Raw genomic sequence first — 55,436 nt, 5'->3', positions numbered from 1 at the left:
GCCGCACCATCACGTCGGGAACCACCGGCTGCACGACCGCGTCGCCGAAAGCGTTGCCCGGCTTGGGATTGAGGGCCCTCAGCTCGGCGATCATCTCGACGAGATCCTCGCCGTCGACGCCGCAGAGCTTCATCAGCGTGTTGAGGTCGCGCCGCGCCACCAGGTCGAGATTCCCGACCAGGGCCGCCATCGCCGGATCCAGCCGGTCGCGCTCGCGCAGCTGGATCGCAAGGCACTCGGCCAGGTCGCGCGCCCCGACGCCCGAGGGCTCGAAGCCCTGGACGATGCTCAGCACCTGGCGGGCCTGATCGGCCCCGGCGCCGAGTTGTTCGGCCAGCGCCTCGATATCGGCGCGGAAATAGCCGGCTTCGTCGATTTCGCTGATGATGGCGCCGCCGATCAGCCTGAGCGTCGGGTCGCAGACCGCCAGGCCGAGCTGGTTGGCGAGATGGTCGGCGAGCGTCGTCTCACCGGCGACGAAGGCCTCGAGATTGTAGTCGTCGGAGCTGACCGGCTGGCGGCTCGGCGCGACCGACCAGGATTCGGCCGGCAGGGCCGGCGCGGTCTCGGCGGCCGCCTGGCTGTTGTCGTCGGGGAAGACATTGGCGAGATCGGTGTCGAGCTTGGGCTCGCCGGCTTCGCCGGTGCCATCGAGGCCGGTTTCGAGCCAGTCGCCGCCATCCCCGTCGCCGGACGCGTCGCGGTCGGCGCCGGACGGTTCCTCTTCGCCGCGATTCTCCGCCGGCGGCGTCCCGTCCTCTTCCGGCGCGCGGTCGAGAAGCGGATTGCGCTCGAGCTCCGCTTCGACATAGGCGACAAGATCGAGATTCGAGAGCTGGAGCAGCTTGATCGCCTGCATCAGCTGCGGTGTCATCACCAGCAGCTGGCTTTGACGGAACTCTAACTTCTGCGAAAGTGCCATTTCACGCGCGAACTTGCCGGAGCCGAAACTGGTCCAATAATTGCTTCACCGGATCAGTCGTAGCTTATCCCGGCGCGCGGTTAAAGGCTGAATTGCTCACCAAGGTAAAGCCGGCGGACATCGGGGCTTTCGACGATCTCGTCCGGCCTGCCTTCGAACAGCACCTCGCCGGAATGGATGATATAGGCGCGGTCGATGAGGCCAAGCGTCTCGCGGACATTGTGGTCGGTTATCAGGACGCCGATCCCGAGGCTGGTCAGGTGCCGGACCAGAGCCTGGATGTCGCCGACCGCGATCGGGTCGACGCCGGTGAAGGGCTCGTCGAGCAGCATGAAGGCCGGCCGGCTGGCCAGCGCCCTGGCGATCTCGCAGCGCCGCCGCTCGCCGCCCGACAGCGACATGGCCTGCGCCTTGCGGAGATGAGTGATGTGGAACTCGTCGAGGAGCGCATCGAGCTGGTCCTCCCGCTGCGCCTTGTCCGGCTCGACGACCTCGAGCACGGCGCGGATATTGGCCTCGACCGAGAGGCCGCGGAAGATCGAGGCCTCCTGCGGCAGATAGCCGATGCCGAGCCGGGCGCGGCGATACATCGGCATGCCTGTCACGTCGTGGCCGTCGAGCTCGATGGTGCCTTCGTCGGCCTTCACCAGCCCGGTGATCATGTAGAAGATCGTCGTCTTGCCGGCGCCGTTGGAGCCGAGCAGGCCGACCGACTCGCCCCGCGCGACCGCGAGGCTCGCCTCGTGGACCACCCGGCGCCCGCGATACGACTTGGCGAGCGCATGGGCGACCAGCCACCCCCGTCCTCCGGCATCCCGGACCAGCCGCGAGGGCGGCGTCTCGCCGCGACGGCGCCTTCCGGACCCGTTTGCCGATTCCGGAGGCGCTTTGCGCCCGAAGGACAAGATCCGATTCAACGCGCGAAAACTTCCTTCTGCGGTTAAGTCGGAGATAAGCGGTCCCGGGCCGTCTGTCGAGATCATCGGTGACGGCGAGGGCAGGCTACTGGTTGCCCGAATTCGCGTTCTTCTTGATGCCGCCTGGCGAGAAGACGCCCTGGATGCGCTTGCCGGGCGTCTGTTCGACGCGTGCGCGGCCGGTCGCCATGTCGATCACCAGCCGCTCGCCGACGATCACGTTCTTTCCCTGGCTCAGCACCACGTTGCCGACAAGGGTGATGGTCTGCGCCTTGTTGTCGACCACCGCGCGCTGGCCGGTCACCGTCTGGTCCCCGGAATTGACGTAGACCGTACCGGTCGCCTCCATCAGCGTGAAGCCGTTCGGATCCTTTCCGTCCTTGTCGGAATGGAGCTTGATCGTCGCCGCCTTCATGGTCGTGTTGCCGCGGGTGACGGTGACCCCGCCGGCGAAGGTGGAAATCCGTTCGTTGCCTTGCTCGACGATTTCCAGCGTCTCGGCATCGACCTGGATCGGGCCGCCTTTCGCCTTGGCCGAGAAACCCTTGAAGATGTCGGTCGACTGCGCCGCCGCCGGCAGGGCGAGCGCGGTGGCGAGGATGACGCCGCAGACGAGGCGGCCGAGATGGCGCATGAGAGACGCGGTCATGTGGAACCGCCGGTCGTCGCGGCCGGGTCCGCCGGTGTCTCGGCAGCCGGTGCCGGCGCGTCGGTCTGCTGGTCGTCCGCGGCTTTTTCGGGCGGCGGTGTGAAGAACACCGTGACTCCATTCTTGAACATGATGTACTTGCCGCTATCCCTCAATTCCATTGCATTGGCCTTGACCGTCGCCTGCTCGGTCACGATCGTTACCGGGTTCGACGAGGCCATCTGGCTGGTGCCGACGTCGACCTGGGCGTCCTCGAGGGTCGCCTTGTAGCCGTTGGTCGTCTCGAGCGAGATGCCCTTCGAGAGCACCATCTTCTTGGTGTCGTCGTTATACGTGCCTGTGGTCGCTCGAAGATGCGCCGTCTCGCCGTCGTCCATCCTCAGGTGTGCATTGATGTCTTCCATCGTGACGATTTTGGGATTGCTGAGATCCTGGATCGCGTGGGCGGCGCGGACCTCGTAGGCGCGCTTGGTCCCGTCGAAGCCCGAGATATGCGGCGTCTGCATGGTGACGCTTTCGGATTCGACGTTGATTCCGGACAGCGTGATGATCGCGTCGTCGGGGGCCGGCGCGAACTGGATGAAGGCAAGGAAGGCGAGGATGCCGGCGAGCGCAATGCCGGGAAGGGCGAATTTGAGCGTCCGAACCAGCCGGCTGTGGCGATGGGCGGCGGAATAGTGGCCGGCGCCGCGCTCCTGGGTCGGATCGAAGCGGATACGGCGGGCCGCCTGCCTGCCGGCGTCTGCGACCGATACGCGGTCAGGGGCCATCGGTGGCGGGACATAGGGCTCGCTGCCGGCGTCGACGTCCGGCTCGTCCCAGCGATCCCCGGATTGGCCGGAGTCCGGCTCATCGTCATAGTCGGGCGGGTCGTATTGGTCCGCGGCTTCGGTCTCCCCGTATCCCGCCGCGTCATAGGCGGGCCCGTCGCGCGCGACGTAGCCGTCGTCATGGTAGGCGGAGGCGTCCGGATCATAGACCGCCGGGAGCCGGGGATCGGCGGCGTCCCCGCGAAAGCCGGCGTCGCTGTCGTCGGGCGCTTCGCCAGCGGGCCGGTTGTCCCTCGCCGGGACGAGGTCGAGCAAATCCCGCCTCCGCGCGAAGAAGTCGCGATCGGCCGGGAATTCGTAAGCCGGGTCCGGCCGTGGCCGACGGCGCCGGTCTTCCCCGGAAAGATCGTCCTCCTCGGACGGATCGTCGTATCGCGCCTGATAATAATAATCGGTCATGGCTTCTGCCGGATCGAGGCGAGATATGCCAACTACATTGTGGACTTAAGGTGGCGGAACGGCAATCGCCGTCAACCGCCGCCGGTCAATGGGCAAATATATCCTCTTCCGCCCAGCCGGCGAGATCGAGCAGGGCGCGGGCCGGCAGGAACATGAAGCAGGCCGCGGCGAGCTCGCTCCGCCTTTCCCGGGCGAGGCGCTCGTCGAGCTTCTCCTTCAGGGCATGGAGATGGAGAACGTCCGAGGCGGCATAGGCGAGCTGGGCATCGGTCAACTGGTCCGCGCCCCAGTCGGAGCTCTGGGCCTGTTTCGAGATGTCGATGTCGAGCAATTCCTTCACCAGGTCCTTGAGGCCGTGGCGGTCGGTGTAGGTACGCGTCAGCTTCGAGGCGATCTTGGTGCAGTAGATCGGCCCCGCCATCACGCCGAAGGCCTTGAAAAGAACCGCGATATCGAACCGCGCATAGTGGAATATCTTGGTGATATCCGGGTCTTCGAGGAGCGCCCTGAGATTGGGGGCTTCCGCCTGGCCGCGGGCGATCTGGACGAGATCGGCGCTGCCGTCGCCCGGCGACAACTGCACCAGGCACAGCCGGTCGCGGTGGGGATCGAGCCCGAGCGTCTCGGTATCGATAGCGACGCTGCCGCTGTATCGCGAAAGATCGGGCAGGTCGCCCTTGTGGAAGCGGATGGTCATATCGTCCTTTCGGTATCGTCGCGCCGGCGCGGACCCTGCCGGGCCGCCCTATTGACCGGGAATACCCTTAATGGACCGACAACGGAACCGCCCGGCCCGGACGGCACCGGTACGGCGCCCGGCCGGTCCGCCCCCGCCGGGCGGGTCGCTACTGGGCGATAACGACCTTGATCCCCTCGCGCCCGGTGACCAGGCCGAGGCCATTCTCGAACTGGTCGAGCGGCAGGGTGTGGGTGACGATCGCGGTCGGATCGACTCGTCGCGATTCGATCAGGGCGATGACGTCAGGCCAGATGTTGGGGCTGCCGAGCGCGCCCTTTACCGAGATGTCGTTGATGACGATCTGGTCGAGGTCGAAATCCGGCAGCTTCTGCCCGCCGCACATCCCCTGGAGGACGACGCGCCCGCCGGGCGAAACCGTGTTGATCGCCATTGCCGAGGCCGCCGGCACGCCGGTCGCCTCGATCGCGACATCGGGAAAGGCGCCATCGCCGCCGCGGGCGAGGGCGTCGGCGACGTCTTCCTTGTCGGCCTGGATGACGATGTCGGCGCCGAGCGTCTCCGCCACCTTCAGCCGCGCCGGCATCATGCCGACCATGGCGATCCTCTTGGCGCCGAAGGCCCTGGCGACCATCAGCAGCAGGAGTCCGATCGGCCCGTCGCCATGGATGGCGAGATAGTCGCGCGGGCCGACGCCGGCCGCCTTGACGCCGTTGAAGGCGACCGCGGTCGGTTCGACCAGGGCGGCGGCGGTGACGTCGATATCCCTGGTGATCTTGTGCAGGAAGAGCGCGGGAAAGGCGATGAACTCGGCGAAGCCGCCGGCCCGTCGGAGGATTCCCGTCTCATCGCGGGCGAGGCAGCGATGATAGTTGCCGCTGAGGCAGCGGTCGCAGGCCATGCAGCCGATGCTGCACTCGCCGACGACGCGGTCGCCGACGGCAAAGCCCCTGACTTTCCCGCCGAGGGAAACGACCTCGCCGACCCACTCATGGCCCGGCGTGACCGGATAGCTCGCCATGCCCCGCGTGTAATAGGGCATGGTGCCGTGGACGATCTCGACGTCGGTGCCGCAGATGCCGGTCGCCAGGACGCGGATGAGGACGTCGTCCGGACCGGTCTCGGGTGTCGGCACATCCTCCACCGCCACCGTGTGCGGTCCCTTCACGCTGATCTGTCTCAAGGCATTCCTCCCCCCGCGCGTCGACCCGAACGCGATCTCCGACGTTATGCCGGAAGACGGGGCACGCCGCCACAGGGGCGGCCGTCAAGCCACGAAGCGCCGGTGATCCCGCTCCGGCGGGTTCGGGACCGGGACGATCGCTCGGGTTTGCGCGCGGGACTCCTGGCCACCCGGCCCTTGCCGAGCGCCGGGCAAGTCGGATGGCCGGCGCCGGAGGCGGCGGTTGGAACGACGCCCTCCGCCCGCGCTTCGATGCATCGGATCAAGCGCATCGTTGACAAGGTTTCGGCGCGCCCTTACCTATCGCCGCCGTGCCCAGGTGGCGGAACTGGTAGACGCGCACGGTTCAGGTCCGTGTGCCGCAAGGCGTGGAGGTTCGAGTCCTCTCCTGGGCACCAATTCGCATCGCATGTCGTCCGTCGAACCTGAATGCCGGCGCCCGTCCGGAGACGCGCCGGCTGCCGCTGAGGGTCTTTCGGCGGGCGGGATTGACCGCGGGAGTCGCGGGCAATACCTGTGAGGCATGACCAGACCGCCTCTCGCCGTAGTCCCGTCGTTGCCGGCGACGTTGGGCCTTGTCCCCATGCCGGGCGGCGTTTCGGTGGCCTCACCCCGTCTGCGGATCACCGGATCCCGATGAAGTCCCACCGAGGCGTCGGGCCGGATTTCGTCTGCATCGGCGCCCAGAAAGCCGGCACCCAATGGCTCTATGATCAACTCGCCTGGCATCCGCGCGTCTGGATGCCGCCGATCAAGGAGCTGCATTGCCTGGACGAGCCGGACAAGCAGGCCGAGAAGGCCGCGGATATACTGCATCGACTGGCCCGGAATCCGGCGCGATACAATGAAAAGCAACGCCGGAAGCACCGGCCGCCCGTCGAGCCGCGCGACATCGACTTTCTGGTCAAGCTCGTCGACATGCCCCCCGTCGTCGATATCGAGCGTTATTGCGCCTTGTTCGACGGCAAGGGCGATGCGGTCGCCGGGGACATAACGCCGGCCTATTCGACCCTGGAGCCGGACTTGATCGCAAGGCTCGGCCGGCGGCTTCCGGACCTGAAGATTGTCTTCATCGCCCGCGATCCGGTCGAGCGGCTGTGGTCGCAATATTCGATGCTGATGCGCAAGGACCAGACGCCGGTCATCGTCGATCCCGGCGCCGTCATCGCTTTCGCGTCGCTTCCGGAGGTCGTGAGGCGTTCATTCCCGTCGCGGATCGTGAGCGGCTGGCGCAGGTTCTTCCCGCCGGAGCAGGTCGGCGTCTTCTTCTTCGACGAGTTGCGGGCGAATGCCCATGGCCTGCGGAAGAAGATCCTGAACTTCCTCGGCCTCGACGACCGAAGCCTGGGTGAAGACATTGATTCGGGCCGCGACAGCAAACGAAACCAGAAGCGGTATGATCTGACCGAAGAGATACGGCTTGCCCTGGAAATCTACTTCCACGACGAGTTGCGGCGTTGCGCCGACGACTTCGGCGGACCCGCTCTCGGCTGGGGGCGCCAGCAGGTGCATTCCGGCTGAGCCGCTGCCGATGGCTGTCCGAGGCCCCGGCAGGCTTGCCCGCGGGCGCTCGGGCGAATACACAGGCTAGCATCTGGGCGCGCTTTTCGGGCGCATGGCTTTCGGAGGCTGAAAGGATGGCGATCGCGGTTGCGGACAAGGGGCTGGTGACGGTCTTCGGCGGATCCGGCTTCCTCGGCCGGCATGTCGTCCGCGCGCTGCTGAAGCGCGGCTGGCGGGTCCGGGCGGCGGTACGCCGGCCCGACCTTGCCGGTCATCTCCAGCCGCTCGGCATGGTCGGCTGGGTCCAGCCGGTGCAGGCGAATCTCCGCTACCGCTGGTCGGTCGACCGGGCGGTGGAGGGGGCCGACGCTGTGGTCAACCTCGTCGCGATCCTCGCGCCATCCGGACGCCAGACCTTCGAGACGGTGCATGTCTTCGGCGCCCGTGCCATCGCCGAGGCCGCCCGCGCCGCCGGATTGACGTCGATCACCCACGTCTCGGCGATCGGTGCCGACCCCGAATCCGATTCCGACTATGCGCGGACCAAGGCCGGGGGCGAGCAGGCGGTGCTCGAGACGCTGCCCGACTCGGTCATCATGCGGCCGTCGATCATGTTCGGGCCCGAGGATCATTTCTTCAACCGCTTCGCGGCCATGGCGCGGATGTCGCTCTGCCTGCCGCTGATCGGCGGCGGCGGAACGCGCTTCCAGCCGGTCTTCGTCGGCGACGTCGCCGCGGCGATCGCCGATTCGGTCGAGGGCAAGGCGCGGGCGGGCACGACCTACGAACTCGGCGGGCCGGAGATCGAGACCTTCCGCGACTGCATGACGATGATGCTGCGTGAAATCGACCGGAAGCGCCTGCTGGTGCCCGTGCCATGGGGCGTCGCCGGGCTCATGGGCCGTATCGGCCAGCATCTGCCGGGCAAGCCGCTGACCCTCGACCAGGTCCGCCAGCTCCGGCGCGACAACGTCGTCTCGGAGGCGGCGATCGCCGAGGGGCGGACGATCGGGAGCTTCGGCATCAGGCCGACCAGCCTCGCCGCCATGCTGCCGGCCTATCTCACCCGCTTCCGCCCGCATGGCGAATACGAGAGCCGCCCCGCCTGAGCGGGGGCGTTCGATCAGCCGCGATAGACGAAGAAGTAGAGACCGGCGGCACCGACCGCGATCCGCCACCAGCCGAACAGCGAATAGCCGTGGCGGCTGACGAAATCGAGCAGCGAGCGCACGACCAGCAGGGCGGCGACGAAGGCGGCGGCGAAGCCGATTGCCACCAGGGCGATCTCGTCGCCGGTGACCAGCGCGCGGTTCTGGTAGAGGTCATAGGCGAAGGCGCCCGCCATGGTCGGCATCGCCAGGTAGAAGGAGAATTCGGCGGCCGAGCGCTTGTCGGTGCCCATCAGCAGCGAGCCGACGATCGTCGCCCCCGATCGCGATACGCCCGGCACCAGCGCCAGGCATTGGAAGAAGCCGATGCGGAGCGCCAGCCACAACGGGAAATCCATCACGTCGTGGTAGCGCGGCTCGAACCTGATACGATCGACGATCAGCAGGATCACCCCGCCGACGATCAGCGTCGTGCAGATCAGAAGGGGCGATTCGAAGAAGACCTCCTTGATGATCCGGTGGCCGAGGACGCCGAGCACGGCGGCCGGCAGGAAGGCAAGGAAGACGGCGGCAACGAAGCGGCGGGACTTCGGATCGCTTGGCAGGGTCCGCACCAGCTGGATCAGGCGCCCGGCATAGACCGCGAGGATGGCGAGGATCGCGCCGAGCTGGATCAGCACCTCGAACATCTTGCCCGGATTCTCGAAACCAAGCGCCCGTCCGGCGAGCAGGATATGGGCGGTCGACGAGACCGGGATGAATTCGGTCAGGCCTTCGATGACCCCGAGGATCAGTGCGTCGATGATCGAAGTGCCGTCCAACGGATTTCCCCCTATGCAGGATGCCGAATCGCCTTGTTCCGGCCGCAGGTGGTCTCTATACCCGATGCCGAATCGCGAGAGGAAGAAGTGATCGGGGCCTCCTCCCTTACTCCCACCTGATGTCAGTCCTGTACCACCACCCACTGTCAGCGGGCTGCCGCTATGTGCGCCTGATCCTTGCCGAATACGGCGAGGCGGTTGAGCTTGTCGAAACCGTGCCCTGGGAGCGGAGCGAGCAGCTCCTCGCGCTCAATCCGGCCGGCACCGTGCCGATCTTCGTCGACGAGACCGACGGGCCGATCATCGGCGCGACGGTGATCGCCGAATACCTGGCGGAAACCCGCGGCTCGCGGGTCGGCGAAAGCACCCTGATGCCGACCGGCCCGGTCGACAGGGCGGAGGTGCGGCGCCTCGTCTCCTGGGCGCTGGACAAGCTCGACGACGAGGTCGTCGGCTATCTGGTCACCGAGAAGGTGCTGAAGCGGCTGGCGCCGTCGGCCAATGGCGGCGGATCGCCGGATGCCGCCGCGATTCGCGCCGCGCGCAGCAACATCCGCTATCATCTGCGCTATATCGGGTATCTGGTCGCGCGGCGGGACTGTCTGGCGGGGCGTGAGCTGACCTTCGCCGATCTTGCCGCGGCGGCCGAATTGTCATGTGCGGATTACCTCGGCGAGGTGCCATGGGAGGAAGACGCGACGGCGAAGCAATGGTACGCGCGCGTCAAGTCGCGTCCGAGCTTCCGCGAGATCCTCGCCGATTCGTTGCGCGGGGCCCTGCCGGCGACCCATTACGCCGATCTCGACTTCTGAAGGAGCGGCTGGTCGCCGACGCGCTGGCGGAGGGCTTCGACGTCGTCGGGGTGGCGCGCCCGGACGCGGTGCCCGAGACCGTGCCGCGGCTCCGCCAGTTCCTTGACGAGGGCCTGCATGGCGACATGGCCTGGATGGCGGAAACGGCCGAGCGCCGCGCGGCGCCCCGAACGCTTTGGCCCGCCGCGCGCTCCGTGATCATGCTCGGCATGAATTACGGACCGGACCGCGACCCGCTCTCCGGTCTCGGCCGCAAGGACCGGGCGACCATCTCGGTCTATGCCCGCAACCGCGACTACCACGACCTGATCAAGGGCAAGCTGAAGCAGGTCGCGGGACGTTTCGCGGCTCGGACCGGGGCCGAGGTCAAGGTCTTCGTCGACACCGCGCCGCTGATGGAGAAGCCGCTTGCCGCCGCCGCCGGCATCGGCTGGCAGGGCAAGCATACCAACCTCGTCAGCCGCGACTTCGGCTCGTGGCTTTTTCTCGGCGCCATCCTCACCGATTGCGAGCTGCCGGCCGACGCGGCGGAGATCGACCATTGCGGATCCTGCCGGGCCTGCCTCGACATCTGCCCGACGGCGGCCTTCCCGGCCCCCTACCGGCTCGATGCGCGGCGCTGCATCTCCTACCTGACCATAGAGAACAAGGGGCCGATCCCCCGCGAATTCCGCGCGGCGATGGGCAACCGCATCTACGGCTGCGACGATTGCCTGGCGGTCTGTCCGTGGAACAAGTTCGCGCGGGTCACCAGCGAGGCGAAGCTCGCCGCCCGCGACGACCTCGATGGGCCGCCGCTGGCCGAGTTCGCGGCGCTCGACGACGCCGCTTTCCGCGCCCGCTTCTCGGGATCGCCGGTCAAGCGGATCGGCCGCGACCGTTTCGTTCGCAACGTGATGATCGCGATCGGCAATTCCGGCATGACGGAGCTGAGACCAACCGCCATGAATCTCCTTGACGATGCCGCGCCGCTGGTGCGCGGCGCCGCGGTCTGGGCGCTCGGCCGTCTCGATCCGGCGGCGGCGCGCGAGGAAAAGGCGCGGCGGATCGGAACCGAAACCGACCAGCAGGTCCTGGAGGAATGGCATGATATCGACTGAAGGCAAGACACCGGCGACGGCCGACGCGCCGGAAGGTGAACTGGTGCCCCCGGGCTCGAAGGACCACGCCGCGCTTCACGAGGACCGGCTGCGCGCGCAGGCGCTCCGCGCCCAGGCCGTCGGCCGCCAGGCGGTCGGAGCCGGCTCATTCGGCGCCGTCGCGGCGGGGGCTTTCGCGATCGGCGCCCTGGCGATTGGTGCGCTGGCCATCGGGCGTCTCGCCATCGGCCGGCTGACGACAAAGGAAGCGCGGTTCGACCGGCTCAGGATCGGGACGCTGGAACTGGGCGAGGTCCGGGAAATCGAAAGGCCGGACGACGGGAGCGGCCGGCGGCGACGGTGATTCCAGCCGGCACGCGGGACGCCTGATGCGGCTCTTTGTCCTCGGCCTCGGCTACAGCGCGACCGCCTTCGTCGCGGCGGTTCGCGATCGGGCCGAGACGATCGGCGGCACGGTGCGCGGCCCCGAGAAGGCGGCGGCGCTCCGGGCCGACGGCATCACGACGCTGGCCTTCGACGGCACGCGGCCCGGCGATGGCGTCGCGGAAGCGTTGGGCGAGGCGACCCACCTCCTCGTCTCGATCGCGCCGGGAGAGGAGGGCGACCGCGTCCTCCGCCATCATCGCGGCGATATCCGCGCGGCCCGGAAGCTCGCCTGGGTCGGCTACCTCTCGACCGTCGGCGTCTATGGCGACCATGGCGGCGCCTGGATCGACGAGGAGACGACGCCCCGGCCGCGCCGCGGCCGATCCGAAGCGCGGCTCGAGGCGGAGCAGGAGTGGGCTGGCCTCGCGGGCGAGCAGGGCGTCCCGCTCGGCATCTTCCGCATCGCCGGCATCTACGGGCCGGGCCGTAACGCGCTCGCCAACCTCGCAGAAGGCAAGGCGCGGCGGCTGGTCAAGCCCGGCCAGGTCTTCAACCGCATCCACGTCGCCGACATCGCGACGACGCTCGCCGCCGCCGCCGCCCGGCCGGCGACCCGCATCTACAACCTCGCCGATGACGAGCCGGCGCCGCCGCAGGATGTGGTCGCCTATGCCGCGGGGCTGATGGGCGTCGCGGCGCCGTCGGCGATCCCCTTTGACGAAGCGGAGCTCTCGCCGATGGCCCGCTCCTTCTATGGCGAGAACAAGCGGGTTTCGAACCGTCGTATCAAGGACGAGCTTGGGGTCACGCTCCGCCATCCGACCTATCGTGAGGGTCTTGGTGCGCTGTGGCGTGAGGGAAACTGGAAAGGCGAAGGCTAGTCGCCATCGATGATGCCGGCGATCGCCGCTTCGAGGCGTTCGAGATCCTCGGGCCGCGATAGGCGGTGGTCGCCGTCCTTGACGAGGGTCAGCACCACGTCGTCGCTGGCAAGCCGCGAGACGAGGCCGGTGGCGTGGCGCCAGGGCACATCCGTGTCGCGTATCCCCTGGAGGATATGCACCGGGCAGCCGGTCTCGATCAGCCGGTCGCCGAAAAGATGCCGGTCGCCGTCCTCGATCAGTTTCCGGGTGATGACGTAGCCGCTGTCGGAATAGTCGCTCGGGGCGCGAAACATTCCGGTTTCGGTGAGTTCCTTGCGGTCGCGCTTGCTCATCGTCTCCCACATCAGCGCCCGGGTCATGTCGACGGCGGGGGCGATGAGGACGAGGCCGGCGAGCCGGCTCCCCTTTGCGCCGACCTTTTCGCGGTGCGCCTCGGCGAGGAGCAGTGCCAACCATCCGCCCATCGACGAGCCGACGACGATCTGCGGGCCGGCGGTCCGGTCAAAGACGGCGAGCGATTCCTCCAGCCACAGCGAGATGGTGCCATCCTCGAAACGGCCCCCCGACCGACCGTGGCCGGAATAGTCGAAGCGGGTCATCGCGAGGCCGCGGGCGGCCGCGAAAGAGTCCAGCGCTTCGGCCTTGGTGCCGGCCATGTCGGAGGCGAAGCCGCCGAGCCAGAAGATGCCCGGCTCCCCGCCGGGCCGTGACAATACGGCGATCCGCCGGGCGTCTTCGCCACTGCCGGCGGTGATCTCCTCGGGGCTGGCTTCGGTCATTCTCGCATCCTCCGGCTGGCGAACGGGGTTCCGAATGCCTATATCGCGTTCCTTGCCGGTGGAACCCGTCCCGGATCGAATTGGTTGACTTCCCGTCGGCTTTGCAGGAATCCTTCGCTGTCTGCACCGGCCGTGCGATATCGGGCGGGATGCGGGCTATTGTGTACAATTCTAGAGGAGAATGGCCATTCGCAGGCCCCATAGAGCCCCCCCGACGGCGGCCAAGGAAGGCCCCCGGGTCAATGAGGAGATTCGCGTCAGCGAAGTTCAGTATATCGATGCCGAAGGTGCCAATCTGGGCACCGTACCGATCGAGCGCGCCCTGGAACTGGCGGCCGAGGCGGGTCTCGACCTTGTCGAGATAGCCCCGAATTCCGTTCCGCCGGTCTGCAAGGCCCTCGATTTCGGCCGGTATAAGTACCAGGCCCAGAAGAAGGCGGCGGAAGCCCGCAAGAAGCAGAAGACGGTCGAAATCAAAGAGATAAAGATGCGGCCGAACATCGACACCCATGACTATGAGGTGAAGATGCGCTCTGTGAAACGCTTCTTCGAGGAAGGCGACAAGGTCAAGGTGACCCTCCGCTTTCGCGGCCGCGAGATGGCCCACCAGGAACTCGGTGTCAGGTTGCTCGACCGGGTCAAGGACGAGACGGCGGATTTCGCCAAGGTCGAGTCCGAGCCCCGTCTCGAGGGACGCCAGATGACCATGGTGCTGGCGCCGCGCTGAAGCCCAGTGGCCGGCCCGCTTGAACGGGCCGGACCGGCAGTGGCGGGCGCGGCGATTTTTGGCCGTGGGCACGCTTGTGCGGCGTCCGTCCAGTCTGTATAACCCCGCGGTTCCGAGCCGCCCGGCCTCAAAAGGGCATGCCGTGGCGGCTCGAATGCTCAGATGAACGTCTAACTGGCCGGCGGCATCGTTGTCCGCGACAGGCTGCATGGAGAGCCAAATGCCCAAGATGAAGACCAAATCGGGCGCCAAGAAGCGATTCAAGGTGACCGGAACCGGCAAGGTTATGGTCGCGCAGGCCGGCAAGCGGCATGGCATGATCAAGCGCACCAACAAGTTCATTCGTCAGGCGCGGGGGACGATGGTCCTTTCCGACCAGGATGCCCGCATCATCAAGAAGCACTTCCTGCCGAACGCCTGAACCCAGCCTTACCGGAGAATCCTCATGTCACGCGTCAAACGCGGCGTCACCGCCCATGCCCGGCACAAGAAGGTCCTCGCCCGCGCGAAGGGCTATTACGGCCGGCGCAAGAACACCATCCGCACCGCCAAGGCGGCGGTCGACAAGGCCGCGCAATATTCCTATCGCGACCGCAAGAACCGCAAGCGCTCGTTCCGCGCGCTGTGGATCCAGCGCATCAACGCGGCTGCGCGCGAGCATGGTCTGACCTACGGCCGATTTATCGACGGCCTCGGCAAGGCCGGGGTCGAAGTAGACCGGAAGGTGCTGGCCGACCTCGCCGTCCGTGAGCCGGCTGCCTTCCAGGCGCTCGTCGCAAAGGCCCAGGGCGCGCTCCAGTAAGCCGCGCGCCAAAGCCTTCCGGCGAACGCCGCTCCGAGAACAGGGCGGACGGCGCGCTCGCGGGATAGACATCAATGCAAGGCCTGAAGGCGGAGCTGCTCCGCGGTCTGTGGTACGTCGCGATGCCGGGCGCAAAAGTCCGGCGCGGCACCACCGTTCCGGTCGCCATGCTCGGCGAACCGGTGCTGATCGGCCGCGCCGCCGACGGCTCGGTCTTTGCCATCCGCGACATCTGTCCGCATCGCGGCATCCCGCTGCGCTACGGCAGGTTCGATGGCGAGACCATCGAATGCGCCTATCACGGCTGGCGCTTCGGCCGCGACGGCGCCTGCCGGGCGATCCCGTCGCTGCGCGAGGGCCAGCAGGCCGATATCTCGAAGATCCGCACCAACGCCTACCCTTGCGTCGAGCGCCAGGGCCTGATCTGGGTCTATTTCGCGCAAGGCGAGGAGCAGCCCTCGGGAGACGAGGCGACGCCGCCGGCGCTGCCGGTCTTCGCCGATGACGTCGGGCCGACGCTGGCGATCCAGATGCATTTCGCCTGTTCGGCCGACCACGCCGCCTTCGGCCTGATGGACCCGACCCACGCCGCCTATGTCCATACCTCCTGGTGGTTCAAGCGCCAGGCGCGCAAGCTCCGCCCCAAGGAGAAGGCCTTCGAGCCGTCGGACCTCGGCTGGAAGATGGTGCGCCACGACCTGCCGCCGCAGAACCTCGTCTACAAGCTGCTCGGCAAGAATGTCTCGACCGAGATCACCTACCGGCTGCCGGGGCTGCGCATCGAGGAGATCCGCGGCGACAGGCATGCGGTGGTGGGGCTGACCGCCATCACCCCGATCACCGACGAGGCGACCGAGGTACACCAGATGTTCTGGACGACGCCGGGCTGGGTGAGGCCGTTGGCGCCGCTCGCCCGCCACCTGATGCGGGTCTTCCTCGACCAGGACCGTGTCGTCGTCATCCGCCAGCGCGAGGGCCTGATGACGGCGCCGAAGGTGATGCTGATCAACGACGCCGATACCCAGGCGCGCTGGTGGATGCACGTCAAGGACGAATGGGCGAACGCGGCGAGGGAAGGCCGCGCCTTCGAGAACCCGCTGAAGCCGCGAACGCTGCGCTGGATGAGCTGAGGACTTTCCGATGAATACTGTGGCCAATACCGATCTCCAGGCGCTCGAGAAGGACCTGCTTCACCGCATCGCGGCTGCCGCCGACGAGACGGCGCTGGAGGCGGAGCGGGTAGCGGCGCTCGGCAAGAAGGGCGCGGTGTCGGAGCTCCTCAAGGGCCTCGGCGCCATGACCCCGGACGAGCGGAAGGTGATGGGGCCGGCGCTGAACGGCCTGAAGGACCGTATCAACCAGGCGATCGCCGCCCGCCGCGAGGTGCTGAAGGAGGCCGAGCTCGTCCGCCGCCTCGAGGAGGAGCGGGTAGACGTCACGCTGCCGGTCCGCCCCTCGGGGCTGGAGACCGGCCGCATCCATCCGGTCAGCCAGGTGATCGACGAGATCACCGCGATCTTCGCCGATCTCGGCTTCGCCATCGCCGAGGGGCCGGATATCGAATCCGACTATTACAATTTCACGGCGCTGAACTTCCCCGAGGGGCATCCGGCGCGCGAGATGCACGACACCTTCTTCTTCAATCCGAAGGAGGACGGCTCGCGCATGCTGCTGCGCACCCACACCTCGCCGGTCCAGATCAGGACGATGGAGACCGAGACACCGCCGATCCGTGTCGTCATCCCCGGCCGCACCTACCGCTTCGATTCCGACCAGACCCACACCCCGATGTTCCATCAGATCGAGGGGCTGGTGCTCGATGAAGAATCGACCATCGGCACGCTGAAATGGGTGCTGGAGGAATTCTGCAAGGCCTTCTTCGAGGTCGACCGGATCAACATGCGGTTCCGCCCGTCCTTCTTCCCCTTCACCGAGCCGTCGATGGAGGTCGATATCCAGTGCGACCGCTCGGGTTCGGAGGTCCGTTTCGGCACCGGCGACGACTGGATGGAGATCCTCGGCTGCGGCATGGTCCACCCGAACGTCATCCGCTATGGCGGGCTCGATCCCGACAAGGTCCAGGGCTTTGCCTGGGGGATGGGGATCGACCGCATCGCCATGCTGAAATACGGCATGCCGGACCTCCGCGCCTTCTTCGACGCCGACGTGCGCTGGCTGAACCACTACGGCTTCCGTCCGCTCGACCTGCCGTCGCTGGCAAGGGGGCTGTCGTCGTGACACCGGCCGAGGGTACGACCTTCGTCGTCACCGACGTCGAGCTCGACGGGCCGAGCCCGCTCCGCAATTCGATGCTGAGCTTCGCCTCGGTGGCGATCGACGGGCGCGGCGCGGTGCTCGACCAGTTCGAGGCGGTGCTCACGCCGCGCGCCGGCCATGGCCCGGACGAACGGACCACGGCCTGGTGGGCCACCCACCCGGAGGCCCATGCCGAGGCAACCCGCGACCCGGAGCCGCCGGAAACGATCATGCCACGCTACGTCGCGTGGCTGGAAAGCCTGCCGGTGCCGCGGGTTTTCGCCGCCCGGCCGCTGATGCTCGACGGGGTGTGGATCGACCACTATCTCGATGTCTTCGCCGGCAAGCGGATCATGACCATGCCGGGCGCGGGAACGCCGCTCTTTTCCGGCGTCGGCCTCGACATCGCCTCCTTCGCCGCCGCGGTCACCGGGCTCGATCAGGTGACGATGATGGGCAAGCCCTTCGACGCCGAGTGGCTCGGCAACGTGCCCCATACCCACCGGGCGATCGACGACGCGCTCGGCTACGCCAATGTCCTCGCCCGCCTTCTCGATATGGCGGCCGCCCGCAAGACCGAAAGCGCAATGTCATGAAATTCACCCTGTCCTGGCTCAAGGAGCATCTCGACACCATCGCCACCGTCGACGGGATCGCCGACAAGCTGACGATGATCGGCCTCGAGGTCGAAGGCGTCGAGGATCTGACCAAGGACTTCGCGCCGTTCCGCATCGCCCGGGTGGTCTCGGCCGAGCCACACCCGAATGCCGACCGGCTGCGGGTCTGCGTCGTCGATCCCGGCGACGGCAGCGAGGTCCAGGTGGTCTGCGGCGCGCCGAATGCGCGGGCCGGGATGAAGGGCGTCTTCGCCCCGGCCGGCACCCGTGTTCCCGGCACCGGCGTCGACCTCAAGAAGGGCGTGATCCGCGGCGTCGAATCGAACGGCATGCTGCTGTCGGAGCGCGAGCTCGGCCTCTCCGACGACCATACCGGCATCGTCGACCTGCCCGAGGACGCGCCGGTCGGCACGCCCTATGCCGATTATGCCGGCCTCGACGATCCGGTCTTCGATGTCGCCATCACCCCGAACCGGCCCGACGCGCTCGGCGTCACCGGCATCGCCCGTGACCTCGCGGCGGCGGGCGAGGGCAGGGCTATCCTGCGGCCGGTCGAGCCGGTCAAGGGAGACGGACCCTGCCCGGTCTCGGTGGCGCTCGATTTCGGCGACGCGCCGTCGCTCTGCCCGGCCTTCGGGCTGCGGCTGGTGCGCGGCGTGAAGAACGGCCCGTCGCCGGAATGGCTGCAGCAGCGGCTCCGCTCGATCGGCCTCCGCCCGATCAACGTGCTGGTCGATATCACCAATTTCATCACCCATGACCGCTGCCGGCCGCTGCATGTCTTCGACGCGGCCAAGGTCTTCGGCAGCCTCGTCGTCCGCCGCGCCCGCGACGGCGAGGAAATCCTCGCGCTCGACGGCAAGACCTATGCGCTCGATCCGGAGATGTGCGTCATCGCCGACGATCGCGGCGTCGAGTCGCTCGCCGGCATCATGGGTGGCGAGGATTCCGGCTGCACCGAGGACACCGTCGACGTGCTGATCGAATCGGCGCTCTGGGAGCCGCTGAACATCGCCCAGACCGGACGCCGGCTCGGCGTCCAGTCCGACGCGCGCCACCGTTTCGAGCGCGGCGTCGACCCTGCCTTCATGATTCCCGGGCTGGAGATGGCGACCCGCATGGTGATGGAGCTTTGCGGCGGAAGCCCAAGCGACCTATTCATCGCGGGCGAGGTGCCGGAACCCGCGACCGTGATCGATTTCCCGGTGGCCGAGATCAAGCGGCTCACCGGCATCGATCCTTCGGTCAGCGACGCTACCCGCATCCTCGAAGACCTCGGATTCGGTTGCAGGCCGCACCGGACGGAGGGCAGCATCGTGGTCAGCGTGCCGTCATGGCGGCCGGATGTCGCGATCAAGGCCGATCTCGTCGAGGAGGTGGTGCGGATCATCGGCGTCGACCGCGTGCCGGTGACGCCGCTGCGGCGCGATCCGGGCAGCCTCAAGCCGGTGCTGACCACGCTCCAGACACGGACGCGCGCCGCCAAGCGGGCGCTCGCGGCACGCGGCATGGTCGAGGCGGTGACCTGGTCGTTCATCTCCTCGCGCCAGACCGAGGCCTTCGGCGGCGGCCAGCCCGAGCTCATCCTCGCCAATCCGATCGCCGCCGACATGTCCGACATGCGGCCGAGCCTGCTGCCCGGCCTGATCGCCGCGACCCAGCGCAACGCCGACCGCGGCTTCGACGATCTCGCCCTGTTCGAGGTCGGCCAGGTCTACGGCGGCGACCGGCCCGACGACCAGCGCACCGCGGCGACCGGCGTCCGCCGCGGGACGGCCGGCGTGGATGGCGGCGGCCGGCACTGGTCGGGCTCCGCGGCGGCGGTCTCGGCCTTCGATGCCAAGGCCGACGCCATCGCCCTGATCGAGGCGCTAGGCCTCTCGGCCGACAAGGTCCAGATCACCACCGACGCGCCGGCCTGGTTCCATCCCGGCCGCTCCGGGACGATCCGGCAGGGACCGAAGACGGTGATCGGCTGGTTCGGCGAGTTCCACCCGGCGGTCCTTGAGGAGCTCGACGTTTCGGGGCCGCTTGCCGGATTCGAGATCATCCTCGAGGCGATTCCGGAGCCCAAGGCGCGCGCCACCAGGACGCGCCCGCCGCTCGCCCTCTCCGATCTCCAGCCGGTGCGCCGCGACTTCGCCTTCCTGCTCGACCGCTCGGTCGCCGCGGCGGCGGTGATGCGGGCGGCGAAAGGCGCCGACAGGAAGCTGATCTCCGATGTCTCGGTCTTCGACGTCTTCGAGAGCGAGGCGATCGGCGCCGACCGCAAGTCGCTGGCCATCGAGGTCGTGCTTCAGCCGACCGAGAAGACGCTGACCGACGAGGAGATCGACGCGACATCGGCGAAGATCGTCGCGGCGGTCGAGAAGGTGACCGGCGGCACGCTCAGGACGTGATCGGCCGCTGGACCTTTCACGGCCACGCCATCGTCTCCGAGGACGACCGGATCGCCGGCGCCGACGGACTGACCCCCGACTCGTTGCGCAACGAGGCCGACTGGCGGCGATTCCAGTCGGCGCTTGATACGGCGGCGGTGACGATTCTCGGACGGCTCGGCCACGAGGTTAATCCCAATCCGAAGCGGCGACGGCGCCTCGTGATGTCGCGCTCCGTCGCCGGCCTCGAACGGCACGACGACGGCTGGTGGTGGAATCCGGCCGGCATGAGCATCGGGAAGGCGCTGGCCGAGGTCGCGCCGGAGGGTGGCGTCGCGGCCATTCCCGGTGGCCGGGAGGTCTTTGATTTCTTCCTGGAAACGGGGTTCGACCGATTCGATCTCGCGCGCGTTGCCGGCGTCCGGATAGCCGGTGGCATCCCGATATTCTCGTCGGTGTCCGAAGGCCGGAGCGCCGCCGGGAGTCTCGCCGCGCACGGTCTCCGTCCCGCGCCGCCGGAAGTCCTCGACGCGGCGGCGGGCGTCTCCGTGACCCGGTGGCAGCGGACGGGTTGACGGTTCCGCCGCACCGGCGGACAGTATCACGGTCAACATTGCGCCCGGGGGCGAGTCAGGTGGACATCAGGGGCATCCTCAATTCGACCGCGTTCTTCAACGTCGTGCTCGACGCCGGGCAGCTCGACGCGCTTGCCGCGGCGGCCCGCGAGGTCAGGTTCGGACGCGGCGAGGTCATCATGCGTCAGGGCGAGATGGGCGCGGTGATGTACGCGCTGACCGACGGCAAGGTCGTCGTCAGCGTCCACGAGCCGGGCGGCGAAAGAGTTGTCGCGACGCTGGCGCCGGGCGAGGTGTTCGGCGAGATGGCGGTCATCACCGGCGACCGCCGCAGCGCCACGGTGAAGGCCAAGGGCAAGGCCACGGCGATCGAGATCGGCAAGGAGGCGCTGGCGCCGCTGCTGGCCGCCGAGCCGAAGCTCGCCGAGCGCTTCGGCGCCGTCATCGAGCAACGCAGCAGCGAACTGGCCAGCCGCAACAAGGAAGCGCGGCACTGGGTCAGCGTCGGTGTCGGCCGCGAACAGATCGCGGCGCGGATGACGAGCTTCTATTCCGGCTAGCAAGTCCAGGCGGCAGGGCCGTCCACTCCCGATCCCGCTCGCAGGTCACGAAGAAATCGTGGTGGAGGACGAGCCCCTTGCCGGCGCAAATCCGGGCGTTGCACGACGCCGGACCGACCCGCCGGCGCGGCGGGCGCCAGCGGGCTCTTGCGGTTCCGGCGCGGTTCGCCGCCCGTCAGCCGGACCCGGCCTCCTTCGCCCGCTCCATCGCCTCCGTGATCAGCGCCTTCGCCTCGTCGGCGTCGCCCCAGCGCAGGACCTTGACCCATTTGTCGGGCTCGAGGTCCTTGTAGTGCTCGAAGAAATGCTGGACCTGGGCGAGGGTGATCTGCGGCAGCTGCGAAACCGTCTGGATCGAGTGGTAGCGCATGGTGAGCCGGGTGGTCGGAACGGCGATGATCTTCTCGTCGCTTCCCGATTCGTCGGACATCAGAAGCACGCCGATCGGACGGACATTCATCACCGCGCCAGGCATGATGGCCCGCGTGTTGGTGACCACGACATCGATCGGGTCGCCGTCGTCCGAAAGGGTATGGGGGACGAAGCCATAATTCCCCGGATAGCGCATCGGCGTATAGAGGAACCGGTCGACGAACATCGCCCCCGACGACTTGTCGAGTTCGTATTTGATCGGCTCGCCGCCAACCGGAACCTCGATGATCACGTTGACGTCCTCGGGCGGCTTGTTGCCGATGGGTATGGCGTCGATCCGCACGGATGTCGCTCCTCAAGCAGTGGTTCGGGTCTGCCGGCCGGCGACACGACGCGCCGGCATCGGCTCCCCTCTTAGAGACACATAGTGGACGCCATGCCAACCTTTTCGAAGGCTTGACCCCCGGTTCGGCGACGTGGAAAGTCCGCCGACCCGGAGGAGCGCCCCAGAATGCAGGCCCGCGACGTTCTCGCCACGGATTCCTTTTTCGCCGACGCATTGTCGCCGGCCGAGCTCGATTCGCTCGCCGAGCGGGCCAGACAGCGTCGTTTCGCGAGCGGCGACAGGCTGATTCGGGAGGACGATGTCGGCGGCTCGCTGTTCATTGTCGTCAGCGGCGAGGTCACGATCGACACCGGCGACCGCCAGACCGGCAAGCACATCGCGACGGGCGGGGCCGGCACCGTCGTCGGCGAGATGTCGCTGATGACCGGCGCGAGGCGCAGCGCCAATGTCACCGCCTCGACCGAGGTCACGGCACTCGAGATCACCAAGTCGGCGCTCGAACCGATCCTTGCCACCTCTCCGGTGCTGGTCGATCGCTTCGCGGCGATGCTGAAGCGCCGCCAGTCCGAGCTCGATCTCGCCTATGGCGCGGGCGGCCGGTTTTCAGGCGGCGAGCTGGCGCGCAGGATCCGCAGCTTCTTCGGGCTCGGCGGCTGACCGGCTTTCTTGCGGTAGCCATCCGCAAAAGGCAGGACGCGGACTTGCCAGCGCCCGGCAAGCGCATATCATCGGGTGCAACGACAAGACGATTGAAACCGGGAGGATTGGCAATGGCGAGCGGCCTGCAGCTGTCGCGCGAGGAATTGGGCGCGGTATACCGCCGGATGCGGACCATCCGGGAATTCGAGGATGCGGTCCACGCCGAATTCTCCGCGGGTGCAATACCGGGTTTCGTGCATCTTTATGCGGGCGAGGAGGCGTCCGGCGTCGGCGTCTGCATGCATCTCGACGAGCGCGACGCCATCGCCTCGACCCATCGCGGCCACGGACACTGCATCGCCAAGGGTGTCGAGGTCGGGCCGATGATGCATGAGATCTTCGGCCGCAAGGACGGATTATGCGGCGGCAAGGGCGGCTCGATGCATATCGCCGACCTGTCGAAGGGCATGCTCGGTGCGAACGGCATCGTCGGCGCCGGCGCGCCGCTGGTCTGCGGCGCGGCGCTGACCGCCAAGACGCTGAAGACCGGCGGCGTCGCGGTCTGCTTCTACGGCGATGGTGCCTCCAACCAGGGCGCGGTTCTGGAGAGCTACAATCTCGCCAAGATCTGGGACCTGCCGGTGGTCTTCGTCGCCGAGGATAACGGTTATGCCGAATCGACGGCGTCGAGCTGGTCGGTCGGCGGCAGCCAGACCGGCCGCGGCACCGGCTTCGGCATTCCCTCCCGTGAGGTCGACGGGGCGGATTTCTTCGGTGTCTACGAAGCGGCCGGCGAGGCGATCGAGCGGGCGCGGCGAGGCGAGGGACCGTCGCTGCTCCATGTCAGGCTCAACCGCTTCTACGGCCACTTCGAGGGCGATGCCGGCACCTATCGCCTGCCCGAGGAGGTCGAGGCGGCGCGCAAGAACGATCCGATCGAGCTTTTCCGGCAGCGGGTGATCGAGGCTTCGCTGCTCAGCGCCGAAGAGCTCGACGCGGCGGACAGGGAAATCTCCGCCGAGATCAGGGATTGCCTCGCGGCGGCCAAGGCCGCGCCGATGCCGACCGAGGCCGACCTGATGACCGACATCTACGTGACGTATTGAGGGGAGCGCGACCATGTCGAAGAAGAGCTATCGCCAGGCGATCAACGAAGCGCTCCGCCAGGAGATGGAGCGCGACGAGCGGGTCATCATCATGGGCGAGGACATCGCCGGCGGCACCGGAGCCGCGGGCGACCAGGATGCCTGGGGCGGCCCGATGGGCGTCACCAAGGGGCTGCGCCCGCAATTCGGCGGTGATCGCGTCCTCGATACCCATCTCGCCGAAATCTCCTTCGTCGGCGCCGCCGCCGGCGCCGCGCTGACCGGCCTCAGGCCGGTGGTCGAGCTGATGTTCGTCGACTTCATGGGGGTCTGCTTCGACCAGATCTTCAACCAGGCGGCGAAGTTCCGCTACATGTTCGGCGGCAAGGCGGTCACCCCCCTCGTCATCCGCACCATGTACGGCGCCGGCTTCCGCGCCGCCTCGCAGCATTCGCAATGCCTCTATCCGGTCTTCACCCATATCCCCGGGCTGAAGGTCGCGCTGCCGTCCAACGCCTACGAGGCCAAGGGCCTGCTGACCCAGGCGATCCGCGACGACGACCCGGTGATCTTCTTCGAGCACAAGGCGATGTACGACGAGGAGATGGAGGTTCCGGACGAGCCCTATGCCATCCCCTTCGGCGAGGCGAACGTCACCCGCGAGGGCGACGACGTCACCATCGTCGCCTTCGGCCGTATGGTGAACTTTGCCAACCAGGCGGCGGACTCGCTCGCCAAGCACGGCATCACCTGCACGGTCGTCGATCCGCGGACAACTTCGCCGCTCGACACCGAGACGATCCTCGAAACGGTCGAGGAGACCGGGCGGCTCGTCGTCGTCGACGAGGCGCATCCGCGGTGCGGCATGGCGGGCGACATTGCCGGCCTCGTCGCCGAGCGCGCCTTCGACTCGCTGAAGGCGCCGATCAAGCTGGTTACCGCGCCGCATGCGCCGGTTCCCTTCTCGCCGGTGCTCGAGGATATCTACATCCCGGGCGTCGCCAGGATCGAGGAAGCGGTCCGCGCGGTTGTCGAACACGACCGCAAGGTGGCGGCTGAATGACCGACGAGGGCCGGCGTCCGCAGCGAATCCCCAACTGGTGGGACGAGGAGGACAGCACCGACAAGCCAGCATCCAGGAGTGAGGAGGACATCATGGCCGACATCCAGCCGATCACCATGCCGAAATGGGGACTTGCCATGGAGGAGGGCATGCTCGCCCGCTGGACGGTCGATGTCGGCGCGGCGATCGAGCTCGGCCAGGAGATCATGGACATCGAGACGACCAAGATCGCCAACGTCTTCGAGAGTCCGGTCGCCGGCGTCCTGCGCCGCCGCGTCGTGGATGACGGGGATACGGTCCCGGTCGGCGCGTTGCTCGGGGTCGTCGCCGGTCCCGACGTCACCGACGAGGCGGTCGACGATTTCGTCAATGCCTTCCTCGAAAACTTCACCCCCGAGGAAAGCGGCGAAGCGGGCGGGCCGGTGCCGGAGACAGTCGAGGCCGGCGGCCGTCGCATCCGCCGTCTCAAGGCGGGCTCCGAATCCGGCGAGCCGATCGTCTTCATCCATGGCTTCGGCGCGGATCTCTCGACCTGGATGCTGAACCAGGCACCGCTCGCCGAGGAGCGTCCGGTCCATGCCATCGACCTTCCCGGCCATGGCGGCTCGGGGAAGGAGGTGGGCGACGGCAGCGTCGAGGTGCTCGCCCGGGCGGTCCTCGCCTATATGGATGCCGAAGGGCTCGACACCGCCCATCTGGTCGGCCATTCGCTGGGTGCCGCGATCGCCGCGACGATCGCCCTCGAGGCGCCCGACCGCGTCTCCGGCCTGACGCTGGTTGCCCCGGCCGGGCTGGGGCCCGAGATATCCGGCGACTTCATCGCCGGCTTCATCAAGGAAAGCCGTGCCCGCAAGCTCCGTCCCTATCTCGAGATGCTGGTCGCCGATCCGGACCTCGTCACCGCCGACATGGTCGAGGACGTGTTGAAGTTCAAGCGGCTCGACGGCGCCCTCGCCGCCCTGCAGGCGATCGCGGCGGCGAATTTCGACGAGAATACGCAGCGCGTATCGCTCCGCGACCGGCTCGGCGGAATTGGCGTCCCGGTCCATGTCGTGTGGGGCGAGGCGGACCGCGTGCTCCCGGCAAGCCATGCCGAGGGCCTTCCCGACAACGTGACCGTCACGGTCATCCCCGGCGCCGGCCATATCGTCCACATGGAAAAGGCCGGCGAGGTCAACAAGGTGATCACCGGCGCCAGCTAGGCCGGCGCTTTTCCGGCCATGGCTCCGAGGATCAGGGCCTGAGGTAGGCGTAGCCCTCGGCCTGGAGCCGGGCGAGGCGGGTCACGCCGCCCTCGTCGACGCGGACGAAGCCCGGCAGCAGGTCGCCGAGGTCGATGTCCTGCGCGGCAAGCGTGTTGCCGCAGGCAGCGAGCCCGACGCCGGCCGCCGCGATTCCGGCGACGCGACGGGCAATGTCGGGATTGGCCTTGTTCATCCGGAAGAGCGCCAGCGCCGGTCCGTGGACCACCAGGACGATCGTCACCTTGTCGGGGCCGCCCATGCCGGCGATGTGGTTTTCGATATTGCCGATGACGAAGGCGACCTTGTCGAGATCGCAGAGGTGATAGGCGACCTTCGGCACACCCGGCTCGGCTTCCGCCGCTTCCGCCGGGCTCCGCCACAGCGCCGCGCCGCCGGCCAGTGCCGCCAGGCGGGAGAAGATCGCTCTGCGGCTTGGCAGCATCGCCGTTCCTCAGCTCCCGCCGAGCACCGTCGCCCGGTCCGCATCGTCCCAGATCAGCGGTGCGCAGTCCGGAAGCGCCGTCCGGTCGAGCCGGAACAGCTTGTCGTCGAGACCAAAGCGCGCGTCCTCGGGCGGCTCCTCCTCCGATGCCGGATCCCAGGTGCGGGCACCGTAGGGGATGTCGACGAGGATCGATTCGGCATTCTTGATCCGGATGCCGATGTGGCCGCCGTCGCATTCGATACCGCAGCCCAGGGCCGCGCTGCCGTCGGCCGGCACGCCGCAGGCACCCGAGACCTGGAACTGGGTCTTGGCCGTCCGGAACTGGACGCCCATCGAGAGGACATACTGGCGGCCGGCATCGGGCTCGATATAGCTGGCGACGAAAAGCGTCATGTCGGTGACGTTCTGCTTGGGATGCCCGGCAAGGTGGACCGCGTCATAATGCCGGGTGTAGCAGGCGAAGACCCGGTCGTTGCCCGGATCCCGGCCGAAGAGGGCGAGGTCGCTGTCCGAGGCCGCCGCCGCGGAGCCTATCGAGACGGCGGACAGAACCGCCGCGACGCCCAACGCCTCAAGCCGCATCCGCATCGTTCGACCTCCGGGATTGCCGATGTGGCCCGAGCATATGCCCGATTCCCTCCCGAGTCTCGGCGGGGAGCGGCAATGTCGCTGGCCGGACCCGGCGTCCCAAGCCCGGCCATTCCTAGCGGAAGCCTTCCAGCCCCGAATCGCGGATGGCGATCAGGGTCGGCGCCGGATGACCGGGCGCCGATTCGTTCGCCATGTCGAGGAGCCCGCCGATCCGCCGCGCCTTCTTGGCCGCGTGGTTCATGGCGATATCGGCCATCCTGTGGTCGAGGAAGGGATTGAGGAAGCGCTGCATCACCCCGGCGCGATAGTCCGGCGCTTCCGCGATGCCGGCGGCGGCGAAGACCGGCAGGATCTCGGTATCGTAGATGGTGTCGAGCCAGGCGCGGATCGCCGGATCGGAAAGCATGGCGCGGACATTCTCCTCCGCCGGCCGCCGGTCGGCGAGCCAGCGCTCGGCGAGGCAGGAGTGGCCGAGATTGAGGATAAAGAGCTTCAGCCGCGCGGTGACGGTCAGGTCGTCGACCGGCTTGATGGCGGGATGGGTGAGCGGGATATGGAGGCCATCCTGCGTCTCGATCGCCCAGAGCGCGTAGGGCTCGGTCACCGCGCCGGCCGGCTCCAGCGCGTCGGAGACGATGCGGTCGACGAGGCTGTTCGCCCAGACGCAGTCGCCGCGCATCCAGTCGACGAAGGTATCCGGCAGGCCCGACCGCCGCGCGACCCCCTCGCAGAGGCCGGCAAGCACCGTGCCGTTGTCGGTCACCAGCTCGGTCGGGAAGAGGGTGAGCGGCCCGCCGTCGGCCCGCCAGCGCGCCGCCAGCAGCCGCGTCAGCTTCGCCGGGAAGGAGACCGGGATGTCATCGCCGAGGATCTCGCCGGGCGGCATCTGGTAGCCGCTGTCGCCGGTATTCGAGATCACCTGGTCGGCCTCGATGAAGACCCGCTCGACCTCGGCCCAGGCGCCGGCAGCGGAAAGGCCGCGCACCAGGCAGGTGGTGTATTCGGTCCGCTCGACCGGCACGCCCTTTTCCAGCCCGCGGACGACGATCGGCAGCGGCCTGCCGTCGAAAGCCGCAAGCCGGCCGGCGCGGTCGGCCGAGCCGGTGGTCTGGACCACCGTCACCGGCCCGAGGCCCTGCCCCTCCCGCATTGCGTCGGAGATGAAAAGATCGGCATGCGCCTGCAGGAAGCGGCTGGTGCCGAACTGGATGATCGGGGTCTTCATTCGGTGCTCCCGCATTCCGAGGAGATCGCACGCCGAACCCGCGCGGAGGCTTCCTCTCCCCCCTCGTGGGGGAGACAGCGACGCTTCGGTCGGCGGAGCCGGGCGCCAGCGAAGCTAGGGAGGGATGTGCGCCGGTCCGGTGGCGTACCGCTCTCCCGGATCTCCGGCGCCGATATGCAAGGAGCAAATCGGGGAAACCCGACCTCCCGCACATGGGGGGAGGTAACGAAATGCGGAGAGCCGGAGCTAAAAGACGTCATTGCTTACAGCGTCACGATCGCCTTGATCGGCGGGTCGTCGGAGGCGAGCCAGGCCGGCATCGCGTCCGGCAGCGCGTCGAGGTGGTCGCGGTGGGTGTTGATGGCGTCCATCGGGATATGGCTGCCCGCCACCGCGCTCATCACGGTCTCGAAATCCTGCCTGGTGGCGTTGCGGGTGGCGCGGATGGTCAGCTCGCGTCGGTGGAATTCCGGATCGTCGAAGGTGATCGACGCCTTGAGGACACCGACCATGACGATGCCTCCGCCGCTGGCGATGAAGTCGAAGGAGCGCTCCATCGCCCGGGCGTTGCCGGTGGCGTCGAACACCAGGTCGTAGCGGTCCCCGCCGGTCAGCCGGTCGACCTCGGCGAGCGCCGACTCGCCCGCCTCGATCGTCTGGCCGAAACCGAGGGTGTCGCGGACCGCGGCGAGCCGCCGGGACGACACGTCCATCACCGTCACCTCGCCGCCGGCAAGCCTGGCGAAGGCGGCGGTGCCGAGGCCGATCGGCCCGGCGCCGACGACGAGGACGCGGGCGCCGGGCTCGAGGTCCGAGCGGCGGACCGCGTGGGCACCGATCGCGAGGAACTCGATCATCGCCGCGTCGCGCAGGTTGAGATCGCCGGCGGGGTAGAGATTCTCCTCCGGCACCAGGATTCGTTCGCACATTCCGCCATCGATATGGACGCCGAGCACTTTCAGTGTTGCACAGCAATTGGTCTTGCCCTTGCGGCAGGCAATGCAGGTGCCGCAGGAGAAGTAGGGATTGATGACGACGGGCGTCCCGGGCTTCAGCGCGTCGCCGCGCGCGCCCTCGGCGACCACGCCGGAAAGCTCGTGCCCCATGATCCGCGGATATTCGAGGAACGGATGCAGGCCCTTGAAGATATGGAAGTCGGTGCCGCAGATCCCGATCGCCTTGATGTCCACCGCGACCATGCCCGGGACGGGATCGGGCGGCGGGACTTCGATACGTTCGAGCGTTCCGGGTTCGGTGCAGACAACGGCTCGCATTCTCTTCTTCCCTTTCTGCTTCGTCCGGATCGGCGGCTGGCGGAACCGGCCACCTTGTTCGGCTTGCGACTTCCGCTCTAGACTAATATGAGCTTTTGCCGCTTATGGACACCGCCCCTGTCATGGCGTGGCGGGTCTGGGTGTCGTCTGGAGGGGGAGGACGTGAAGCTGGTCCGGGAAGGGCCGCTCGGTGACCGCCATCGGCAGAACATGCGCGCCGCCAGCCTCGCCGCCATCAACCCCGACCGCGTCGGTTCCTGATCTGCGTCTCCGGCGCGGGTATTGGCTGCTCCTGACCGGATTGATCATCGTCGGCGTCGTCAACGCCGCCGGCGGACAGAAGACGGCCCGCCAGGGCGCATATTCACAAGGAGGATACGACTTATGGCACTCGTTGGACCTGACGCCGAACACTACGACAAGCGCTTCGTCTGGCTGATCAACGGCACCTGCCAGAAGGAGCTGCTCTACGACGGCTGCCGCTGGTCCGAGGGGCCGGTCTGGTTCCAGGACGGCAACTATCTCGTCTGGAGCGACATCCCCAACAACCGGATGATGCGCTGGGTGCCGAACGGCATTACCGGCAGCGTCAGCGTCTTCCGCACCGAGTCCAACTATTCCAACGGCAATACCCGCGATCGCGAGGGCCGGCTGGTGACCTGCGAGCATGGCGCCCGTCGCGTGACCCGGACCGAGCCCGACGGCTCGATCACCGTGATCGCCGACAGCTACAACGGCAAGCGCCTCAACTCGCCCAACGACGTCGTCGTCAAGTCGGACGGCACGATCTGGTTCACCGACCCCGACTACGGGATCATGAGCGACTATGAGGGCCACAAGGGCGAGGTCGAATACGGCGGCCGCTACGTCTTCCGCTTCGATCCGAAGTCGGGCGAGCTCGCCGTGGTCTGCGACGATTTCGACAAGCCCAACGGGCTCGCCTTCTCGCCGGACGAGAAGGAGCTCTATATCGCCGATTCCGCCGCCGCCCACGAGGCCGACAAGCCCCGCCACATCCGCGCCTTCAAGGTCAATGCCGACAACACGCTCTCGGGCGGCGAGGCGCGCTTCGTGCTGAAGCAGGGCTTCCCGGACGGCTTCCGCGTCGATACCGACGGCAACGTCTGGACCAGCGCCGGCGCCGGCATCGACGTCTTCGCCAGGGAAGGCGATGTGCTCGGCCGGATCAATTTCCCGCAGGGCGTCTCGAACCTTGTCTTTGGCGGACCGAAGCGCAACCGGCTTTTCGTCACCTGCACCCACGAGCTCTATTCGGTCTATGTCACCGCGACCGGCGTCCAGGTGCCCTGAGTCCCGGTCTAGGCACCGTTGGTCGAACCGGAAGGCAGGGTCCGCGCCCAGCATTCGGCGTCGATCGTCTGCCAGCGTTCGACCTGCGCGTCGCTGAGGTCGTGGCGGCTGGCGGCGACGAGGATGCCGGGCTCCGCGCTGAGCCCGGCTATGATGCAGCGGGAATAGGCGTCGCAGTCCTCCTGATCGTAGCCGGCCACCGCGCAGCTCGCGTCGTATTCGGACCTGACCTGCTCAGCGAGCGCGGCTTCGCTCGGGCCGATCAACGGCGCGACCACGAACAGGATGCCGACCAGGATCGGCTGGTGGATCAGGTAGATGGCGAGGCTCCATCGCCCCGCCGCGGCGAGGAAGCGCGCCACGAGGCCCTCGCCGCGCCATTGCCAGAGCCCCCAGTCGCCGTGATCGAGGAAGAACCGCCCGGCGATCACGCCGAAAAGAACCACGCCGAACCATGGGAAGATCGGCACGTAGTCGACGGTGATCGGCGGGTCGGTGGAGAGGCCGAGCCAGTACCACCAGTAGGAATCGAAGAATGGATTGGCGAGGAAATGCGGGCCGGCGAGAAAGAAGGCGGCGACGACCGCCGTCAGCCAGGCTGGTGCCCGGAGCAGAGGCAGGGCCAGCACGCTTGCCGCAACGATGCAGTGCAGGACGCCGAAGAAGATGAAGGCCCGCGGCTCGAACTTGAGCGTGGCGAGGGTGACTATGACAGCGGCTGCCGCAATGATTGCCAGCCGGCGGAAATAGGGACCGGCACGGAAGCCCTTCCGCATCGCCATGACCAGATTGACGCCGACCAGCGCGAGGAAGGTGCCGGCAATCAGCCGGGCGAAGACGATCCACCCGGGATTGACCGAGACATCGACGGCGATCAGGCGGTTGTCGGAGAGGTCCCAACTGAAGTGGTAGACGACCATCGCCAGGATCGCGATGCCTTTCGCCACGTCGATCGCGACGAATCGGCGGGAGGGCCCCGCGGCCTCGGATCCGGTCACTGCAACCACGAAACTCGCCTCGTCTGACTGCCCGTATTGTCTCGCGAGGACCCCCGCCGGCGCAACTGGCATGCGCGTCGCGGTGGACAGAAGCGGGGAAGGACGGTATTGCCCTTTCCGGCATTGCCATGCTCACGGGGGCGGGCGCTGGCCGGTGCGTTGAAAAACGGCGTCGGACAGTCCACGATCAACCTCTGCTAAGCCGTGCCGGAGTGAGCCGTCATGGCCACGCCCTGTCGAGGGGAGCGGCCAAAAGCGGGCTTTTTATGCTTGGATTCGCCGGCGCGCGGCGTTACATGGCCTGAATCAGCTAAGGGATCGTCAAAGTCACATGTCCTCGACATTCGATGTGGTTTCGCAGGTTATTTCCGAGACCAGCGAGATTCCACTGGATCAGATAACGCCGGAATCGCACGCCATCGACGATCTGGGCATCGATAGCCTCGATTTCCTCGATATTGTCTTCGCCCTCGACAAGAAATTCGGCATCAAGATTCCGCTCGAATCGTGGACCGAGGAGGTCAACGAGGGCCGCGCTTCGGTGGAAGACTATTTCGTCCTCAAGAATCTCTGCGCCCGGATCGACGAGCTCGTCGCTGCGAAGGACGCCTGACCGAAGCTCCCATGCGGCTCGAATATTTCGACATCATCGACACCGTCGACGTCTTCGACCTCGAGAACGGCCATGTCGAGGCCAGTTCGACGATTCCCGAGGAAAGCCCGGTCTTCGAGGGGCATTTCCCGGGCTATCCGGTGATGCCGGGGGTTCTCCTGCTGGAGATGATGAACCACACCGCCGGCTATCTGCTTCTCGGTCTCAACAATTTTGGCCGGCTTCCCTTCTTCGCCGGAGCCAAGAAGGTGAAGATCCGCAGCTTCGCGCTGCCGGGCATGCTGATGAAATCGGTCTGCGACCTCGTCCATGACGGTTCCGGTTTCTGCATCACCCGCAACGAGATCAGGGTCGACGGCAAGCTGATCGCGGACGCCGAGTTGACCATGATGGTCATGGATTTCCCGAGTCCGGAGCTGCCGGTGCTGGTGCGCGAACGGGCCCGCCAGCACGGTGTCGAGCTGGGGACGCTGACTTGACCTTGGAACGGCGCCCGGCAGGACGGTGGTCGCGGGGGAACCGGCGATGACGCGCGAGGTCTGGATCACCGGCATCGGGATGACCTCGAGCCTCGGCGAGGGGCTCGACGCGCATTGGCAGGCGATGGCTGAAGCGGAGAATCCGCGTCCGGTCATCGATACGACCTCCTTCGCGCCCTATCCGGTCCATCCGATGGTGCCGCTCGACTTCTCGCTCCAGATCCCGAAGGGTGGCGATCGCCGCCAGATGGAGAACTGGCAGCGGGTCGGCACCTACACGGCGGGCCTCGCCCTCGATGACGCGGGCATCGCCGGCAATCTCGAGCTGCTTTCCAATACCAATATGGTGGTCGCGGCCGCCGGCGGCGAACGCGACCTCGCGGTCGACCAGACCATCCTCGAAGGCGTCGCCGCGGCGGAATCGCCCGAGGAATTCATCAACGAGCGGCTGTCGAACGATCTCCGCCCGACGCTTTTCCTCGCCCAGCTTCCCAACCTGGTCGCCGGCAACATCGCCATCGTCCACAAGGTGACCGGCTCGTCCCGGACCTTCATGGGGGAGGAGCTGGCCAGCGTCAGCGCCGTCGAGATCGCCGCCCGCCGCATCCGCGCCGACCAGGGCGACATCTTCCTTGCCGGCGGCGCGATCATCGCCGAGCGCAAGGATGTGCTGCTGGTCATGTCCGGCGCCGGCTGGGCCTGGACGGAGGAGCCCGTCTCGGTCTGGGCGCGACCGGCGCGGGGCGGCGGGATCATCCTCGGATCCGTCGGGGCCTTCCTGGTTCTGGAGGCGCGCGAGCATGCCGAGGCGCGCGGTGCCAGGCCCTATGCGCGGCTCGGCACGGTGCTGTCGGGACGCAGCCGGCGCGAGCCGGGACAGGCGGCCGCGACCGCCGCCAGGCAATTCGCCGAGATCCGCAAGGAGGCCGGCGACCGTCCGCTCGCCATGCTGACCAGCGCATCGGGCCTCTCGCCGCTGACCATCGAGGAGCAGGACTTCCTCTCCGGATTGATCGACCGCGGCGAGCTGGATACGGTACGGGCGACGCCGAACATGCTCGGCACCAGCGTCGAGGCGACCTTCCCGTCAATGGTCGGCCTGGCGGCGCTGGCTCTCTCCCGCAAGGGGTTCTACCGTCCGGCCGACGAAACCGGTTTCGAGACCGCGGTGAAGACCACGCCGACCGCGATCGCGGTCAATTCCTGGGGGAACTGGCGTGGCGAAGGCATGGGGCTGGTCGAGGCGATCGACTAGGGGGCGCGTTGACTATCCGGATATCCGTGTCCGCGCACGGAGCCGGAAGGCGTTTAAGGCATACGGAGGTTGAGATGGCTCTTCGTGACAAGCGTAACCGCCCCGTCGTCGCCGTCACCGGCATGGGCGTCGTATCCTCGCTCGGTACCGGGCTTGAGGAGAATTGGGAGGCGCTGGTCGCCGGCCGCTCCGGCATCAAGGAGATCACCCGCTTTCCGACGACCCACCTGCGCACCACCTTCGCCGGCACGGTCGACCTGCCGAATGTCGATCTCCGCGACCTCAAGCTGACCATCGGCGAGCTTGCCATCGACGAGGCGGTCCGCATGTCCGGAATCGGCTCGCCGGGGGATTTTCCCGGTCCCCTCTTCACCGCCATTCCGCCGGTCGAGCTCGGCTGGCCGGCCCGCCGCCGCCTCTACGAGGCGGTCGCGCCGGAGGCCGATGAGGATGCCTATGACCGCATGTGCCGGGCGGCCGGCCTCGCCAACGACCGCGAGGAATTCGAGCATTCGATGTATGGCTATGTCTCGGAGAAGCTTGCCGACCGTTTCGGCACGCGCGGCGCGCCGATCTCGCTGACCACGGCCTGCGCCTCGGGCGCCACCGCGGTCCAGCTCGGGGTCGAGGCGATCCGCCGCGGCGAGACCGAGGCGGCGCTTTGCGTCGGCACCGACTGCTCGGTGACGGCGGAAGAGATCGTCCGCTTCTCGCTGCTTTCGGCGCTGTCTTCCTTCAAGGGGCCGCCCGAGGAAGCCGCCAAGCCCTTCTCCAAGAACCGCGACGGCTTCGTCATCGCCGAGGGCTCGGCGGCGCTGGTGCTGGAGGACTACGACGTCGCCAGGGCGCGCGGCGCCCGTATCCTCGCGGTGATCCGCGGCGCCGCCGACAAGAATGACGACTTCCACCGTACCCGCTCCAAGCCCGATGGCTCGGCGGTGATCGGCGCCCTGCGCGCCACCTTCGACGATGCCGCCATGCATCCCGACGAGATCAACTACATCAACGCCCATGGCACCGGCACGCCCGAGAATGACAAGATGGAGCACTTCTCGCTTGACAAGGTATTCGGCGAGCGCCTGCGCGGCGTGCCGATCAGCTCGAACAAGTCGATGGTCGGCCACACGCTGACCTCGTCGGGCGCACTCGAGGCGGTCTTCTCGATCCAGACCATGCATGCCGGCGTGATCCCGCCGACCATCAACTACAAGGTCCCCGACCCCGACATCACGCTGGATGTCGTGCCGAACACGGCGCGGGAGCAGGAGGTCTCGGTCGTGCTGTCGAATTCCTTCGGCTTCGGCGGCCAGAATGCCTGCCTGATCATCGCGGCCGAGCCCGCATAAGCAGAAACCACCAGCAAACGGTCGAGAGTTCGCGTGCGTGCCCTCCAACTCCTCGACAGCCGCCAGCTCGCGGCCGTCGACCTCCCCGATCCGCCGCCGCCCGGACCCGGCGAGGTCCAGGTCCGCATCGGTGCGGTGGCGCTCAACCATATCGACGTCTGGGGCTGGCGCGGCATGGCCTTCGCCAGGCGCAAGCTGCCGATCGTCGTCGGAGTCGAGGCGGCGGGTACCGTCGCCGCGATCGGCGAAGGGGTCGAAGGGCTCGCCCCCGGCCAGGTCGTGGCGATCTTCGGCGCGGAGACCTGCGGCACCTGCGAGGCCTGCCGCGAGGGGCGCGAGAATCTCTGCGAGAATGTCGGGGGCATCCGTGGCTTCCATATCGACGGGCTCGCCCGCGAGCTGGTCAACCTGCCCTCCCGGCTGGCGATTCCCGCGCCCGAGGGCGTCGACGTCATTGCCGCTTCCTGCGCCCCGGTCACCATAGGCACGCCGCAGCATATGCTGTTCGACAATGCCGGACTGAAGGAGGGCCAGACCGTCCTCATCCAGGCCGGTGGCAGCGGCATCGGCACGGCCGCGATCCAGCTTGCCAAGGCGGTCGGCGCGACGGTGATCACCACGGTCGGCAGCGACGACAAGATCGAGAAGGCCAGGGCGCTCGGCGCCGACCACGTCATCAACTATCGCGAGGACCGGTTCGAGAGCGTCGTCCGCAAGCTGACCAGCAAGCGCGGCGTCGATGTCGTCTTCGAGCATGTCGGCGTCGACACCTTCGCCAAGAGCATGTTCTGCCTGAAGCGCGGCGGAACGCTGGTGACCTGCGGATCGACCACCGGAATCAACTGCGAGATCAACCTCTTCCAGCTCTACCAGCAGCAGCTCCGGCTGATCGGCAGCTTCGGCTGTTCGGTCCGCAACCTCAGGGAGACGCTGGACAAGATCGCGGCGGGTGTGGTCAGGCCGGTGGTCGATTCGATGATCGACCTCGACGGCATCGACACCGCCCTCAGCCGCATGGAATCGCGACAGGTCTTCGGCAAGATCATCGTGACGCTGTGAGCGACGGGTCGAACAGGAAGCACAGGAACCCCGCGACTGCGAAGCACAAGGCGCCCCTCACCGGGGAGGAACGCCGGGCGCGTCGCGAGCGAAGGGCGAGGCGCCGGGCGCGGCTCGCGGAGAAGGAAGCGCGGCGCGCCGCCCGTCAGCAAGCCAGGCGCAAGACGAAGGAGGAAACCCGTCCGACGTCGAAATCGGCGGATTTCCTGCAGCGCCGCGCAGCCGGGATGATGCGCTTCCTTTTCGACTGGGCACAGGCGGTCGGCCGTGTCCGGGCGTCGAACATCGCCGCGAGGGTCACGCGGTTCGGCGGGCGCTTCGTCAGGGAAAACAAGCTCGGCGCCGCCAACATCGCCGCCGCCTTCCCGGAGAAGAGCGAGGCCGAGCGGGCCGGGATCCTCGCCGAGGTGTGGGACAATCTTGCCCGCCAGTCGATCGAATATGCCTTCCTCAAGGACATGATCGACGCCTTCGACCCGGAGCATATGGAGGATGGCCCGGTCGAGGTCGTCGGCATCGAGCACATCCACGCCCTGCGCGACAGCGGCAGGGCCGGCGTCATTTTCGGCGCCCATATCGGCAACTGGGAGCTCGTCGCGGCGATCGGCGACAGGCTCGGCCTGCCGGTGACGGCGCCGTATCGGCCGCCGGCCAACCCCTATATCGCCGAGGAACTGGCGAAGCGGCGCAGCATCTTCGCCAGCGACCTGATCGCTCCGGGCGAAGGCATCGCGCGGCGGATCGCGCGCGCTCTGGCTAAGGGCCATCACCTTGGCATCCTGGTGGACCAGCGCATCGCCGAGGGGCAGGTCATCCGCTTTTTCGGGCGGAAGTCGCTGAGCAATCCGGTCGTCGGGGTCATGGCGCGGCTGTTCGATTGCCCGGTCCACGGCTCCTATTCGGTCCGGCTTCCCGACGGGCGTTTCCGGCTGACCATGACACCGCGGCTCGATTTGCCGCGGGACGCGAGCGGCCGCGTCGATGCGGAAGCCACCAATGTCATGGTCCATGGCATGGTCGAGGACTGGATCCGCGAGACGCCCGGCCAGTGGCTGTGGCTGCACGATCGCTGGCGCTATGGCCGGCGCAAGCACAACAAGCGCTTCAAGCGCGACTAGCATTCGATCCCCAGATGCACTCCGGCCTTCCCTTCATCGGCCGGTTTGTGCCACCTTTGTTCCATGCTCAACGACCTTGAACGAGTCGAGGCGCCGGTCGACGGGCGCCAGTCGGAACGCGCCGCGGCCATCCAGCGTGGCGTCGGACGGCTGTTGCGGGCCCGAGGCTTCGCCGTCATCGCCGAACTGCCGCTGGCGACCGGCCGCCGCGCCGACGTCGTCGCGCTCGGGCCGTCGGGCGACCTGTGGATCGTCGAGATCAAGTCCTCGGTCGAGGATTTCCGCGCCGATCACAAATGGGAGGATTACCGGCTCTCCTGCGATCGGCTGTTCTTCGCCACCCACGAGGCGGTGCCGCTCGATATCTTTCCGGCGGGGACCGGGCTGATCCTCGCCGACGCCTATGGCGGCGAGATGCTGCGGGAGGCGCCGGAGCACCGGCTCGCCGCGGCGACGCGCAAGGCGATGCTCGTCCGTTTCGCCCAGGCCGCCGCATACCGGCTGCACGGGCTCGTCGACCCGGAGGCCGGACGGCTGGCATTCTGACCTTTCGGTGGGGCGTCAGCGCGGGGCGCGCTTGGCGAGGATCCGCTGAAGGGTACGGCGGTGCATGTTCAGGCGCCGCGCGGTTTCCGAGACATTCCGATCGCAGAGCTCATAGACCCGCTGGATGTGCTCCCAGCGTACCCGGTCGGCCGACATCGGGTTTTCCGGGGGCGCGGCCTTCTCGGAAGGGTCGCGGGTCAGGGCGAAATGCACGTCGTCGGCATCGGCCGGCTTGGCGAGATAGTCGAAGGCACCGAGCTTTACCGCGGTGACCGCGGTGGCGATATTGCCGTATCCGGTCAGCACGACGATGCGCGAATCGGGACGGCGCTTCCGGATCAGCTCGACGACATCGAGACCATTGCCGTCCTCGAGACGCATATCGACGACGGCATAGGTCGGCGGGGTGGATTCGGCCTTGCGCAGGCCATCGGCGACGCTATCGGCAGTGTCGACGCTGTAGCCTCGGGATTCCATCGCGCGTGCGAGGCGCTGCAGGAAGGGTTTGTCGTCATCGACAATCAGCAGTGACATTTCACCATTCTCTTTGGGTTCGGGCATCAGGGGCCATCCCTCCCTTCCTTGCGAAATAGTGTCGCACCGCAAGGACTTGAAGGGTTATAGGGATTCGATTTCGGCTCGCCAAGTCGATCGCGCCGATTTAGCCGGCGCCGGATCGCCGGCCGGTGCGTCGAAGAGAGCCCGGGGCCAGGTAATCCGGACGATTGCTCCTCTTTCGGGCCGTTCGCGATTGGCCATTGTCAGGCGCGCTCCGGTGCGCTCGAGGATGGTCTTGGCGATGAACAGTCCCAGCCCGAGCCCTCCGGCTCTTTCGTCCGTGCGGTTGTCCACCGATCTGCCTCGCGTCGTCACATAGGGTTCACCGATTCGTTCCAGAATACCGGGTGCGAACCCGGGCCCGTCGTCGGCGATTGTCACGGTCACGTCGTCCGGGGTCCATTTCGTCGCGATATCGACCCGCTTGCTGGCGAAGTCGATGGCGTTCTCGACCAGGTTGGCAAGCCCCTGGATGATCGCCGGATTCCTGCGTCCGACCGGCTCGGTGCCGGCGCCGGAGGATGGCGCGACCGCGATCTCCACGGCGCAATCGCGATAGGGCTCGACCAGTTCCTCGATGAGATGCGAGAGGGGCTGGTGGGTGTGGGGGTGGTCGAGTTCGCTCGACAGCGAGGTCAGCTTCGTCAGGATGTCGCGGCAACGCTGGGCCTGGCTCTTGAGCAGGCTGATATCCTCGCCATGCGGGCTGTCGGCGGGCAGCTCGCGCTCGAGCTCCTTGGCGACCAGGGCGATCGTGGCGAGTGGCGTGCCGAGTTCGTGTGCCGCTGCCGCGGCGAGCCCGTCGAGGGCGCTGAGATGCTGCTCACGCGCCAGCACCATCTCCGTCTCGTTGAGCGCCCGTGCGAGCTGACGCGCCTCCTCCGTGACCCGGAAGGCGTAGATTCCGGTAAAGGCGCAAGCCGAGACGAGAGCGATCCAGACGCCGGCCGAGAAGATCGGCGGAAGGGCCAGCGTTTCGCCCGGATACCATGGCAGGGGCCAGTGCCAGACCGCCAGCAATGTCGCGGTCGCGATCACCATGGCGCCGAGCAGCATGGTCGGCCTTGGCGCCAGGGTGGTTGCCGAGACGATCACCGGGACGAGCAGCAGAATGGCGAAGGGATTGTCGAGACCGCCGGTCAGCAGCAGCAGGCCGCCGAGCTGGAGGATGTCATAGGCCAGCAGCCAGAATGCCGCGCCGCCCCTCAGTCGCTGGCTCGCCGGATAGCGCAATCCCAGGCCGATATTGAGGAGCGCCGAAAGGCCGATCAGGCCCAGGCACAGGGCCAAAGGCAATGGAAAGCCGAGGACGAGGTGGGCAAAGAACACCGCCGCCGTCTGGCCGGCCACCGCAAGCCAGCGTAACCGTACGAGCGTTTCCAGCCGCAAGCTGTGCCCGGTCAGATCGCTGGCAGTCAGGGGCAGGGCGGTCATTGCCACACGATATCATCGGCTGGGGGCCGTTGAACCTTTTCCTTGCTCGAAACCGGACCAGGTCTTATCATTTTGCAGTGCAAAAAGATAATTGACCGCAAAGCGAGACGCTTGCGGATAGGTCGATGGCTTTGCCTTATTACCACTTCTACGAGATGAACCATGCCGCCCTCAGCCCCCTGCGCGCGGCGGCCGATGCGACCCGGCTCTACTTCAAGAACCCGCTCAATCCGCTGACCCATACGCCATGGGGGCGGAGCGTCGCGGCCAGCGCCGAGCTGTTCGAGCGGACGACCCGGCGCTACGCCAAGCCCGAATTCGGCATCACCTCGACGCTGGTTCGCGGGCAGCGGGTGCCGGTCCAGGAGCATGTCGTCTGGAAGCGGCCCTTCTGCAACCTCATCCATTTCGCGAAGCGCGCCGGCCAGAACGGCGGCGCCCAGCCCAAGCTGCTGATCGTCGCGCCGATGTCCGGCCACTATGCGACGCTGCTGCGCGGAACCGTCGAGACCATGCTGCCGGACCATGACGTCTATATCACCGACTGGATCGACGCCCGCATGGTCCCGCTCGCCGACGGCGCCTTCGATCTCGACGACTATGTCGACTACCTGATCTCGATGCTCCACTACCTCGGCCCCGACGCACATATCATGGCCGTCTGCCAGCCGTCGGTGCCGGTGCTTGCCGCGGTCGCGGTGATGGAGGGCCGGGACGACCGGTATCTGCCGGCGACGATGACGCTGATGGGCGGGCCGATCGACACCCGCATCAACCCGACGGCGGTCAACACGCTTGCGCATAACCACGACCTCGACTGGTTCCGCCGCAACGTCATCATGCAGGTGCCGTTCCCGCATCCGGGCTTCATGCGCAACGTCTATCCGGGCTTCCTCCAGATCTCCGGCTTCCTCAGCATGAATCTCGATCGCCATGTCGAGGCGCATCGCGATTTCTTCCGCCACCTTGTCGACGGTGACGGCGACTCGGCGGAGAAGCATCGCGATTTCTATGACGAGTATCTGGCGGTGATGGATCTGACCGCCGAATTCTACCTGCAGACGGTCGATACCGTCTTCATCAAGCACGCCCTGCCAAGGGGTACGATGGAGCATCGCGGCGAACCGGTCCGGCCGTCGACCATCCACTCCGTGGCGCTGTTCACGGTCGAGGGCGAGAAGGACGACATCTCGGGCGTCGGCCAGACCCGGGCGGCGCACGACCTGTGCACCGGCCTCCCCGAGGACCGGCGGGCGCATTACATGCAGCCGGGCGTCGGCCACTACGGCGTGTTCAACGGCTCGCGCTTCCGTTCCGAGATCGCACCGCGGATCAGCGATTTCATCTCCACGCATCGGACCGCCTACCGCAACGGCAGCGGTTCGGCCAGGACGATGTCCGCGCCCGCGGCGGCGAAGCCGGCAGCCAGGCCCGCCATCCGCGCCGCCGACAGGCTGCAGGACATCTCCGGCATCGGCCCGAAGATCGAGAAGCTCCTCAACGGCGAGGGGATCACGACCTTCGCCCAGATCGCGGCGTTCAAGGCCGGCGACGTCAGGAAGCTGGAGGCGAGGCTCGCCTTCCCCGGGCGGATCGCCCGGGAGAAATGGGTGGCGCAAGCGAAAGCCTTGGACAAACAATAACTTGCGCGGACGCCGCGAGGCGGTCGCAATCCGCGTCCGTCCGATTTTTCTTGAAACGACTTTTTGCCATCACCACGTCTCAACCTGTCAGCAACAGGGGAGAATGATGGTCAACTCATATGCCCTGCGTCCGGCTTGGACGCCGCTTACCATCTTCCTGATGGTTCTCGGCTTCGTCGTCTTCTGGCCGCTCGGCCTGGCGATGCTTGCCTACATCATCTGGGGCGATCGCATGCCCGAGGTGAGGCGGCATTTCGAAGGAATGAAGCGCGACTTCGCGCACGAGTTCCGGGGGTGCGGCGGCCGCAGTCGCGGCTACGCGCGGACCGGCAACGCGGCCTTCGACGAGTATCGTGCCCGCGAGATGAAGCGTCTCGAGGAAGAGCGTCGCAGGCTGGAGGAGGAACGTCGCGAGTTCGAGACGTTCATGCAGAACCTCCGTCGCGCCCGCGACCAGGAGGAGTTCGACCGTTTCATGCGCGATCGCGATACCGCGCGGAAGAATGGCGACGACGAGAAGACGATCGATCTCTAGCCGGAGACCGACGAGAAGATGCTGCCGCGGCGGGGTTTCGGCCCCGCCGTTTTGATTCGGGGGGCCGGCGGTTTCGCCTGGCCCTTGTCAAGGATTCCGGCTTTCGCCCAAATCGCGCAGAATGCTTCGAGCCGATTGATTCGCAATCCGCGGGCGCTGACTGGCCATGGCCTTTTTCGAACGAAAGCTGCCGAGCAGATCGACGACGCATTTTGACCTCGCGACGGATCGCGGGGTCGTCGCGATTTCGTTGCGCCGGCATCCCCGCGCCCGCAACTACACGCTGCGGGTCGGCAGTCCGGCCGGTTCTCCGGTCCTCACCATGCCGGTCCGCGGTTCGCTGGCCGAGGCGCGCGCCTTTCTCGACCGCAACGCCGGCTGGCTGATCAACCAGATGGGCCGGCTTCCCAAGGCCCGGCCGATCGTCGACGGGGCGACGATCCCGTTCCGCGACGTCGCGCATCGCATCCGCCATACGCCCGGTCGGCGTGGCGCGGTAAGCGTGGCGGCTGCCGAGGAGGGGCCGCTGCTGCTGGTCTCGGGTGAGGCGGAGCATCTTCGTCGCCGGGTGATCGATTTCCTCAGGAAGGAAGCGCGCCGCGATCTCGACCGCGCCGTCATGCGTCACGCGATGATGCTCGGCGTCAGGGTCAAGGCGATCCGGCTTCGTGACCAGACCAGCCGATGGGGCTCGTGTTCGAGCAGCGGCGTCCTGTCCTTCTCCTGGCGGCTGGTCATGGCGCCGCCCTTCGTCCTCGACTACCTAGCGGCCCACGAGGTGGCGCATCTCCACGAGATGAACCACGGCCCCCGTTTCTGGCATCTGGTCGAATCGGTCTGCCCGGAAACCAAGCAGGCCCGCGCCTGGCTGAACCGGGAGGGACTCCGTCTGCACGCGATCGGAGCCGAGCCCGGAAGGACCCCGATGCCGCTGACCGAGGACGACCGCAACGCCGCCTGACGCGGCCGCCCCGTGATCTACATGATTCCGAGGCTGTCGCGGCGCTCCATGTATTCCTTCGCCAGTCCCTCGTAGGCCTCCATCGTCGGCAAAGCCTCGAAGCTGTGCACCGCCGGGGTCTTCGCCCACGGCAGTTTCTCGCTGGTCCACGTCTCGATGAACGGGCTGAAGATGCCGGGATCGGCGAGCATCGTCGGCCGGAGGTTGACGAAGAAGTCGATGCCATCGGGACGGGTGAACATCCAGCTCATGCAATGGCCGCAGAAGTAGTGGCGCGCCGCGCCATGCAGGCCGCCGATCACCGGCTCGCCGGCGGTGACGGCGAAGCCCTCGGTGGGAATGGCGGCGCTGAGCGAAAACGCGCTCGACGTCATGCGTTGGCAGCCCCGGCAGTGGCAGGCCATGGTGAGGATCGGTGGCACGTTGATCCTCAGCCGGACCTTGCCGCAGCGGCAGCCGCCCTCCATCGGGTAGTTCGCCATCGCTGGGCCTCCTTGTCAGCGTCCCGTCAGCCGGTCGACCTCGTCCATTTCCTCCGCCGTCAGCTTCCAGCCGAGCGCGGCGACGTTGGATTCGAGCTGTTCCGGCTTGGTCGCTCCGGTGATGATCGAGACGACCTGCGGACGCTGCGCCAGCCAGTTGAGGGCAAGGTCCAGCAGGGTATGGCCGCGCGCCTCGGCGAAGGCCGTGAGCTTTTCGATCTTGTCCTGATTGGCGGGGCCGAAGAAGCGATTGGCTCCGCGCTCGTTTCCGGTCAGCCGGGCGCCTTCCGGCATCGGCTTGCCGCGCCGGTACTTGCCGGTCAGCGCACCGCCGGCAAGCGGGAAATAGGGGACGAGCGACAGTTGGTGGGTCTCCAGCACCGGCAGCAGCGCGTCTTCGATGCCTCGTGCGAGCAGGCTGTATTCGTCCTGGGTGGCGACGAAGCCGGTGACACCGATCCGCTTCGCCGTGTCGACCGCGTCGGTCACCTCGCCGGCCGTGTAGTTGGATCCCGCGAGGTAGCGGACCTTGCCGGCCCGGACCGCGTCCTGGAGCGCCCTGAGCGTCTCCTCGAACGGCGTGCCGGGGTCGGGCTCGTGCATGTAGAGGAGGTCGATCCGGTCGGTGCGGAGCCGTTTGAGGCAGGCGTCCAGCGCCTCGGTGACATAGGCTCGGGAGCCGCGATTCGTCGGCGCGCCGTCGCCCATCGGCTTGCCGATCTTGGTGGCGAGCAGGGCCTTGTCGCGCCGCCCCTCCAGGCATTCGCCGAGGAAGCTCTCCGATGTGCCGCCGCCGCCGTAGATGTCGGCGGTATCGAGATGGGTGACGCCGAGCTCCAGCGCCTTGTCGACCACCTTGCGGGTGGCCTCGAGATCGATCCGGCCGCCGAAATTGTTGCAGCCGAGGCCGATCAGCGAGAGGCGCAGGTCCGAGGTGCCGAGGGCCCGGGTTTCCATGGTTTTCTTGTCCTTCTCGATCGTGGTTTGGCGGGATATGGAGGGCTTCCAAGGCTGACCGTTCCGGCCCCTTCATGTCAATTGGACTCTGGCCGGCTTTCGTGCCAAATCCTCGCCCATGAGCCTGATCGTCAAGATTTGCGGCCTGTCGAGCCGCGAGACCGTGGACGCCGCGATCGACGCCGGTGCCGACATGATCGGCCTGGTCTTTTTCGGCCGCAGCCCGCGTTTCGTGACGATGGAAGACGCGGCCGGGCTGGCCGACCATGCCCGCGGCCGGGCGGCGATCGTCGGGCTGACGGTCAACCTCGACGATGCCGAGCTGTCGGCGCTCGTCGAGCGCGTGCGCCCGGACTGGCTGCAGCTCCACGGCACCGAGCCCGTCGACCGGGTTGCCGCGATCCGCGGGCAATTCCCGCAGAAGGTGATCAAGGCGCTCGGAATCCGCGGCCGCGACGACCTGCCGGCGATCGACGACTTTGCCGGGGTTTCGGACCGCATCCTGCTCGACGCCAAGGCGCCGGCCGGCAGCGACCGGCCCGGCGGCAACGGCGAGCCGTTCGACTGGACCCTGTTGAAGGATATCCGGCCCCGGGTCGACTGGCTGCTCTCCGGCGGACTCGATGCCGGGAATGTCGCCGAAGCGCTGAGGATCACCGGGGCGCCCGGCGTCGACGTGTCCTCCGGGGTCGAGAATGCACCCGGCCGCAAGGATCCTGAGAAAATTCGCGCCTTCATCGCCGCGGCGCGGGGCACCGGCAACACGGCCACCGCAACGAGGAAAGCGTCATGACTGCCCTGCCCAACACCATGCGCGGCGGTCCCGACGACCGCGGCTTCTTCGGGCTCTATGGCGGCCGTTTCGTCGCCGAGACCCTGATGCCCTTGATCCTCGAGCTCGAGGCCGCCTACGAGGCCGCCAAGGCCGATCCCGCCTATCGCGCCGAGCTCGATTCGCTCAACACCCACTATGCCGGACGGCCGAGCCCGCTTTATTTCGCCGAGCGGCTGACCGAGGAACTCGGCGGCGCCAGGGTCTATTTCAAGCGCGACGAGCTCAACCACACCGGCAGCCACAAGATCAACAACTGCCTCGGCCAGATCCTGCTCGCCCGGCGGATGGGCAAGACGCGGATCATCGCCGAGACCGGCGCCGGCCAGCATGGCGTCGCGACCGCGACCGTCGCCGCGCGTTTCGGCCTGCCCTGCGTCGTCTACATGGGCGCCACAGACGTCGAGCGGCAGAAGCCCAACGTCTTCCGGATGCGCCTCCTCGGCGCCGAGATCGTGCCGGTGACCGCCGGCGCCGGGACGCTCAAGGACGCGATGAACGAGGCGCTCCGCGACTGGGTGACCAATGTCGAGGACACCTATTACCTGATCGGCACGGCCGCGGGCCCGCACCCCTACCCGGAGATGGTCCGCGACTTCCAGTCGGTGATCGGCGCGGAGGCGCGGGAGCAGATGCTCGACACCGAGGGCAGGCTTCCCGACGCTATCGTCGCCTGTATCGGCGGCGGCTCCAACGCCATCGGCCTGTTCCATCCTTTCCTCGACGACAAGGATGTAGCGATCTACGGGATCGAGGCCGGCGGCCATGGCCTCGATGTCGAGAACGGCCACGCCGCATCGATGACCGGCGGGCGTCCGGGCGTTCTCCACGGCAACCGTACCTACCTGCTCCAGGACGACGACGGCCAGATCCTGGAAGGCCATTCGATCTCCGCCGGCCTCGACTATCCGGGCGTCGGGCCGGAGCATTCCTGGCTGCGCGATACCGGCCGCGTCACCTATGTGCCGGCGACCGACAGGGAGGCGCTGGACGCCTTCCAGATGCTGACCCGGCTGGAAGGGATCATCCCGGCGCTCGAGCCGGCGCATGCGCTCGCCCATGTCATCAAGCTCGCCCCGCAGATGGACAAGGACCAGATCATCCTGATGAATCTCTGCGGCCGCGGCGACAAGGATGTCTTCACCGTCGCCTCCGCGCTGGGGATGGATATATGAGCTCACGCATCGACCGCCGTTTCGCCGCCACCAGGGCCGAGGGCCGGCCGGCGCTGGTGACCTTCCTGATGTCCGGCGACCCCGACACCGAGACCTCGCTGGCGATCGTCAAGGCGCTGCCCGCGGCGGGTGCCGACCTGATCGAGCTCGGCATGCCCTTTTCCGACCCGATGGCGGACGGGCCGTCGATCCAGCTTTCCGGCCAACGCGCGCTGCGAGCCGGCCAGACGCTGAAGAAGACGCTGGCCATGGTCCGCGCCTTCCGCGAGGAGGATGACGAGACGCCGATCATCCTGATGGGCTATTACAACCCGATCTATTCCTGGGGGAACGAGAGCTTCCTCGACGATGCCAGGGAAGCCGGGGTCGACGGCCTGATCATCGTCGACCTGCCGCCCGAGGCGGACGACGAGCTCTGTATCCCGGCGATGTCGCGCGGGATCAACTTCATCCGCCTCGCGGCGCCGACCACCGATGACAGGCGCCTGCCGGCGGTGCTCGCCAATACCTCGGGTTTCGTCTACTACGTCTCGATCCTCGGCGTGACCGGCTCGGCGGCCCCGGATACGACAAAAGTCGCCGAGGCGGTGACAAGGATCAAACGGCACACCATATTGCCGGTAGCCGTCGGATTCGGCGTCAGGACCGCCGAACAGGCGGCGGCGATCGGCCGGACCGCCGACGGCGTGGTCGTCGGCTCGGCGCTGGTCAATGCCGTGCGCGACTCGCTCGACGCGGATGGCCGCGCGACCGAGCAGACGGTTCCGGCGGTGAGCGCGCTGGTTGCCGAACTCGCCGCCGGGGTGCGTGCGGCGCGGGCCGAAGCGGCAGAATAGGGAACAGGCACCAAAGTGAGCTGGATCAGCAACGTCGTCCGCCCCAAGATCCGCAATCTCCTTGCCAAGCGGGAGGTGCCGGAAAACCTCTGGATCAAGTGCCCCGAGACCGGGGAGATGGTCTTCCATCGCGATCTGGAGGCCAACCATTTCGTCGTTCCGGGCTCCGGCTACCACATGCGGATGACCGGCCGTCAGCGCTTCGAGCACTTCTTCGACGATTCGAGCTGGGAAACCATCCCGACGCCCGACGTGCCACTCGATCCGCTGAAATTCCGCGACGAGCGGCGATATACCGACCGTCTCAAGGATGCCCGGGCCAAGACCAGCCTGACCGACGCGGTCATGGTCGGCGCGGGCAACGTCGAGTCGGTTCCGGTCGTCGCCGCGGTCCAGGATTTCAGTTTCATGGGCGGTTCGCTCGGCATGGCCGCCGGCGAGGCGGTGGTCACGGCCCTGCTCACGGCCAAGGAGCGCCGCCGGCCCTTCGTTCTCTTCGCCGCCTCCGGCGGCGCGCGGATGCAGGAAGGCGTCCTCGCCCTGATGCAGCTGCCGCGGACCACGGTCGCGGTCGAGGCCTTCCGCGAGGAGAAGCTTCCCTACATCGTCGTCCTGACCAACCCGACCACCGGCGGCGTCACCGCTTCCTACGCGATGCTGGGCGATATCCACATCGCCGAGCCGGGCGCGCTGATCGGCTTTGCAGGCCCGCGTGTCATCGAGCAGACCATCCGAGAGAAGCTGCCGGAGGGCTTCCAGCGCTCGGAATATCTGCGCGAGCATGGCATGGTCGATCTGGTCGTCCACCGCCATCAGCTGCGCGAGACCATTGCCCGGCTGTGCCGGGTCCTCGGCGCGGCGCCGATGCCGGAACCCGAACCGGAGCCAGAGATACTCGAGCCGGTGGACGAGGAGGCATCCTCCGACCTTCCGGACGTTGTCGAACCGGAAGACCAGACCGCCTAGCGACCCCACGCCATGGAACGTTCGCACGCCATATTGGAGCGGCTGCTCCGGCTGCATCCGCGCGAGATCGATCTGGCGCTCGATCGCATCGAGCGGCTGATGGTCGACCTCGGCAGCCCCGACAGGCGCCTGCCGCCGGTCGTCCAGATCGCCGGAACCAACGGCAAGGGATCGACCACGGCTTTCCTGCGCGCCATGCTGGAAGCGTCCGGTCGTGGCGTCCACGTCTACACGTCGCCGCATCTGGTGAGGTTCCACGAGCGCATCCGGATCGCCGAGCCGGATGGCGGGCGTTTCGTCGACGAGGACGAGCTTGCCGATACCCTGATCGAGGTGGAACAGGCCAACGGCGAGCGGCCGATCACCCAGTTCGAGATCACCACGGCGGCCGCCATCCTGCTCTTCGCGCGCAACCCGGCGGATGTCGTGCTGCTCGAGGTCGGCCTCGGCGGACGGCTGGATGCGACCAATATCATCGAGCGGCCGCTTGCCTCGGTGATCACGCCGATTTCGGTCGACCACGAGAAATTCCTCGGCGAGACGATCGACGGGATCGCCGGCGAAAAGGCGGGAATCCTCAAGCCCGGCCGGCCCGGGATCATCGCGCCTCAGCCCGCGGAAGCCATGGCCGTCATCGAGGCCGAGGCGGCGCGCAGGCGGGCGCCGCTCTTCGTCGCCAACCAGGACTGGGTGGCGACGCCCGAACATGGCCGTCTTGTCTACCAGGACGAGGACGGCCTGCTTGACCTGCCGGCGCCGCGCCTGATCGGCCGGCACCAATATACCAATGCCGGTACGGCGATCGCGACGTTGAGGAAATCGGGGCTCGGCGTATCCGCCCAGGCGATCGAGGCGGGCCTCGCCGACGTCGAATGGCCGGCGCGCCTGCAGCGCCTGACCACGGGCAGCCTCGTCGCCCGGGCGCCCGACGAAGCCGAGATCTGGCTCGATGGCGGCCACAATCCGGGCGCCGGCATCGTCGTGGCGGAAGCGATGGCCGACCTCGAGGAACGCGTCTCGCGGCCGCTCTACCTGATCACCGGCATGCTCAACACCAAGGACCCGCTCGGCTTCTTCCGGCCGTTCGCCGGCCTTGCCCGCAGGGTCTATACCGTGCCGGTGCCGTCCTCGCCGGCCGCGCGCGATCCGGTCGAGCTCGCGGCCATTGCCGGCGATGTCGGCCTGTCCACCGAGCCGTCGGACAGCGTCGCCGATGCGCTCGATCGTATCCGGGATGAAGTGACCGGCGAGGCGCCGCCCCGTATCCTGATATGCGGTTCGCTGTATCTCGCCGGCGCCACGCTGGCCGAGAACGGGACGCCTTTGCGATAGAAGGGCATCCCGCGCAACGAAAAAGGCCGCGCCTTCAAGGCGCGGCCTTTTCGTGTCGCGGAACGGCGGCGAATCAGATCGACTGCTGGATCCAGTCCGAAAGCTTCTGCTTCGGAACCGCGCCGACCTGCATCGCGGTCGGCTCGCCGTCCTTGAACAGGATCAGCGTCGGAATCGACCGGACGCCGTAGCGCATCATGATGTTCGGATTCTCGTCGACGTTGAGCTTGGCGATCTTGACCTTGCCGCCCATCTCGGTGGCGATTTCCTCGAGCGCAGGGGCGATGAAGCGGCAGGGGCCGCACCACTCGGCCCAGAAATCAACCACCACCGGTTCGGACGAACCAAGCACATCCGAGTCGAAATTCGAATCGGTCACTGCGACGGGAGCCATGAAATACCTCGGTTTCTGGAGGATTCGGGAGACAACGCGTTAAACCGAAGGTAGGTAGCGCCCGGCGTAGCGTCAAGGAGACGCGCGGCGGCCAACCTGTCGCACCGAACTTGGATCATGCGGCCGTCTCAACGGCGGCTTTTCCGGCGGCGTCGAGAAGCGGGGCAGGAATTTCCACGAGGGACGGCACTTCGGTCCAAAGAATCGCGGCGACCAGCCGCTTGTTGGGATAAAGCCGTTTCAGAACAACGGCATAGAGAGCAAGCTGGATCACGTAATCGTGTGGGATGGCCTCACTCCCGGCCGGTGGCTGGCCGGTCTTGTAATCGACGATCAGCACCGAATCGTCGCCGACCGCGAGACGGTCGATGCGGCCGGACAGAAACGCATCGCCGAGCTTGCCGGCGATCTCGACCTCGGCCCGGCTGCCCGGCGCGAAGACCGGGGCGAAGTCGGGAAGCTCAAGGATTGCAAGCACTTGATCGAGGAGGGCGGTTCTCTCCTTCGGCTCCCATTCGGGTAGGACGGCGTCGAGGAAACGCGTTCCGATCGCCCGCCGATCGGCGGGTTCGGCCTCGGGAAGGGACTGCAGGAGGCGGTGGATCAGCCGGCCGCGTTCGGCGGCATCCATGCCGTCGCCACCGGCACTGGATCGCCCTCTGGAACGCCGCGGGAGGGCCTCGGACGCTTCCGCGACAGCCGTGGACGGGGTGATCCGGCGTATGGGACGGGGCGCGGGCGGCGCGTCTCGCGTCAGCCAGGCCGGTTTCGGCGGAGCGAAGGCCATCGCCTCCTGCTTGCCCTTGGCGGGGATAACCCGCTCGGCCGGCGGCCGCCATTCGAAGGCGGCGTCTTCGCCCTCGGGCTCGACCCGCACGCTCTCGGCCTCGAGCGCCGTCGTCATCAGCGCGTGCCAGCCGCCGGCGGGGTCGGTCGCCCTCGGCTTCAGGGTGCCGCAGATATAGAGGCGGTCGCGGGCCCGGGTCATCGCGACATAGAGCAGGCGGCGATACTCCTCCTCGGCCTCGGCACGGATTTCCTTGACCCGCGCCCTGACCCGCTCCGGCATCACCTTGTAGCTCCGCATCCAGACCAGCGGGTGGCCCTCGCCGTCGCTGTCATCCTCCAGCGCCACGACCCGCGGGTCGTGGTTCGGATGGACCGGCTTCGAGCCGATATCGACCAGGAAGACGATGTCGGCCTCGAGCCCCTTGGCGCCATGGACCGTCATCACCCGGACCTCGTTGCGGATCGTGTCGGTGTCGCGCCGGACCTGGATCTCGGCGGCGTCGAGCCAGGCGAGGAAGCCCTGCAGCGACGGGACATGCGCCTGCTCATAGGCGAGCGCCTGGGCGAGGAATTCGTCGAGCACGTCCTCGGCCTCGGGACCGAGCCGGCGCAGGAACTGCCGCCGGCCGTGATCGGGATCGGCGAGGACCTCGCCGTAGAAGGCGTGTGGATCGCGAATGTCGGCGCGCGCCCGCCAGCCTTCGATCAGGGCAAGGGCACCGGCAATGGCGCCACCGTCCTCCTCGGCAGCGGCGCGGAGCGCGAGCCACAGGCTCCGGTTCCCGCGGCCATGGGCGATCCGGAAGAGCTGGTCCTCATCGAGGCCGACGAGCGGGCCCTTGAGCAGGGCCGCGAGCGACAGGTCGTCCTCCGGCAGCAGCATCACGCGGCCAAGCGCCATCAGGTCCATGACCGCGATATGCTCGGTCAGGGTGATCCGGTCGGCGCCGGCGATCGGAATCCGCTTCGTCTTCAGGGCGCGGTTGATGGCGTCGGTCTGGGCGCCACGGGTGCGGGTCAGGATCAGGATACCGCCCGGCCGGATCGGGTCGCCGGTCGCCTCGAGCCGTTCCTCGCGGTTGAGCCAGCCCTCGATCGTCCCGGCGATGCGATTGGCGAGGCGGACCTCGGGGCTCTCGTCGCCGAGATGGTCGACCGGGCTGGTCCAGTCCGCCGGCTCCGGCTTTTCCGGCGGCTCGATCATCGGCCAGAAGACGACCTGTCCCGGCGCGTTGAGCCGCGCGGCGGCATGGACGGTCGGTCCGGGATCGCCGGAGAGGCCGTCAAAGGCCTCCTCGCGGGCGAAGACCGCGTCGACGGCGGTGAGCACCGCCTCGGTCGAGCGGAAGGAGAGGTGGAGCTCGGGATCGGTCCAGGCGAAGCCGGCCGCGCGCGCCCTGTCGCCGAATTCAGCCCGCATCCGCGAGAACCAGGCCGGGACCGCGCCCTGGAAGGAATAGATCGACTGCTTCTCGTCACCGACCGCGAAGAGGGTCCGGTCGCGGTCGCTCGCGCCATCGCCGGCGAAGAATTCCTCGACCAGCGACCGGATCACCTGCCACTGGCGCGGGCTGGTGTCCTGCGCCTCGTCGACGAGAATGTGGTCGAGGCCGCGATCGAGCTTGTAGTGGACCCAGCTCGCGGCATCAGCGCGGGACAGGAGGGCGGCGGTCCTGCTGACCAGGTCGTCGAAATCGAGGACGCCGCGGGCGACCTTGACGCGGTCATATTCCTGGATCGCCGCGTCGGCGATGCGAAGCATGGCCGCCGAGGATTCGCAGCACTCGGCGGCGGTGATCCGGTCGAGCAGGTCCGCCAGCCGTTCGCTCTCCGCGTCGAGGAACCCGGCGAGGCCGGGCAAGGCGTTCTTCACACCCTTGCTGACCAGGGTGGAGGTCGCCCTGAGCTTGCCGTCGCCGGTCAGCCAGAAGTCGAGATAGGCATCCGCGCGCGCGGCGTCGGTCTCGGCGTCGAGGATCGGCCGCAGCCGTACCGCCGCCTTGCCGTCATTCTTGCCGCCTTCTTCCAGCGCCGCGACCAGCTCCGCCATCCGCGGCGCCAGCGGGCAGTCGTCGAGCAGCGCGGCGCGCAGGCCCGCCGCGGTCTCGTCCCGGCCAAGGCCGAGCTCGGCCCTGAGCCCGGCAAGCGCCGCGTCGAGCGAGCCGGCGCGGACGATCCATGCCCGGACCTTGTCGCGGCTGTCGACGAATTCCTTGACCGCGAGCTCCTGGGCGAAGTCGCTGGCCGCCGCGAGCACGGTGGCCAGCGCCCGCCCGAGCGCGCTCTCCGGCGCCCGCGCCGCCCTTTCCAGGACCGTCCGCCGCGCCGTATCGCCCAGCGCGACCTGGTCGCGCTCGTCCAGCACCTCGAAATGGCCGGCGACATTCGCCTCGAAGGGGAACTGGTGGAGGAGGCGTTCGCAGAAGGCGTGGATGGTCTGGATCTTGAGGCCGCCGGGCGTCTCCAGCGCGCGGGCGAAAAGCCGGCGGGCGGTGGCGAGCGTCGCCGCGTCCGGCGCCCGTCCCTCGACCTTCCTGATCTCCTCCTTGAGCTTGCTGTCCGGCAGCGTCGTCCATGCGCTGAGCCGGTCGAAGACCCGCTTGGCCATCTCCGCCGCCGCGGCGCGGGTGAAGGTCAGGCAGAGGATGCGGGCCGGGTCGGCGCCGTTGAGCAGCAGCCGGATCACCCGCTGCGACAGGACGAAGGTCTTGCCGGCGCCGGCATTGGCCGACACCCAGGCCGAGGCGCGCGGGTTGGAGGCATCCGCCTGCGCCTTCCTGGTCGTGTCGTCGATGGCGAGCGCCTTCTTCATGGCGGCATCCCCGGTTCGTCCGGCATCGATCCGGTCCCCTTCCGGCGCCTCGCCCGGACACCCCTCTCCCGGATTTCCAGGACCGATTTGCTCTGACGGTCTCCCTGTCCGGCCTGCGGCCGTCCTCGCCTCTTGGCGCAAATCGGGGAAATCCGGCCTCCCCTACAAAGGGGGAGGCGGAACGGCCCGATCGACAGGGCAGGCCGCGTCACCACGTTGGGCGTCAAGGCTTTCGCGGCGGCAGCCAATCGATATCCTCCTCGCTCTCGACCAGTGCCCATTCGCGGACCCGGGCGAGATGGTCGTAGGGACTCTCGTAGCGGAGCTGGAACATCGGCCGGGCGCGGCTGACATAGCCGCGCTCCGGGTCGTCATAGGCGGCGACCAGCGCGTTGAGGCGAAGATGCGCCTCGGCGGCGACCTCGTCCGGGTCGTAGCCGTCCTCGACCGCGGAACGGATCGGGTTGCCGCGCGAGACCTGACCGAGGGCGATCCAGCCGATACCGGCGATCGCGCGTCCCTCGAGGCCGGCGAGGAAGGCGCCGGCCCGGACCATCGCCGCCTCGAGCGCGAGCTGCGGCGCGAAGCCGACCAGCACCTGCCGTGCCGAGGGCGGCGTGCCGGTCTTGAAGTCGAGCACCTCGACACGCCCGTCCCTGCGCAGGTCGATGCGGTCGGCGCGACCGCGCAGGGTGAAGATGCCCGCCGGGGCGGCGATCTCCATCTCGCCCGGGATCTCGGCATGGCGCTCGGCGATATCCGGATCGCGTGCCGCTTCCCAGCCGACCAGCCAGCGGGCGATCTCGGCGAAGCGAATCTTCCAGACCGCGTGGATGTCGGGGAAGGCCGCGATCTCATCCAGCGCCGCTTCGCCAAGCGCCAGGAGATGCCGCCGCGCGCGCTCGTCATAGGCGCCGCTCCAGTCTTTCGAGAAATCGCCGAGGGCCTCGTGGATCAGCGAACCGCGCAGCGCATAGTCCGGCGCCTGGCCGAGCGGGTCGAGGGGTTCGAGCCGCAGCACATGCTTGGCGTAGATCGTGTAGGGGTCGCGGACCAGATGCTCGATCTCGGTGACCGACAGCCGGCGCGGCCGGATGTCGACCGCCGGCTTCGGATCCGGCCGGCCGATCGGCGCCGGGTGCCCGCCCCAGCGGTCGATGTCCCGCGCCAGGTCGACATAGAGCCTGCCGCGCTTTTCGATCCGCTCGCTCGCCGCCTCGCCGACCAGCGCTTCGAGGCGCTGGAGCCAGCGCGAGGCGACGGTCGGCGTGCCGCCGCGTTTTTCGGCCCGGGTGACGATCACCCGCGGCGCGGCGAAGCCCTGGAGGAAATCATGGGCGGCGAGGCCGATCCGCCGCTCCGGCGGCGGCAGGCCGATCTCGGCCCGCATCGAACGGGAGAGCCAGGGATCGGTCCGGGTCTCGGCCGGCCAGACGCCTTCGTCGAGTCCGCCGAGGATCAGGAGGTCGGCCGATTGCAGCCGCGCCTCCAGCGTTCCCCAGATATGGATGCGGGGATCGGCGCCGGGCGGCCGGCTCACCGAGACGTCGCCCATCAGGGTGGCGAGGAGGGGCGGGAATTCCATCGGCCGGAGCGAAAGGTCGGGGCCTTCGGTCAGCCCGGCGAGGAGCCGGGCCAGCGCCTCGCCGCCAGGGCGGGACCAGAAGCCGCCGTCGTCGCCGGCATGGTCGGTCACCGCCGCGGCAAGCGCGTCGTGGAGGCTCCTGGCAATACCGGCCGAGGCGACCGGCTGCGGCGCCGCGAGGGCGTCGCGGAGCGGCCCGAGGATCGCATCGAGCGCCGCGGCCAGCCGGGCGGCGAGGTCCCAGTCGCCG

The 55,436-nt window shown here is 67.7% G+C and carries 56 protein-coding genes and 1 tRNA gene (1 of these 57 running past the window's edge); 36 read left to right on the top strand and 21 right to left on the bottom strand.

The window, feature by feature from the left end; all coding sequences use genetic code 11:
• The 6 genes from rpoN to KDJ86_RS11785 all read right to left on the bottom strand — a co-directional run.
• Positions 1 to 922: the 5' portion of an RNA polymerase factor sigma-54 gene (rpoN, locus tag KDJ86_RS11810; protein ID WP_291745811.1), read on the bottom strand. The gene continues 617 nt to the left of window position 1, outside the view; 922 of the gene's 1,539 nt are visible here — the first part of the coding sequence; its start codon is at positions 920 to 922; its stop codon lies off the left edge, out of view.
• An 80-nt stretch (positions 923 to 1,002) separates the two neighbouring features.
• Positions 1,003 to 1,905: an LPS export ABC transporter ATP-binding protein gene (gene lptB / locus KDJ86_RS11805; RefSeq protein ID WP_521085283.1), complete on the bottom strand. Its 903-nt coding sequence runs from the start codon at positions 1,903 to 1,905 to the stop codon at positions 1,003 to 1,005.
• A 19-nt stretch (positions 1,906 to 1,924) separates the two neighbouring features.
• Positions 1,925 to 2,488, bottom strand: coding sequence for an LptA/OstA family protein (locus KDJ86_RS11800; protein ID WP_291745808.1), 564 nt, complete (start codon positions 2,486 to 2,488; stop codon positions 1,925 to 1,927).
• Positions 2,485 to 3,717, bottom strand: coding sequence for an LPS export ABC transporter periplasmic protein LptC (lptC, locus tag KDJ86_RS11795; protein ID WP_291745806.1), 1,233 nt, complete (start codon positions 3,715 to 3,717; stop codon positions 2,485 to 2,487). Before lptC ends, KDJ86_RS11800 begins: the two co-directional genes overlap by 4 nt.
• A gap of 85 nt (positions 3,718 to 3,802) precedes the next feature.
• Positions 3,803 to 4,414 carry a ribonuclease D gene (locus KDJ86_RS11790; RefSeq protein WP_291745804.1) on the bottom strand — a complete coding sequence of 204 codons (612 nt, stop codon included), beginning with the start codon at positions 4,412 to 4,414 and terminating at the stop codon, positions 3,803 to 3,805.
• Between the two features lie 148 nt (positions 4,415 to 4,562).
• Positions 4,563 to 5,597, bottom strand: a complete 1,035-nt coding sequence (locus KDJ86_RS11785) for a zinc-dependent alcohol dehydrogenase (protein ID WP_291745802.1) — start codon at positions 5,595 to 5,597, stop codon at positions 4,563 to 4,565.
• Between the two features lie 313 nt (positions 5,598 to 5,910).
• On the opposite strand from KDJ86_RS11785, the gene KDJ86_RS11780 reads away from it, so the two are divergent.
• From KDJ86_RS11780 to KDJ86_RS11770, 3 genes are all read left to right on the top strand, one after another.
• Positions 5,911 to 5,995, top strand: a tRNA-Leu gene (locus KDJ86_RS11780).
• Between the two features lie 238 nt (positions 5,996 to 6,233).
• Positions 6,234 to 7,118, top strand: coding sequence for a sulfotransferase (locus tag KDJ86_RS11775; protein WP_291745800.1), 885 nt, complete (start codon positions 6,234 to 6,236; stop codon positions 7,116 to 7,118).
• Positions 7,119 to 7,234: 116 nt separating this feature from the next.
• On the top strand, positions 7,235 to 8,209 hold the full coding sequence (locus tag KDJ86_RS11770; protein WP_291745798.1) for a complex I NDUFA9 subunit family protein: 975 nt from the start codon (positions 7,235 to 7,237) through the stop codon (positions 8,207 to 8,209).
• Between the two features lie 14 nt (positions 8,210 to 8,223).
• On the opposite strand, the gene KDJ86_RS11765 is transcribed toward KDJ86_RS11770, so the two are convergent.
• Positions 8,224 to 9,030, bottom strand: coding sequence for an undecaprenyl-diphosphate phosphatase (locus tag KDJ86_RS11765; protein WP_291745796.1), 807 nt, complete (start codon positions 9,028 to 9,030; stop codon positions 8,224 to 8,226).
• Between the two features lie 119 nt (positions 9,031 to 9,149).
• Between KDJ86_RS11765 and KDJ86_RS11760 the strand changes: the two genes are divergently transcribed.
• The 4 genes from KDJ86_RS11760 to KDJ86_RS11745 are packed head-to-tail and all read left to right on the top strand — an operon-like array spanning position 9,150 to position 12,189.
• Positions 9,150 to 9,842 carry a glutathione S-transferase family protein gene (locus tag KDJ86_RS11760; protein ID WP_291745794.1) on the top strand — a complete coding sequence of 231 codons (693 nt, stop codon included), beginning with the start codon at positions 9,150 to 9,152 and terminating at the stop codon, positions 9,840 to 9,842.
• Positions 9,740 to 10,942, top strand: a complete 1,203-nt coding sequence (queG, locus tag KDJ86_RS11755) for a tRNA epoxyqueuosine(34) reductase QueG (protein ID WP_291745792.1) — start codon at positions 9,740 to 9,742, stop codon at positions 10,940 to 10,942. Before KDJ86_RS11760 ends, queG begins: the two co-directional genes overlap by 103 nt.
• The gene (locus KDJ86_RS11750) at positions 10,929 to 11,285 is read left to right on the top strand and encodes a hypothetical protein (RefSeq protein ID WP_291745790.1); all 357 of its coding nucleotides are present in this window, start codon (positions 10,929 to 10,931) and stop codon (positions 11,283 to 11,285) included. The genes queG and KDJ86_RS11750 overlap by 14 nt, the downstream gene beginning before the upstream one ends.
• 25 nt (positions 11,286 to 11,310) lie before the next feature.
• Positions 11,311 to 12,189 (top strand): SDR family oxidoreductase, encoded by an 879-nt coding sequence (locus KDJ86_RS11745; RefSeq protein ID WP_291745788.1) that lies wholly within the window; start codon positions 11,311 to 11,313, stop codon positions 12,187 to 12,189.
• On the opposite strand, the gene KDJ86_RS11740 is transcribed toward KDJ86_RS11745, so the two are convergent.
• On the bottom strand, positions 12,186 to 12,971 hold the full coding sequence (locus KDJ86_RS11740) for an alpha/beta hydrolase (RefSeq protein WP_291745786.1): 786 nt from the start codon (positions 12,969 to 12,971) through the stop codon (positions 12,186 to 12,188). The two genes, KDJ86_RS11745 and KDJ86_RS11740, sit on opposite strands and share 4 nt — an antisense overlap.
• A 187-nt stretch (positions 12,972 to 13,158) precedes the next feature.
• Here KDJ86_RS11740 and infC point away from each other — a divergent pair, with 187 nt between their 5' ends.
• The 9 genes from infC (at position 13,159) to KDJ86_RS11695 (ending at position 20,886) form a co-directional block, all read left to right on the top strand.
• Positions 13,159 to 13,698: a translation initiation factor IF-3 gene (infC, locus tag KDJ86_RS11735; protein ID WP_291745877.1), complete on the top strand. Its 540-nt coding sequence runs from the start codon at positions 13,159 to 13,161 to the stop codon at positions 13,696 to 13,698.
• A gap of 220 nt (positions 13,699 to 13,918) precedes the next feature.
• Entirely contained in the window at positions 13,919 to 14,119 is a 201-nt protein-coding gene (gene rpmI, locus KDJ86_RS11730) for a 50S ribosomal protein L35 (protein WP_291745784.1), read from the top strand.
• Between the two features lie 24 nt (positions 14,120 to 14,143).
• Complete coding sequence (gene rplT, locus KDJ86_RS11725; protein ID WP_291745782.1) at positions 14,144 to 14,500, top strand: 50S ribosomal protein L20; 357 nt, start codon at positions 14,144 to 14,146, stop codon at positions 14,498 to 14,500.
• A 74-nt stretch (positions 14,501 to 14,574) separates the two neighbouring features.
• Positions 14,575 to 15,630, top strand: coding sequence for a Rieske 2Fe-2S domain-containing protein (locus KDJ86_RS11720; RefSeq protein WP_291745780.1), 1,056 nt, complete (start codon positions 14,575 to 14,577; stop codon positions 15,628 to 15,630).
• Between the two features lie 10 nt (positions 15,631 to 15,640).
• Positions 15,641 to 16,738, top strand: coding sequence for a phenylalanine--tRNA ligase subunit alpha (gene pheS / locus KDJ86_RS11715; RefSeq protein ID WP_291745778.1), 1,098 nt, complete (start codon positions 15,641 to 15,643; stop codon positions 16,736 to 16,738).
• On the top strand, positions 16,735 to 17,352 hold the full coding sequence (locus KDJ86_RS11710) for a PolC-type DNA polymerase III domain-containing protein (protein ID WP_291745776.1): 618 nt from the start codon (positions 16,735 to 16,737) through the stop codon (positions 17,350 to 17,352). Before pheS ends, KDJ86_RS11710 begins: the two co-directional genes overlap by 4 nt.
• The gene (pheT, locus tag KDJ86_RS11705; protein ID WP_291745773.1) at positions 17,349 to 19,772 is read left to right on the top strand and encodes a phenylalanine--tRNA ligase subunit beta; all 2,424 of its coding nucleotides are present in this window, start codon (positions 17,349 to 17,351) and stop codon (positions 19,770 to 19,772) included. Before KDJ86_RS11710 ends, pheT begins: the two co-directional genes overlap by 4 nt.
• Complete coding sequence (locus tag KDJ86_RS11700) at positions 19,769 to 20,326, top strand: hypothetical protein (protein WP_291745771.1); 558 nt, start codon at positions 19,769 to 19,771, stop codon at positions 20,324 to 20,326. Before pheT ends, KDJ86_RS11700 begins: the two co-directional genes overlap by 4 nt.
• Before the next feature lie 59 nt (positions 20,327 to 20,385).
• Positions 20,386 to 20,886, top strand: a complete 501-nt coding sequence (locus KDJ86_RS11695; RefSeq protein ID WP_291745770.1) for a cyclic nucleotide-binding domain-containing protein — start codon at positions 20,386 to 20,388, stop codon at positions 20,884 to 20,886.
• Positions 20,887 to 21,061: 175 nt separating this feature from the next.
• On the opposite strand, the gene ppa is transcribed toward KDJ86_RS11695, so the two are convergent.
• A complete protein-coding gene (ppa, locus tag KDJ86_RS11690; RefSeq protein ID WP_291745768.1) occupies positions 21,062 to 21,601 on the bottom strand; it encodes an inorganic diphosphatase in 540 nt (179 codons plus the stop codon).
• A gap of 168 nt (positions 21,602 to 21,769) precedes the next feature.
• Here ppa and KDJ86_RS11685 point away from each other — a divergent pair, with 168 nt between their 5' ends.
• The 4 genes from KDJ86_RS11685 to KDJ86_RS11670 all read left to right on the top strand — a co-directional run bounded on the left by KDJ86_RS11685 (position 21,770) and on the right by KDJ86_RS11670 (position 25,593).
• Positions 21,770 to 22,261: a cyclic nucleotide-binding domain-containing protein gene (locus tag KDJ86_RS11685; RefSeq protein ID WP_291745766.1), complete on the top strand. Its 492-nt coding sequence runs from the start codon at positions 21,770 to 21,772 to the stop codon at positions 22,259 to 22,261.
• Between the two features lie 113 nt (positions 22,262 to 22,374).
• Positions 22,375 to 23,349: a thiamine pyrophosphate-dependent dehydrogenase E1 component subunit alpha gene (locus tag KDJ86_RS11680; RefSeq protein WP_291745764.1), complete on the top strand. Its 975-nt coding sequence runs from the start codon at positions 22,375 to 22,377 to the stop codon at positions 23,347 to 23,349.
• Positions 23,350 to 23,362: 13 nt separating this feature from the next.
• Complete coding sequence (locus tag KDJ86_RS11675; RefSeq protein WP_291745762.1) at positions 23,363 to 24,391, top strand: alpha-ketoacid dehydrogenase subunit beta; 1,029 nt, start codon at positions 23,363 to 23,365, stop codon at positions 24,389 to 24,391.
• Positions 24,388 to 25,593, top strand: a complete 1,206-nt coding sequence (locus KDJ86_RS11670) for an acetoin dehydrogenase dihydrolipoyllysine-residue acetyltransferase subunit (protein WP_291745761.1) — start codon at positions 24,388 to 24,390, stop codon at positions 25,591 to 25,593. The genes KDJ86_RS11675 and KDJ86_RS11670 overlap by 4 nt, the downstream gene beginning before the upstream one ends.
• Before the next feature lie 31 nt (positions 25,594 to 25,624).
• On the opposite strand, the gene KDJ86_RS11665 is transcribed toward KDJ86_RS11670, so the two are convergent.
• The 4 genes from KDJ86_RS11665 to KDJ86_RS11650 form a co-directional block, all read right to left on the bottom strand.
• Positions 25,625 to 26,077 carry a DsrE family protein gene (locus KDJ86_RS11665; protein ID WP_291745759.1) on the bottom strand — a complete coding sequence of 151 codons (453 nt, stop codon included), beginning with the start codon at positions 26,075 to 26,077 and terminating at the stop codon, positions 25,625 to 25,627.
• Between the two features lie 9 nt (positions 26,078 to 26,086).
• Positions 26,087 to 26,668 (bottom strand): hypothetical protein, encoded by a 582-nt coding sequence (locus KDJ86_RS11660; protein WP_291745756.1) that lies wholly within the window; start codon positions 26,666 to 26,668, stop codon positions 26,087 to 26,089.
• Positions 26,669 to 26,783: 115 nt separating this feature from the next.
• Positions 26,784 to 27,896, bottom strand: coding sequence for a mannitol dehydrogenase family protein (locus tag KDJ86_RS11655; protein ID WP_291745754.1), 1,113 nt, complete (start codon positions 27,894 to 27,896; stop codon positions 26,784 to 26,786).
• Positions 27,897 to 28,159: 263 nt separating this feature from the next.
• Complete coding sequence (locus KDJ86_RS11650; RefSeq protein WP_291745752.1) at positions 28,160 to 29,170, bottom strand: zinc-binding alcohol dehydrogenase family protein; 1,011 nt, start codon at positions 29,168 to 29,170, stop codon at positions 28,160 to 28,162.
• A 384-nt stretch (positions 29,171 to 29,554) separates the two neighbouring features.
• Between KDJ86_RS11650 and KDJ86_RS11645 the strand changes: the two genes are divergently transcribed.
• A complete protein-coding gene (locus KDJ86_RS11645) occupies positions 29,555 to 30,481 on the top strand; it encodes an SMP-30/gluconolactonase/LRE family protein (RefSeq protein WP_291745751.1) in 927 nt (308 codons plus the stop codon).
• Between the two features lie 8 nt (positions 30,482 to 30,489).
• On the opposite strand, the gene KDJ86_RS11640 is transcribed toward KDJ86_RS11645, so the two are convergent.
• The gene (locus KDJ86_RS11640) at positions 30,490 to 31,488 is read right to left on the bottom strand and encodes an acetyltransferase domain-containing protein (protein WP_291745749.1); all 999 of its coding nucleotides are present in this window, start codon (positions 31,486 to 31,488) and stop codon (positions 30,490 to 30,492) included.
• 322 nt (positions 31,489 to 31,810) lie between these two features.
• Here KDJ86_RS11640 and KDJ86_RS11635 point away from each other — a divergent pair, with 322 nt between their 5' ends.
• The 7 genes from KDJ86_RS11635 (at position 31,811) to KDJ86_RS11605 (ending at position 37,895) form a co-directional block, all read left to right on the top strand.
• On the top strand, positions 31,811 to 32,092 hold the full coding sequence (locus KDJ86_RS11635) for an acyl carrier protein (protein ID WP_291745747.1): 282 nt from the start codon (positions 31,811 to 31,813) through the stop codon (positions 32,090 to 32,092).
• Positions 32,093 to 32,103: 11 nt separating this feature from the next.
• A complete protein-coding gene (locus KDJ86_RS11630; protein WP_291745745.1) occupies positions 32,104 to 32,571 on the top strand; it encodes a 3-hydroxyacyl-ACP dehydratase FabZ family protein in 468 nt (155 codons plus the stop codon).
• 46 nt (positions 32,572 to 32,617) lie between these two features.
• Complete coding sequence (locus tag KDJ86_RS11625; RefSeq protein WP_291745743.1) at positions 32,618 to 33,826, top strand: beta-ketoacyl-ACP synthase; 1,209 nt, start codon at positions 32,618 to 32,620, stop codon at positions 33,824 to 33,826.
• 74 nt (positions 33,827 to 33,900) lie between these two features.
• On the top strand, positions 33,901 to 35,172 hold the full coding sequence (locus tag KDJ86_RS11620) for a beta-ketoacyl-ACP synthase (RefSeq protein WP_291745741.1): 1,272 nt from the start codon (positions 33,901 to 33,903) through the stop codon (positions 35,170 to 35,172).
• 33 nt (positions 35,173 to 35,205) lie between these two features.
• On the top strand, positions 35,206 to 36,231 hold the full coding sequence (locus KDJ86_RS11615) for a zinc-binding dehydrogenase (protein ID WP_291745739.1): 1,026 nt from the start codon (positions 35,206 to 35,208) through the stop codon (positions 36,229 to 36,231).
• A complete protein-coding gene (locus KDJ86_RS11610) occupies positions 36,228 to 37,349 on the top strand; it encodes a lipid A biosynthesis lauroyl acyltransferase (RefSeq protein WP_291745737.1) in 1,122 nt (373 codons plus the stop codon). Before KDJ86_RS11615 ends, KDJ86_RS11610 begins: the two co-directional genes overlap by 4 nt.
• A 63-nt stretch (positions 37,350 to 37,412) precedes the next feature.
• Positions 37,413 to 37,895 carry an MmcB family DNA repair protein gene (locus KDJ86_RS11605; protein WP_291745735.1) on the top strand — a complete coding sequence of 161 codons (483 nt, stop codon included), beginning with the start codon at positions 37,413 to 37,415 and terminating at the stop codon, positions 37,893 to 37,895.
• 15 nt (positions 37,896 to 37,910) lie between these two features.
• On the opposite strand, the gene KDJ86_RS11600 is transcribed toward KDJ86_RS11605, so the two are convergent.
• Positions 37,911 to 38,456 (bottom strand): ActR/PrrA/RegA family redox response regulator transcription factor, encoded by a 546-nt coding sequence (locus KDJ86_RS11600; protein ID WP_291745734.1) that lies wholly within the window; start codon positions 38,454 to 38,456, stop codon positions 37,911 to 37,913.
• A 57-nt stretch (positions 38,457 to 38,513) separates the two neighbouring features.
• Positions 38,514 to 39,887 (bottom strand): ActS/PrrB/RegB family redox-sensitive histidine kinase, encoded by a 1,374-nt coding sequence (locus tag KDJ86_RS11595; protein ID WP_291745733.1) that lies wholly within the window; start codon positions 39,885 to 39,887, stop codon positions 38,514 to 38,516.
• Positions 39,888 to 40,012: 125 nt separating this feature from the next.
• Between KDJ86_RS11595 and phaZ the strand changes: the two genes are divergently transcribed.
• The 3 genes from phaZ (at position 40,013) to KDJ86_RS11580 (ending at position 43,026) form a co-directional block, all read left to right on the top strand.
• Positions 40,013 to 41,530, top strand: coding sequence for a polyhydroxyalkanoate depolymerase (phaZ, locus tag KDJ86_RS11590; protein ID WP_291745730.1), 1,518 nt, complete (start codon positions 40,013 to 40,015; stop codon positions 41,528 to 41,530).
• 106 nt (positions 41,531 to 41,636) lie between these two features.
• Complete coding sequence (locus KDJ86_RS11585) at positions 41,637 to 42,065, top strand: DUF2852 domain-containing protein (RefSeq protein WP_291745728.1); 429 nt, start codon at positions 41,637 to 41,639, stop codon at positions 42,063 to 42,065.
• Positions 42,066 to 42,231: 166 nt separating this feature from the next.
• A complete protein-coding gene (locus tag KDJ86_RS11580) occupies positions 42,232 to 43,026 on the top strand; it encodes a M48 family metallopeptidase (protein WP_291745726.1) in 795 nt (264 codons plus the stop codon).
• A 17-nt stretch (positions 43,027 to 43,043) separates the two neighbouring features.
• Here KDJ86_RS11580 and KDJ86_RS11575 read toward each other — a convergent pair whose 3' ends face one another.
• Both KDJ86_RS11575 and KDJ86_RS11570 read right to left on the bottom strand, forming a co-directional pair.
• Entirely contained in the window at positions 43,044 to 43,508 is a 465-nt protein-coding gene (locus tag KDJ86_RS11575) for a GFA family protein (RefSeq protein WP_291745725.1), read from the bottom strand.
• A gap of 15 nt (positions 43,509 to 43,523) precedes the next feature.
• A complete protein-coding gene (locus tag KDJ86_RS11570; protein ID WP_291745723.1) occupies positions 43,524 to 44,465 on the bottom strand; it encodes an aldo/keto reductase in 942 nt (313 codons plus the stop codon).
• Between the two features lie 118 nt (positions 44,466 to 44,583).
• On the opposite strand from KDJ86_RS11570, the gene KDJ86_RS11565 reads away from it, so the two are divergent.
• Genes KDJ86_RS11565 through KDJ86_RS11545 form a run of 5 tightly spaced genes read left to right on the top strand, consistent with a single transcriptional unit; the run spans position 44,584 to position 49,606 of the window.
• A complete protein-coding gene (locus KDJ86_RS11565; protein ID WP_291745721.1) occupies positions 44,584 to 45,258 on the top strand; it encodes a phosphoribosylanthranilate isomerase in 675 nt (224 codons plus the stop codon).
• The gene (trpB, locus tag KDJ86_RS11560) at positions 45,255 to 46,472 is read left to right on the top strand and encodes a tryptophan synthase subunit beta (protein ID WP_291745719.1); all 1,218 of its coding nucleotides are present in this window, start codon (positions 45,255 to 45,257) and stop codon (positions 46,470 to 46,472) included. The genes KDJ86_RS11565 and trpB overlap by 4 nt, the downstream gene beginning before the upstream one ends.
• On the top strand, positions 46,469 to 47,308 hold the full coding sequence (trpA, locus tag KDJ86_RS11555) for a tryptophan synthase subunit alpha (RefSeq protein ID WP_291745717.1): 840 nt from the start codon (positions 46,469 to 46,471) through the stop codon (positions 47,306 to 47,308). Before trpB ends, trpA begins: the two co-directional genes overlap by 4 nt.
• 15 nt (positions 47,309 to 47,323) lie before the next feature.
• Positions 47,324 to 48,274, top strand: a complete 951-nt coding sequence (gene accD / locus KDJ86_RS11550) for an acetyl-CoA carboxylase, carboxyltransferase subunit beta (protein ID WP_291745715.1) — start codon at positions 47,324 to 47,326, stop codon at positions 48,272 to 48,274.
• 12 nt (positions 48,275 to 48,286) lie between these two features.
• Positions 48,287 to 49,606, top strand: a complete 1,320-nt coding sequence (locus KDJ86_RS11545) for a bifunctional folylpolyglutamate synthase/dihydrofolate synthase (protein ID WP_291745712.1) — start codon at positions 48,287 to 48,289, stop codon at positions 49,604 to 49,606.
• 73 nt (positions 49,607 to 49,679) lie between these two features.
• Here the strand turns inward: KDJ86_RS11545 and trxA are convergent, their stop codons facing one another.
• From trxA to addB, 3 genes are all read right to left on the bottom strand, one after another.
• On the bottom strand, positions 49,680 to 50,000 hold the full coding sequence (gene trxA, locus KDJ86_RS11540; RefSeq protein ID WP_291745710.1) for a thioredoxin: 321 nt from the start codon (positions 49,998 to 50,000) through the stop codon (positions 49,680 to 49,682).
• A 115-nt stretch (positions 50,001 to 50,115) separates the two neighbouring features.
• Complete coding sequence (gene addA / locus KDJ86_RS11535) at positions 50,116 to 53,601, bottom strand: double-strand break repair helicase AddA (RefSeq protein ID WP_291745708.1); 3,486 nt, start codon at positions 53,599 to 53,601, stop codon at positions 50,116 to 50,118.
• Between the two features lie 223 nt (positions 53,602 to 53,824).
• Positions 53,825 to 55,436: double-strand break repair protein AddB (gene addB / locus KDJ86_RS11530; protein WP_291745706.1), on the bottom strand; the 1,612-nt coding region annotated here is incomplete at its 5' end.

Source organism: Bauldia sp. (assembly GCF_020442045.1).
Taxonomy (GTDB): Bacteria; Pseudomonadota; Alphaproteobacteria; order Rhizobiales; family Kaistiaceae; genus Bauldia.
Note: the sequence above shows the minus strand (reverse complement) of the source record. Positions and strands in the feature narration are given on the sequence as shown.

Bases quoted from the DNA above. Each gene is read 5' to 3' on its own strand.
- rplT (WP_291745782.1), top strand. From the start codon at position 14,144: ATGTCACGCGTCAAACGCGGCGTCACCGCCCATGCCCGGCACAAGAAG.
- trxA (WP_291745710.1), bottom strand. From the start codon at position 50,000: ATGGCTCCCGTCGCAGTGACCGATTCGAATTTCGACTCGGATGTGCTT.
- KDJ86_RS11655 (WP_291745754.1), bottom strand. From the start codon at position 27,896: ATGAAGACCCCGATCATCCAGTTCGGCACCAGCCGCTTCCTGCAGGCG.
- KDJ86_RS11565 (WP_291745721.1), top strand. From the start codon at position 44,584: ATGAGCCTGATCGTCAAGATTTGCGGCCTGTCGAGCCGCGAGACCGTG.
- KDJ86_RS11685 (WP_291745766.1), top strand. From the start codon at position 21,770: ATGCAGGCCCGCGACGTTCTCGCCACGGATTCCTTTTTCGCCGACGCA.
- KDJ86_RS11770 (WP_291745798.1), top strand. From the start codon at position 7,235: ATGGCGATCGCGGTTGCGGACAAGGGGCTGGTGACGGTCTTCGGCGGA.
- lptC (WP_291745806.1), bottom strand. From the start codon at position 3,717: ATGACCGATTATTATTATCAGGCGCGATACGACGATCCGTCCGAGGAG.
- KDJ86_RS11545 (WP_291745712.1), top strand. From the start codon at position 48,287: ATGGAACGTTCGCACGCCATATTGGAGCGGCTGCTCCGGCTGCATCCG.
- pheT (WP_291745773.1), top strand. From the start codon at position 17,349: ATGAAATTCACCCTGTCCTGGCTCAAGGAGCATCTCGACACCATCGCC.
- lptB (WP_521085283.1), bottom strand. From the start codon at position 1,905: ATGATCTCGACAGACGGCCCGGGACCGCTTATCTCCGACTTAACCGCA.
- KDJ86_RS11650 (WP_291745752.1), bottom strand. From the start codon at position 29,170: ATGCGAGCCGTTGTCTGCACCGAACCCGGAACGCTCGAACGTATCGAA.
- KDJ86_RS11595 (WP_291745733.1), bottom strand. From the start codon at position 39,887: ATGACCGCCCTGCCCCTGACTGCCAGCGATCTGACCGGGCACAGCTTG.
- KDJ86_RS11620 (WP_291745741.1), top strand. From the start codon at position 33,901: ATGGCTCTTCGTGACAAGCGTAACCGCCCCGTCGTCGCCGTCACCGGC.
- trpB (WP_291745719.1), top strand. From the start codon at position 45,255: ATGACTGCCCTGCCCAACACCATGCGCGGCGGTCCCGACGACCGCGGC.
- queG (WP_291745792.1), top strand. From the start codon at position 9,740: ATGGTACGCGCGCGTCAAGTCGCGTCCGAGCTTCCGCGAGATCCTCGC.
- KDJ86_RS11790 (WP_291745804.1), bottom strand. From the start codon at position 4,414: ATGACCATCCGCTTCCACAAGGGCGACCTGCCCGATCTTTCGCGATAC.
- KDJ86_RS11575 (WP_291745725.1), bottom strand. From the start codon at position 43,508: ATGGCGAACTACCCGATGGAGGGCGGCTGCCGCTGCGGCAAGGTCCGG.
- KDJ86_RS11750 (WP_291745790.1), top strand. From the start codon at position 10,929: ATGATATCGACTGAAGGCAAGACACCGGCGACGGCCGACGCGCCGGAA.
- KDJ86_RS11670 (WP_291745761.1), top strand. From the start codon at position 24,388: ATGACCGACGAGGGCCGGCGTCCGCAGCGAATCCCCAACTGGTGGGAC.
- KDJ86_RS11605 (WP_291745735.1), top strand. From the start codon at position 37,413: ATGCTCAACGACCTTGAACGAGTCGAGGCGCCGGTCGACGGGCGCCAG.
- addA (WP_291745708.1), bottom strand. From the start codon at position 53,601: ATGAAGAAGGCGCTCGCCATCGACGACACGACCAGGAAGGCGCAGGCG.
- KDJ86_RS11630 (WP_291745745.1), top strand. From the start codon at position 32,104: ATGCGGCTCGAATATTTCGACATCATCGACACCGTCGACGTCTTCGAC.
- KDJ86_RS11600 (WP_291745734.1), bottom strand. From the start codon at position 38,456: ATGCCCGAACCCAAAGAGAATGGTGAAATGTCACTGCTGATTGTCGAT.
- KDJ86_RS11740 (WP_291745786.1), bottom strand. From the start codon at position 12,971: ATGACCGAAGCCAGCCCCGAGGAGATCACCGCCGGCAGTGGCGAAGAC.
- KDJ86_RS11680 (WP_291745764.1), top strand. From the start codon at position 22,375: ATGGCGAGCGGCCTGCAGCTGTCGCGCGAGGAATTGGGCGCGGTATAC.
- KDJ86_RS11775 (WP_291745800.1), top strand. From the start codon at position 6,234: ATGAAGTCCCACCGAGGCGTCGGGCCGGATTTCGTCTGCATCGGCGCC.
- rpmI (WP_291745784.1), top strand. From the start codon at position 13,919: ATGCCCAAGATGAAGACCAAATCGGGCGCCAAGAAGCGATTCAAGGTG.
- phaZ (WP_291745730.1), top strand. From the start codon at position 40,013: ATGGCTTTGCCTTATTACCACTTCTACGAGATGAACCATGCCGCCCTC.
- KDJ86_RS11585 (WP_291745728.1), top strand. From the start codon at position 41,637: ATGGTCAACTCATATGCCCTGCGTCCGGCTTGGACGCCGCTTACCATC.
- KDJ86_RS11570 (WP_291745723.1), bottom strand. From the start codon at position 44,465: ATGGAAACCCGGGCCCTCGGCACCTCGGACCTGCGCCTCTCGCTGATC.
- KDJ86_RS11720 (WP_291745780.1), top strand. From the start codon at position 14,575: ATGCAAGGCCTGAAGGCGGAGCTGCTCCGCGGTCTGTGGTACGTCGCG.
- pheS (WP_291745778.1), top strand. From the start codon at position 15,641: ATGAATACTGTGGCCAATACCGATCTCCAGGCGCTCGAGAAGGACCTG.
- KDJ86_RS11675 (WP_291745762.1), top strand. From the start codon at position 23,363: ATGTCGAAGAAGAGCTATCGCCAGGCGATCAACGAAGCGCTCCGCCAG.
- KDJ86_RS11665 (WP_291745759.1), bottom strand. From the start codon at position 26,077: ATGCTGCCAAGCCGCAGAGCGATCTTCTCCCGCCTGGCGGCACTGGCC.
- KDJ86_RS11760 (WP_291745794.1), top strand. From the start codon at position 9,150: ATGTCAGTCCTGTACCACCACCCACTGTCAGCGGGCTGCCGCTATGTG.
- KDJ86_RS11580 (WP_291745726.1), top strand. From the start codon at position 42,232: ATGGCCTTTTTCGAACGAAAGCTGCCGAGCAGATCGACGACGCATTTT.
- trpA (WP_291745717.1), top strand. From the start codon at position 46,469: ATGAGCTCACGCATCGACCGCCGTTTCGCCGCCACCAGGGCCGAGGGC.
- KDJ86_RS11745 (WP_291745788.1), top strand. From the start codon at position 11,311: ATGCGGCTCTTTGTCCTCGGCCTCGGCTACAGCGCGACCGCCTTCGTC.
- KDJ86_RS11625 (WP_291745743.1), top strand. From the start codon at position 32,618: ATGACGCGCGAGGTCTGGATCACCGGCATCGGGATGACCTCGAGCCTC.
- KDJ86_RS11635 (WP_291745747.1), top strand. From the start codon at position 31,811: ATGTCCTCGACATTCGATGTGGTTTCGCAGGTTATTTCCGAGACCAGC.
- KDJ86_RS11800 (WP_291745808.1), bottom strand. From the start codon at position 2,488: ATGACCGCGTCTCTCATGCGCCATCTCGGCCGCCTCGTCTGCGGCGTC.
- KDJ86_RS11645 (WP_291745751.1), top strand. From the start codon at position 29,555: ATGGCACTCGTTGGACCTGACGCCGAACACTACGACAAGCGCTTCGTC.
- KDJ86_RS11660 (WP_291745756.1), bottom strand. From the start codon at position 26,668: ATGCGGATGCGGCTTGAGGCGTTGGGCGTCGCGGCGGTTCTGTCCGCC.